Source organism: Arthrobacter sp. A2-55 (genome assembly GCF_025548615.1).
GTDB classification, from domain to species: Bacteria; Actinomycetota; Actinomycetes; order Actinomycetales; family Micrococcaceae; genus Specibacter; species Specibacter silviterrae.
The window spans coordinates 1-56,333 of the sequence record NZ_JAJLOZ010000020.1 but is presented as its reverse complement, the minus strand read 5'-3'; the positions used below and the strand labels follow the sequence as shown (position 1 = coordinate 56,333).

55 protein-coding genes and 1 tRNA gene are annotated in these 56,333 nt (G+C 65.6%); 19 read left to right on the top strand and 37 right to left on the bottom strand.

Annotated elements, in window-relative coordinates:
• The 3 genes from LPN03_RS07710 to LPN03_RS07700 form a co-directional block, all read left to right on the top strand.
• On the top strand, positions 1–494 hold a 494-nt coding region (locus LPN03_RS07710; RefSeq protein ID WP_316255732.1), incomplete at its 5' end, for a DUF1801 domain-containing protein.
• A 69-nt stretch (positions 495–563) separates the two neighbouring features.
• Entirely contained in the window at positions 564–860 is a 297-nt protein-coding gene (locus LPN03_RS07705; protein ID WP_262453797.1) for a hypothetical protein, read from the top strand.
• A gap of 518 nt (positions 861–1,378) precedes the next feature.
• A complete protein-coding gene (locus tag LPN03_RS07700; protein WP_262453796.1) occupies positions 1,379–1,960 on the top strand; it encodes a GNAT family N-acetyltransferase in 582 nt (193 codons plus the stop codon).
• Positions 1,961–2,065: 105 nt separating this feature from the next.
• On the opposite strand, the gene LPN03_RS07695 is transcribed toward LPN03_RS07700, so the two are convergent.
• The gene (locus LPN03_RS07695) at positions 2,066–2,323 is read right to left on the bottom strand and encodes a Txe/YoeB family addiction module toxin (RefSeq protein WP_262453795.1); all 258 of its coding nucleotides are present in this window, start codon (positions 2,321–2,323) and stop codon (positions 2,066–2,068) included.
• Between the two features lie 17 nt (positions 2,324–2,340).
• Between LPN03_RS07695 and LPN03_RS07690 the strand changes: the two genes are divergently transcribed.
• Complete coding sequence (locus LPN03_RS07690; RefSeq protein WP_262453794.1) at positions 2,341–2,607, top strand: hypothetical protein; 267 nt, start codon at positions 2,341–2,343, stop codon at positions 2,605–2,607.
• Between the two features lie 418 nt (positions 2,608–3,025).
• On the opposite strand, the gene LPN03_RS07685 is transcribed toward LPN03_RS07690, so the two are convergent.
• Both LPN03_RS07685 and LPN03_RS07680 read right to left on the bottom strand, forming a co-directional pair.
• On the bottom strand, positions 3,026–5,416 hold the full coding sequence (locus LPN03_RS07685) for an excinuclease ABC subunit UvrA (protein ID WP_262453793.1): 2,391 nt from the start codon (positions 5,414–5,416) through the stop codon (positions 3,026–3,028).
• Positions 5,417–5,484: 68 nt separating this feature from the next.
• Entirely contained in the window at positions 5,485–5,841 is a 357-nt protein-coding gene (locus LPN03_RS07680; RefSeq protein ID WP_262453792.1) for a VOC family protein, read from the bottom strand.
• Positions 5,842–5,953: 112 nt separating this feature from the next.
• Here LPN03_RS07680 and LPN03_RS07675 point away from each other — a divergent pair, with 112 nt between their 5' ends.
• The gene (locus LPN03_RS07675) at positions 5,954–6,568 is read left to right on the top strand and encodes a class I SAM-dependent methyltransferase (RefSeq protein ID WP_165180771.1); all 615 of its coding nucleotides are present in this window, start codon (positions 5,954–5,956) and stop codon (positions 6,566–6,568) included.
• Here the strand turns inward: LPN03_RS07675 and LPN03_RS07670 are convergent.
• The 5 genes from LPN03_RS07670 to LPN03_RS07650 form a co-directional block, all read right to left on the bottom strand.
• Positions 6,534–7,076 (bottom strand): GNAT family N-acetyltransferase, encoded by a 543-nt coding sequence (locus LPN03_RS07670; RefSeq protein ID WP_262453791.1) that lies wholly within the window; start codon positions 7,074–7,076, stop codon positions 6,534–6,536. The two genes, LPN03_RS07675 and LPN03_RS07670, sit on opposite strands and share 35 nt — an antisense overlap.
• Positions 7,077–7,092: 16 nt before the next feature.
• Positions 7,093–7,527, bottom strand: coding sequence for a GNAT family N-acetyltransferase (locus LPN03_RS07665; RefSeq protein ID WP_165180770.1), 435 nt, complete (start codon positions 7,525–7,527; stop codon positions 7,093–7,095).
• Positions 7,524–8,258, bottom strand: a complete 735-nt coding sequence (locus LPN03_RS07660; RefSeq protein ID WP_165180769.1) for an aminoglycoside phosphotransferase family protein — start codon at positions 8,256–8,258, stop codon at positions 7,524–7,526. Before LPN03_RS07660 ends, LPN03_RS07665 begins: the two co-directional genes overlap by 4 nt.
• 132 nt (positions 8,259–8,390) lie before the next feature.
• The gene (locus LPN03_RS07655; RefSeq protein ID WP_165180768.1) at positions 8,391–8,933 is read right to left on the bottom strand and encodes a GNAT family N-acetyltransferase; all 543 of its coding nucleotides are present in this window, start codon (positions 8,931–8,933) and stop codon (positions 8,391–8,393) included.
• Positions 8,934–9,048: 115 nt separating this feature from the next.
• Positions 9,049–11,859, bottom strand: coding sequence for an aconitate hydratase (locus LPN03_RS07650; protein ID WP_262453790.1), 2,811 nt, complete (start codon positions 11,857–11,859; stop codon positions 9,049–9,051).
• Between the two features lie 216 nt (positions 11,860–12,075).
• Here LPN03_RS07650 and LPN03_RS07645 point away from each other — a divergent pair, with 216 nt between their 5' ends.
• Positions 12,076–12,729, top strand: a complete 654-nt coding sequence (locus LPN03_RS07645) for a peptide deformylase (RefSeq protein WP_410468571.1) — start codon at positions 12,076–12,078, stop codon at positions 12,727–12,729.
• Positions 12,730–12,760: 31 nt separating this feature from the next.
• Positions 12,761–13,645 (top strand): putative RNA methyltransferase, encoded by an 885-nt coding sequence (locus LPN03_RS07640; protein ID WP_262453789.1) that lies wholly within the window; start codon positions 12,761–12,763, stop codon positions 13,643–13,645.
• A 74-nt stretch (positions 13,646–13,719) separates the two neighbouring features.
• On the opposite strand, the gene LPN03_RS07635 is transcribed toward LPN03_RS07640, so the two are convergent.
• Complete coding sequence (locus tag LPN03_RS07635; RefSeq protein ID WP_205677972.1) at positions 13,720–14,382, bottom strand: YczE/YyaS/YitT family protein; 663 nt, start codon at positions 14,380–14,382, stop codon at positions 13,720–13,722.
• Between the two features lie 59 nt (positions 14,383–14,441).
• Between LPN03_RS07635 and LPN03_RS07630 the strand changes: the two genes are divergently transcribed.
• From LPN03_RS07630 to LPN03_RS07615, 4 genes are all read left to right on the top strand, one after another.
• Positions 14,442–15,851 (top strand): PLP-dependent aminotransferase family protein, encoded by a 1,410-nt coding sequence (locus LPN03_RS07630; RefSeq protein ID WP_165180764.1) that lies wholly within the window; start codon positions 14,442–14,444, stop codon positions 15,849–15,851.
• A gap of 62 nt (positions 15,852–15,913) precedes the next feature.
• A complete protein-coding gene (locus LPN03_RS07625) occupies positions 15,914–16,399 on the top strand; it encodes an NfeD family protein (RefSeq protein ID WP_165180763.1) in 486 nt (161 codons plus the stop codon).
• 90 nt (positions 16,400–16,489) lie between these two features.
• On the top strand, positions 16,490–17,425 hold the full coding sequence (locus LPN03_RS07620; RefSeq protein ID WP_165180762.1) for an SPFH domain-containing protein: 936 nt from the start codon (positions 16,490–16,492) through the stop codon (positions 17,423–17,425).
• Positions 17,426–17,717: 292 nt separating this feature from the next.
• Positions 17,718–18,059 (top strand): RNA polymerase-binding protein RbpA, encoded by a 342-nt coding sequence (locus tag LPN03_RS07615; protein WP_165180761.1) that lies wholly within the window; start codon positions 17,718–17,720, stop codon positions 18,057–18,059.
• Between the two features lie 108 nt (positions 18,060–18,167).
• Here the strand turns inward: LPN03_RS07615 and LPN03_RS07610 are convergent, their stop codons facing one another.
• The 18 genes from LPN03_RS07610 to LPN03_RS07525 form a co-directional block, all read right to left on the bottom strand.
• A complete protein-coding gene (locus tag LPN03_RS07610; protein ID WP_165180760.1) occupies positions 18,168–18,896 on the bottom strand; it encodes a polyprenol monophosphomannose synthase in 729 nt (242 codons plus the stop codon).
• A gap of 503 nt (positions 18,897–19,399) precedes the next feature.
• A complete protein-coding gene (locus tag LPN03_RS07605; RefSeq protein WP_165180759.1) occupies positions 19,400–21,025 on the bottom strand; it encodes an amidohydrolase in 1,626 nt (541 codons plus the stop codon).
• 84 nt (positions 21,026–21,109) lie between these two features.
• Positions 21,110–23,986: a DEAD/DEAH box helicase gene (locus tag LPN03_RS07600; RefSeq protein ID WP_262453788.1), complete on the bottom strand. Its 2,877-nt coding sequence runs from the start codon at positions 23,984–23,986 to the stop codon at positions 21,110–21,112.
• A gap of 65 nt (positions 23,987–24,051) precedes the next feature.
• Positions 24,052–24,846 (bottom strand): twin-arginine translocase subunit TatC, encoded by a 795-nt coding sequence (tatC, locus tag LPN03_RS07595; RefSeq protein ID WP_165180757.1) that lies wholly within the window; start codon positions 24,844–24,846, stop codon positions 24,052–24,054.
• A gap of 59 nt (positions 24,847–24,905) precedes the next feature.
• Positions 24,906–25,190: a Sec-independent protein translocase subunit TatA gene (gene tatA / locus LPN03_RS07590; RefSeq protein WP_165180756.1), complete on the bottom strand. Its 285-nt coding sequence runs from the start codon at positions 25,188–25,190 to the stop codon at positions 24,906–24,908.
• Between the two features lie 23 nt (positions 25,191–25,213).
• A complete protein-coding gene (locus LPN03_RS07585; RefSeq protein ID WP_165180755.1) occupies positions 25,214–25,585 on the bottom strand; it encodes a hypothetical protein in 372 nt (123 codons plus the stop codon).
• Positions 25,586–25,594: 9 nt separating this feature from the next.
• Positions 25,595–27,715: a helix-turn-helix transcriptional regulator gene (locus tag LPN03_RS07580; protein WP_165180754.1), complete on the bottom strand. Its 2,121-nt coding sequence runs from the start codon at positions 27,713–27,715 to the stop codon at positions 25,595–25,597.
• A gap of 105 nt (positions 27,716–27,820) precedes the next feature.
• Positions 27,821–28,216 carry an FKBP-type peptidyl-prolyl cis-trans isomerase gene (locus LPN03_RS07575; protein WP_165180753.1) on the bottom strand — a complete coding sequence of 132 codons (396 nt, stop codon included), beginning with the start codon at positions 28,214–28,216 and terminating at the stop codon, positions 27,821–27,823.
• A 26-nt stretch (positions 28,217–28,242) separates the two neighbouring features.
• A complete protein-coding gene (locus LPN03_RS07570; RefSeq protein WP_165180752.1) occupies positions 28,243–29,220 on the bottom strand; it encodes an FKBP-type peptidyl-prolyl cis-trans isomerase in 978 nt (325 codons plus the stop codon).
• A gap of 113 nt (positions 29,221–29,333) precedes the next feature.
• The gene (gene pafA / locus LPN03_RS07565) at positions 29,334–30,707 is read right to left on the bottom strand and encodes a Pup--protein ligase (RefSeq protein ID WP_165180751.1); all 1,374 of its coding nucleotides are present in this window, start codon (positions 30,705–30,707) and stop codon (positions 29,334–29,336) included.
• Between the two features lie 2 nt (positions 30,708–30,709).
• Positions 30,710–31,447, bottom strand: a complete 738-nt coding sequence (prcA, locus tag LPN03_RS07560) for a proteasome subunit alpha (RefSeq protein WP_165180750.1) — start codon at positions 31,445–31,447, stop codon at positions 30,710–30,712.
• Position 31,448: 1 nt separating this feature from the next.
• A complete protein-coding gene (gene prcB, locus LPN03_RS07555; protein ID WP_165180749.1) occupies positions 31,449–32,270 on the bottom strand; it encodes a proteasome subunit beta in 822 nt (273 codons plus the stop codon).
• A 6-nt stretch (positions 32,271–32,276) separates the two neighbouring features.
• Positions 32,277–32,483, bottom strand: a complete 207-nt coding sequence (locus LPN03_RS07550; protein ID WP_165180748.1) for a ubiquitin-like protein Pup — start codon at positions 32,481–32,483, stop codon at positions 32,277–32,279.
• Between the two features lie 92 nt (positions 32,484–32,575).
• Positions 32,576–34,153, bottom strand: a complete 1,578-nt coding sequence (gene dop, locus LPN03_RS07545) for a depupylase/deamidase Dop (protein ID WP_165180793.1) — start codon at positions 34,151–34,153, stop codon at positions 32,576–32,578.
• A 14-nt stretch (positions 34,154–34,167) separates the two neighbouring features.
• Complete coding sequence (gene arc / locus LPN03_RS07540; protein ID WP_165180747.1) at positions 34,168–36,021, bottom strand: proteasome ATPase; 1,854 nt, start codon at positions 36,019–36,021, stop codon at positions 34,168–34,170.
• Positions 36,022–36,125: 104 nt separating this feature from the next.
• Positions 36,126–37,202: a tRNA (adenine-N1)-methyltransferase gene (locus LPN03_RS07535; RefSeq protein WP_165180746.1), complete on the bottom strand. Its 1,077-nt coding sequence runs from the start codon at positions 37,200–37,202 to the stop codon at positions 36,126–36,128.
• An 88-nt stretch (positions 37,203–37,290) separates the two neighbouring features.
• The gene (locus LPN03_RS07530) at positions 37,291–38,439 is read right to left on the bottom strand and encodes a site-2 protease family protein (protein ID WP_165180745.1); all 1,149 of its coding nucleotides are present in this window, start codon (positions 38,437–38,439) and stop codon (positions 37,291–37,293) included.
• Complete coding sequence (locus tag LPN03_RS07525; protein ID WP_165180744.1) at positions 38,436–39,185, bottom strand: HAD family hydrolase; 750 nt, start codon at positions 39,183–39,185, stop codon at positions 38,436–38,438. The genes LPN03_RS07530 and LPN03_RS07525 overlap by 4 nt, the downstream gene beginning before the upstream one ends.
• Before the next feature lie 105 nt (positions 39,186–39,290).
• On the opposite strand from LPN03_RS07525, the gene LPN03_RS07520 reads away from it, so the two are divergent.
• Positions 39,291–40,181, top strand: a complete 891-nt coding sequence (locus tag LPN03_RS07520) for a PAC2 family protein (protein ID WP_165180743.1) — start codon at positions 39,291–39,293, stop codon at positions 40,179–40,181.
• 23 nt (positions 40,182–40,204) lie between these two features.
• On the opposite strand, the gene mshC is transcribed toward LPN03_RS07520, so the two are convergent.
• Positions 40,205–41,500 (bottom strand): cysteine--1-D-myo-inosityl 2-amino-2-deoxy-alpha-D-glucopyranoside ligase, encoded by a 1,296-nt coding sequence (gene mshC, locus LPN03_RS07515; RefSeq protein ID WP_262453787.1) that lies wholly within the window; start codon positions 41,498–41,500, stop codon positions 40,205–40,207.
• A 193-nt stretch (positions 41,501–41,693) separates the two neighbouring features.
• Positions 41,694–42,530, bottom strand: a complete 837-nt coding sequence (locus tag LPN03_RS07510) for an undecaprenyl-diphosphate phosphatase (protein ID WP_262453785.1) — start codon at positions 42,528–42,530, stop codon at positions 41,694–41,696.
• An 85-nt stretch (positions 42,531–42,615) separates the two neighbouring features.
• Here LPN03_RS07510 and LPN03_RS07505 point away from each other — a divergent pair, with 85 nt between their 5' ends.
• On the top strand, positions 42,616–43,548 hold the full coding sequence (locus LPN03_RS07505) for an aldo/keto reductase (RefSeq protein WP_262453784.1): 933 nt from the start codon (positions 42,616–42,618) through the stop codon (positions 43,546–43,548).
• Between the two features lie 52 nt (positions 43,549–43,600).
• Here LPN03_RS07505 and LPN03_RS07500 read toward each other — a convergent pair whose 3' ends face one another.
• A complete protein-coding gene (locus LPN03_RS07500) occupies positions 43,601–43,873 on the bottom strand; it encodes a hypothetical protein (RefSeq protein ID WP_165180739.1) in 273 nt (90 codons plus the stop codon).
• Between the two features lie 111 nt (positions 43,874–43,984).
• Here LPN03_RS07500 and LPN03_RS07495 point away from each other — a divergent pair, with 111 nt between their 5' ends.
• Positions 43,985–44,224 (top strand): DUF5703 family protein, encoded by a 240-nt coding sequence (locus tag LPN03_RS07495; protein WP_165180738.1) that lies wholly within the window; start codon positions 43,985–43,987, stop codon positions 44,222–44,224.
• Here LPN03_RS07495 and LPN03_RS07490 read toward each other — a convergent pair.
• Together LPN03_RS07490 and LPN03_RS07485 are read right to left on the bottom strand one after the other, a co-directional pair.
• Positions 44,221–45,375: an acyl-CoA dehydrogenase family protein gene (locus tag LPN03_RS07490; RefSeq protein WP_262453783.1), complete on the bottom strand. Its 1,155-nt coding sequence runs from the start codon at positions 45,373–45,375 to the stop codon at positions 44,221–44,223. The two genes, LPN03_RS07495 and LPN03_RS07490, sit on opposite strands and share 4 nt — an antisense overlap.
• 9 nt (positions 45,376–45,384) lie before the next feature.
• Entirely contained in the window at positions 45,385–46,689 is a 1,305-nt protein-coding gene (locus LPN03_RS07485) for a M20/M25/M40 family metallo-hydrolase (RefSeq protein ID WP_262453782.1), read from the bottom strand.
• A 194-nt stretch (positions 46,690–46,883) separates the two neighbouring features.
• On the opposite strand from LPN03_RS07485, the gene LPN03_RS07480 reads away from it, so the two are divergent.
• Positions 46,884–46,966: transfer RNA gene (locus LPN03_RS07480), tRNA-Leu, on the top strand.
• 72 nt (positions 46,967–47,038) lie between these two features.
• Here the strand turns inward: LPN03_RS07480 and LPN03_RS07475 are convergent.
• Positions 47,039–47,524, bottom strand: coding sequence for a hypothetical protein (locus LPN03_RS07475; protein WP_165180735.1), 486 nt, complete (start codon positions 47,522–47,524; stop codon positions 47,039–47,041).
• Between the two features lie 188 nt (positions 47,525–47,712).
• Here LPN03_RS07475 and LPN03_RS07470 point away from each other — a divergent pair, with 188 nt between their 5' ends.
• Complete coding sequence (locus LPN03_RS07470; RefSeq protein WP_165180734.1) at positions 47,713–48,243, top strand: sigma-70 family RNA polymerase sigma factor; 531 nt, start codon at positions 47,713–47,715, stop codon at positions 48,241–48,243.
• Positions 48,240–48,974, top strand: coding sequence for an anti-sigma factor family protein (locus tag LPN03_RS07465; protein WP_165180733.1), 735 nt, complete (start codon positions 48,240–48,242; stop codon positions 48,972–48,974). The genes LPN03_RS07470 and LPN03_RS07465 overlap by 4 nt, the downstream gene beginning before the upstream one ends.
• A gap of 15 nt (positions 48,975–48,989) precedes the next feature.
• Here the strand turns inward: LPN03_RS07465 and LPN03_RS07460 are convergent, their stop codons facing one another.
• The 4 genes from LPN03_RS07460 to LPN03_RS07445 are packed head-to-tail and all read right to left on the bottom strand — an operon-like array spanning position 48,990 to position 53,338.
• Complete coding sequence (locus tag LPN03_RS07460) at positions 48,990–49,571, bottom strand: hypothetical protein (protein WP_262453781.1); 582 nt, start codon at positions 49,569–49,571, stop codon at positions 48,990–48,992.
• A 49-nt stretch (positions 49,572–49,620) separates the two neighbouring features.
• The gene (locus LPN03_RS07455) at positions 49,621–50,604 is read right to left on the bottom strand and encodes a MaoC family dehydratase (protein ID WP_262453780.1); all 984 of its coding nucleotides are present in this window, start codon (positions 50,602–50,604) and stop codon (positions 49,621–49,623) included.
• 2 nt (positions 50,605–50,606) lie between these two features.
• Positions 50,607–52,010, bottom strand: a complete 1,404-nt coding sequence (locus LPN03_RS07450) for a 3-oxoacyl-ACP reductase (protein ID WP_262453779.1) — start codon at positions 52,008–52,010, stop codon at positions 50,607–50,609.
• A gap of 5 nt (positions 52,011–52,015) precedes the next feature.
• Positions 52,016–53,338 carry an acetyl-CoA C-acetyltransferase gene (locus tag LPN03_RS07445; protein WP_262453778.1) on the bottom strand — a complete coding sequence of 441 codons (1,323 nt, stop codon included), beginning with the start codon at positions 53,336–53,338 and terminating at the stop codon, positions 52,016–52,018.
• Between the two features lie 64 nt (positions 53,339–53,402).
• On the opposite strand from LPN03_RS07445, the gene LPN03_RS07440 reads away from it, so the two are divergent.
• Together LPN03_RS07440 and LPN03_RS07435 are read left to right on the top strand one after the other, a co-directional pair.
• Complete coding sequence (locus LPN03_RS07440) at positions 53,403–54,113, top strand: TetR/AcrR family transcriptional regulator (protein WP_262453777.1); 711 nt, start codon at positions 53,403–53,405, stop codon at positions 54,111–54,113.
• Between the two features lie 51 nt (positions 54,114–54,164).
• Positions 54,165–56,240, top strand: a complete 2,076-nt coding sequence (locus tag LPN03_RS07435; protein WP_262453776.1) for an acyl-CoA dehydrogenase family protein — start codon at positions 54,165–54,167, stop codon at positions 56,238–56,240.
• Positions 56,241–56,333 lie beyond the last annotated feature (93 nt).

The following is a 56,333-nucleotide window of genomic DNA, read 5'->3' as shown; positions in this document are numbered from 1 at the left end:
TGACTAGTGGGGAGATGGGCAAGCGGGAAGTTCAAAACCCGGGCTTGGGCTCAGAGGAGCCCGCAGGCAGCGCGTTCACGCTGCCGGAAGCCATGACCGGCAAGGCAAGCCCCGCGAAGGCAGCGGTCGGCGACAAGCCCGTCTTCGCATACATCGCCAGTCTGCCTCAACCGCAGCGTGGCGTCGCTGAACGCCTCGACGCTCTGGCGGCCAAGACGCTGCCGAACCTCCAGCGCTCCGTGAAGTGGGGGATGTCGTACTACGGCGTCGGCGACGGGTGGTGCTTTTGCTGCGGCGGCTTTGCCGGCCACGTCAAGCTCATGTTTATCAACGGCGCGGCGCTTGAGCCGGTACCGCCGGTGACACCGATGGGGATGGGCAAGTCAACGCGGGGTGTGGAGCTCGAATCCGTGGACGACATCGATGAACGCCAGATTGCGGCGTGGATGACTCAAGTCGCGTCCGCGCCCGGAGTTGGCGGCAAGAAGCACTGAACCCGACGCTTGCCTCGGCGGCAAGCCGTCGCCCGCAAACGCAGTGCCTGTCAGCGATTGGTCCTGTGGGTGAAGGCCACGATCTTCTGTCCTGATCTGGTGGCAGACTCCGATGGGCGCGAAGTGGGCAATGGTAAGTTGGGCGATGTGAACAGCAGAGTCTGGCGCATCGCCCTCATTGCCATCGGTTTGATCGCTGTGATCATCGGTGGAGTATTTGCCGGCCAGGGAATGAACCTGATCCCGGGAAGTTTCATGACCGGTAACCGGATGTGGCTCTCCATTGGGCTGATCGTCGCGGGGGTCGGGGTCATCCTTGTGGTTCTCGGCCTGCGCCTACCCAAGTCTGGACGACCTAGCAAATAAGGGTCAGGTGGGCGGCACGTCTGGGTATGTCCCGGATCTGGTTTCGGGGCAAACACAAGCTCCGGGAGGAACTGGGCTCATCGGTGTGGCGGATCGAGAAGTCCGGGCGGTAGGAATGGTGGGGGAGTGGTGCAGTCCAAGTGGTCCTGAACGGCTGCGATGAGATGCCGGTGACATCCGGGCCAAAATCCAGCGACAGTAGGTATTCCGGTAAACTTCAGGAATCAAGTCTGATGTGGCGTTGATTTGTCGGCTCCACCAGAGGTCCTTGAGTCGGGCCACACATCTGGTGAGTCAGCCAACTTGAAACGAACCTAGCCGACGCTTCAACGACTTTGAGATTGCGTCACTTTAGATGAGGCAGAATACTGGGCCCCCGATACGCGGTTCGGGTGAGTTACTTTCAGGTTGATGGGGAAAAGCGTTATCCGATCCCTCGCAATTCGCCGGCGTGAGCGGGCTGGCTTGCATCAATGATGTCAATGGGTAAATGCGGGAACCTTGCTAAGCTGCGTTCCATGCTCAAACTCGCAGACCCGGCCGCCACGTTTCACAAGTCATGGATAGAAGCAAAAACGGAATGGCCCGACGGCCACCAGGACGGCTCGGGCATCCGCCTTGGCGACCGGTTCGAGACGACTGAGGAGTTCGAGGCCTGGATAGAACGCCTGACTATGCCTGAGGATCCCGCGATGTTGTTCAGCGGGGTGCAAGTTGATACGAGCAGGTTCTGGATAGTAGAGCACGAAACCTACCTCGGAGCGATCGAACTCAGGCACGTTCTAACGCCTTTCATGCTCGAAGCGGTCGGCCACATTGGCTATAACATTCGGCCAACAGCTCGCGGACGTGGCATCGCTTCCTGGGCCCTCAAAGCTATCCTTCCTCACGCCCGCAGCATTGGACTGACACGGGTACTGCTTACCTGTGATGAACAGAACCTGCCATCTGCCCGAACAATAGAGAATAACGGCGGCGTCCTTGAAGATGTACGCAGTACCGAAATAGGCGTCAAGCGCCGGTACTGGATCGACCTGTCGGGCTACCCGTACGATCAAGAAGGCGAAGAATCAAGCCGCAGCGGAAGCATCCGCGCGTAGGCATCTAATTACCTGTGCGTCTGTGGCGCATCAACTAACTTCAAGTTGACATAATGTAGATTATCGGCGCAATCTGCGTCCTGCTGAAAACCACCTGGTTGCCGTCTACTCATAGTCGAATCGAGCCTGCAAGATGATCAGGTCGTCGCCGTCAACCAGGCAGACAAGACGGGGTTCTTCCGCCATGCGCCGTGACCAAGCTCCGGCAAACATGTAGCGCAACGGTTCCGGCTTGCCGATGCCGGTTGCGGGATCACGCAAGGCGTCGTTGATCAAGCAGTTGATTCTCTTGAGCATCGTCCTGTCAGCGCCACGCCAATACGCATAGACATCCCAGGCATGTGGCGTGAATTCGAGCCTCATTCGGCAAGGTCATGCTCATGGAAATTCCCGGCACTTGCCTGCTGGAGGCTCATCCAGGGTTTCAGTTCTGGGTGCTGCGTTTCGACGTTGAATGGCGGCATGAATATCTTGCAGCCCAGTGTCTGTCGCGATCAGAATCGTCTACTGAAAGTTATGCAGTTATCTGTCAGAATCCACCAGCGATTCTGACATATAACCATTCGATTGCCGAGGCCGATCCGGAGTTGGGAGCTCAAACGGTGGATTTGCGTGGAAATTGCGAGTCTCAGCGGATCGTGCGATGAGTTCGGGGCCATGACCGCATCTGTCCAATTGGTCCCCGGATACAGCCGTACAGGCTTGACACGGAGCCCTGGTTCCTCCCATTGATAACGTGGCCAGATGTGGGCGTGCAGGAAGGTGTCAGTGTTGCCCAGGATCTCAATATTCACACGAAGAAAGTCTGGATCCAGATGTGAACCTGCAATTTCGACAGCCTCGGCCAAAATGTCCACACTTGCTAGAAACGCTGCCCGCTAACGCTTGGGTAAGTCCGACAGCCGCTCAACCCCGGGGATATCCGTGATAAGCACCGAATATCCAGGCGGCCACTGAACGTCGCCAATCACCGCAACCCGGACTCCATCCGGGCCATCAACGTAGGGCCCTCCCCCGCTATGGCAGAACCAACACGATCCTTCTTCCAAGCGTTCACGTTGCCGTTCATGCACCGACGTAGGCGGCCAGGTGCTCCCCCGTCAGCGTCTCCCGGCCAGCCACCAGCTGGGCCGGCGTTCCCTCGAAAACTATCCGGCCGCCGTCGTGCCCGGCGCCGGGGCCCAGGTCGATGATCCAGTCGGCATGGGCCATGACCGCCTGGTGGTGCTCAATGACAATCACCGACTTGCCGGATTCAACCAACCGGTCCAGCAGGCCCAGGAGGTTCTCGACGTCGGCCAGGTGCAGGCCGGTGGTTGGTTCGTCGAGGATGTACACGCCGCCCTTCTCCCCCAGGTGCGTTGCCAGCTTGATGCGCTGGCGTTCGCCGCCGGACAGCGTGGTCAGCGGCTGGCCCAGGCTGAGGTACCCAAGCCCGACGTCGGACAGGTGGCCCAGGATTTTGTGGGCGGCGGGTATGCGGGACTCCCCCGTGCTGAAAAACTCCTCCGCCTCGGCCACGGACATGGCAAGGACCTCGCTGATGTCCCTGCCGCCGAGCTTGTAGTCCAAAACCGCTGCCTGAAAACGCATTCCACCGCATTCCTCGCAGGGCGTCGAGACGGTGTCCATGAAGCCCAGCTCGGTGTAAATGACCCCCGCGCCGTTGCAGACGGGGCAGGCGCCCTCGGAATTGGCGCTGAAGAGTGCGGGCTTGACGCCGTTGGCCTTGGCAAACGCCTTGCGGATCGGTTCCAGCAGTCCCGTGTAGGTGGCAGGATTGCTCCGCCGCGAGCCCTTGATGCCGGCCTGGTCGATGGTGATGACGCCCTCGCGGCCGGACACGGAGCCGTGGATCAGGGAGCTCTTGCCGGAGCCGGCCACGCCCGTGACAACGGTGAGCACGCCCAGTGGGATGTCGACGCTGACGTCCTTGAGGTTGTTGGCATTCGCGCCTCGGACCTCGAGGGCCCCGGACGGCTTGCGCGGCGCTTTCTTCAGAGATGCGCGGTCGTCAAGGTGCCGGCCCGTCAGGGTGCCGCTGGAGCGCAGACCCTCCACGGTGCCCTCGAACATGACCTCGCCGCCCCGGGTGCCGGCCAGCGGGCCCAGGTCGATGACGTGGTCGGCGATGGCGATCGCCTCAGGCTTGTGCTCCACCACCAGGACAGTGTTGCCCTTGTCGCGCAGCTGCAGCAGGAGCTTGTTCATCCGGGCAATGTCGTGCGGGTGCAGGCCGATGGTGGGCTCGTCAAACACGTAGGTGATGTCCGTCAGCGAGGAGCCCAGGTGGCGGATCATCTTGGTCCTTTGCGCCTCACCGCCGGAGAGCGTGCCGGCAGGGCGGTCAAGGCTGAGGTACCCCAGCCCGATGTCCACGAACGAATCCAGCGTGTCCGCCAGCGATCCCAGCAGCGGCGCCACGGATGGCTCCTCCAGGCCTCGGACCCAGGTCGCCAGGTCGCTGATCTGCATGGCACACACGTCCGCGATGTTCTTGCCGTTGATCTTCGACGACCGTGCCGGTGCCGCCAGCCGGGTGCCCCCGCACTCGGGGCACGTCTGGAACACCACGGCGCGGTCCACGAAGGCGCGGATGTGCGGCTGCATCGCATCTCGGTCCTTGGCCAGCATCGACTTTTGGATCTTCGGGATCAGGCCCTCATAGGTCAGGTTGATGCCCTCAACCTTGATCTTGGTGGGTTCCTTGTGGAGAAGGTCGTTGAGTTCCTTCTTGGTGAACTTGCCCAGCTTCTTGTCCATGTCGAAAAAGCCGGAGCCGGCAAAAATCCGTCCGTACCAGCCGTCCATGCTGTATCCGGGAATGGTCAGGGCGCCCTCGGAAAGGGACTTCCCGGCGTCGAACAGGGCGGTCAGGTCAAAGTCGCTGACGGCGCCGCGCCCCTCGCAGCGCGGGCACATGCCGCCGGTGATGCTGAAGGTGCGACGCTCCTTGACCGTCTGCCCGCCCTTCTCCAAAGTGACCGCGCCCGCCCCGCTGACCGAGGGAACGTTGAAGGAGTAAGCCTGCGGGGAGCCGATGTGCGGCTGCCCCAGACGGCTGAAGACTATCCGGAGCATGGCGTTGGCATCCGTGGCGGTCCCCACCGTGGACCGGGAATTGGCCCCCATGCGCTCCTGGTCCACCAGTATCGCCGTCGTCAGCCCTTCCAGTACGTCCACATCGGGGCGTGCCAGGGTGGGCATGAATCCCTGTACGAAGGTGCTGTATGTTTCGTTGATCATGCGCTGGGATTCGGCGGCGATGGTGCCGAACACCAGGGAACTCTTGCCCGAGCCGGACACGCCGGTGAACACCGTCAGGCGCCGCTTGGGGATCTCGACGCTGACATCCTTGAGGTTGTTTACCCGTGCGCCCTGCACGCGGATGGTCTCGTGGCTGTCCGCGATCCGCAGCGCCGCCGGCTGCCCGCCGGTGGTCGTGTCCGTGCTCATCCTGGCTCGATTCTCTTGGCCCGTTGCTTGCTGTCTACCTTATCCGCGGTAATGGACGACGGCGGCGCTCACCTGTCCTCCACCACGCCCAGGACATTTCCGTCCAGGTCCGTGACGCCGGCCACCCAGCGGGTGCCGCCGACGTTGTGTGCCGGCTCGGTCACGGTGGCCCCTGCGGCGGTCAGCTCGGCCAGCTTGGCCTCGATGTCCGCCACCTGCCAGTAGGCGACGGGCGACTTCATGGCCTGCGGGCCGCCGTTGGGCACCAGCCCGATCTGCTGGCCCGCCGCGTCAAAGCCGACGTAGTAGGGCGAGTCCGCCTGCGGTTCCATGCCCAGCAGGGCTGAATAGACCTTCTTGGCGGCCTCGAGGTCGCTGACGGGGTGCAGCACAATCTTGATTCCTTCGGTCGGTGAAGCGGCCATGATGACTCCTTGGTTTGGGGGCCTGCGCGGCCCCGGACTTGTTGATGGCTCCAACTTTAGGCGCGCCGCTGCCGGGGAGCTTCTTGAATCCTGCTCGACCTAAACTGGGGCCGTGAACGATCTTCAGCTGTTGGATTCCTACGCCAGACGCGCCCTTGATTACATTGGCCTCTTCGGCTCCATCCGTGCCGTCCACCCTGATGACCTCGCCCTCGTTTCCCACTGGGCCCGTGAGCTCCGGGGTCCGGTGCTGGACGCGGGCTGCGGACCGGGACACTGGGCCGGCCATCTTCATGCCATGGGCGTGGAAGTGTCCGGATTGGACCTGGTGCCGGAATTCATTGAGCACGCGCAGCACACTTTCCCGGACGTCCCCTTTACTGTCGGATCGTTGGCGTCAACAGGCCGGCCGGATGCGTCCTTGGCCGGAATCCTGGCGTGGTACTCGCTGATTCACCTCTCACCTGGCGAGCTGCCGGCTGTTCTAGCGGAGTTCCGGCGGTTGCTGGCCCCCGGCGGCAGCATGCTGCTGGGCTTCTTCGATGCGGACGCCGTTGAACCGTTCGACCACAAGGTGGCCACGGCATATCGATGGCCCGTCGACTCTATGGCGGCACAATTGGCTGAAGCTGGTTTCGAGGAGGCCCGGCGGGCGACCCGGCCCGGAGACGGAAACCGGCCGCACGCCGTGATCATCGCCAAGTTGGCGGGCGCACGGCTCTCATGAGTAGTCCTACACCACCGGAGAATTGGGCGGTGTGGAAGGAGGGCGCCCGTGCCGCCTCGGCAAAGCCCCACCGCCTGTGCAGCGCGATGGACGCGAGGTTGTCTGCATTGACCACATACCAGGCGGTTTCACTGCGCTGCCAGATCCAGTCGAGCCGGGCGTCCGTGAGCGCAGCGGCCACGCCCCGCCGTCGAACCTCCGGGAGCACTGTCACGCCGCCGAGGTAGTGGCCGGCAGGAGCTTCGCCGTCCGGGTAGCCCCAATGGTGCGTCTTGGCCCAGCCGGACATTTCCCCGGCCATGGTTGCAACCACTACCAAGCGCCCGGGATCCGATATGGCGAAAGCGAGAGAATCCGCGGTGTTGGCGGGCCGTCCCGCCTGGTTGTTGATGTTCAGGATGCCTGGGATGTCCGCGTCCGACGCCGGACGGACCGTCACGCGCAGGGGCGCCACTCCCCCAGCCTCGGGGGCAAATTCGGCAAAGCACCGGCTCTCCCGTGCCGGCACGCCCTCGAAACTATTTTTAGTCGAAGCGCACAAAAGTCCTCACCGTACCCCCTCGGAAGTCGCCCGTGTCCCGATAGCCCAGCGCCTCATAGAAGGATTTCTGACCTGGCCCGTCGTCAGTCAGCAACACCTTTTGGCGAACCTGCCGATACGGTTGGAGTGCGCGGGCCACCAATTCGCGGCCAATGCCGAGCCGCTGATAATCGGGGTGAATAAGCACGTCCTGCAGGTAGCATATGGTGGCACCGTCGGAGATGACACGGGCGAGGCCCACCAGGCGGCCAGCCGCCCTGGCCAAAACGACGGTGGTCGAGCCGCGGAGTGCCGCTACCAGCGTCTGTGGCTCTTTCGTATAAGCCGACCAGCCGACCGAGCCGTACAGCTCCAGCAACTCCGCCAAGTCAGGCGTTGCCCCAGAGTCATATGCGAGAGCGGGCACGTCCTCCTTCATTTCTCATCCATCCTTAATGCAGCCAGGAACCGGGCGTCGCGAACGTACACGTCGGCGTCGTCGTCCAGTTCCGGCTTGCCGAGCTCAAGGGCCTTCTCGCGCGACAGGTCCGCCAGGTCCCACAACCTGATGACTGCCAGGCGGAGCACGTCGTCCCAGGTGGCGTCGGAGCCGTAGGCATCCAACATGACCTGGACACGCTTCCGGGCCTGGCCCATCCCGGGCGCTCCGGGCATGGGCTCCTGCGTCAATGGCACGGCGCGGGTGGCGAAATAGGCCAGGTCCCACAGACGCGGGCCGGGGGAACACATGTCAAAATCGATGGCGCCCACCACCCGACCATTGGCGAAGGCCAGGTTGTGCGGGGCAAAGTCGTTGTGGCAGATGACTTCAGCCGGCACCTTCGCCGGCGACTGCCACACCGCGTTGTCCAGGCCGAAGCCAACACTGGCGTCGTGCAGCTCACGGAGCCGGCGGGCGCCGTCGGCCAGCACGTGCTCCTCCCACACCCAGTCCGGAAGCGGATACAGCGGCACCTCTCCCCCCACGAAGGTCAGGCGCTCCCGCGTGCCTTCAATGCCGAGCGGCTGAGGGATCCAGTCCACGCCGGCCCGGACAAGGTAACGCAAATAGCGGTGCACCGTGGGCGTCCATGGCCCGGCATGCCGGGTCACGGTGTCGCCGTCGCGCTCCACGGCGTTCATGTTGCCGCCCGGCAGCAGTTCAGTCATGCTGGCCCCTGGTTCAGATTTATGGCGGATGGCGAGATGGACTATGGATCCCGATATATCGACCTCCAAAGGCCGTTTCGGCATCCTGCGCCCGGACAGGCTCGCCCGGCAGTGCTGACTGGCCCTCCCGGGCTATGAATCCGCGGCCGGGTTTTTGGCTACAAACAGTTCGCAGGTGGCGTTGTAGTACTTCTTGGACAAGCCCTTGGCCTTCATGCCGATGCGAAGGCACACATTTTGGGATGCTTCATTGGCGGGATTGGTGACAGCCACCACCCGCTCCAGCCCGTGGGCGAAGGCGTGCTCCAGCACAGCCTCGGCAGCCTCGGAAGCGAAGCCGCTCCCCCAGTAGTCGGGGTGCAGGTGCCAGCCGATTTCGACGTCGCCGGACGGCTTGAGCGGTTCGTCGCCTGAGGCCGGGATCGGCTTGAGGAGCAATGTTCCCACCGGCGCGCCGTCCTCCTTCCGGGTGACGGCCCAGATGCCGTGCACGGGGTGGTCGATGGCCTGGAATCGAGCCAGGCGTTCCTCCGCCTCGCTGCGGCTTTCCATGACCCTCGGCTCGTTGCCGATGAAGCGCTGCACCACCCAGCGGGAGTACAGGTCATAGACAAAATCAACGTCAGAGTCGTGCCATGGACGCAGTAAAAGTCGTTCCGTAGTTATGTTCTCCATCTATCCATCATGCACGGTGTGCACCCCTTCCAGCTTGTGTTCCAGCTTCCGTTTGCATAACAAAGTGTTCCGGGGCAACCATTGGCCGCGGGAATTCCACGCCGCGGCTGGCACCCTATTGGGCGTCCAAAAGCTGGCGCAGCACGTACTGCAGGATTCCCCCGTTGGTGTAGTACGCCTCCTCCGCTGGGGTGTCGATCCGCAGGGTGGTGGCAATGTCCCGCGTGCCGCCGTCGGACTCGATGCGGACCGTGACCTCGCGCGGCAGCGGGCTGGTGCCTGCCAGCCCGACCACCGAGTAGCTTTCCATGCCGGTCAGTCCCAGCGATTCGGCCGTGTCCCCGTCCTTGAACTGGAGGGGCAGGACACCCATGCCGATCAGGTTGGACCTGTGGATGCGCTCGAAGGACGCTGCGATGACGGCCTTGACACCCAGCAGCATGGTTCCCTTCGCGGCCCAGTCGCGGGAGGACCCTGAACCGTAGTCCGTCCCGGCGATGACCACCAGGGGCGTGCCCTCGGCCTGGTAGGCGTTGGAGGCGTCGAAGATGGTCTCCACCGGGCCGTCGGCGGAGCGCCTGGTGAAGCCGCCCTCGACGCCGGGCACCAGCAAGTTGCGCAGCCGGATGTTGGCGAAGGTGCCGCGGATCATCACATTGTGGTTGCCGCGCCGGGAGCCGTAGGAGTTGAAGTCGGCCTGCGCCACCCCAATTTCGAGCAGGTAGGCACCGGCAGGTGAGGACTTCTTGATGCTGCCGGCCGGGGAAATGTGGTCGGTTGTCACGGAATCCCCCAGCAGGGCCAGCACCCGGGCGCCCACAATGTCCTGTACGGGTTCCGATTCACGGGCCATGCCATCGAAGTACGGGGGCTTGCGGACATAGCTGGACTCCTCGGACCAGGCAAACATGTCCCCCTCCGGCACGTGCATGCCGCGCCAATTGTCGTCGCCGTGATAGACGTCCGCGTATCCGTCCGTGAACATTTGCGCCTCGAGGCTGGCGTTGACCACTGCCTTGATTTCCGCCGTCGTCGGCCAGATGTCCTTGAGGTAGACAGGCTGGCCGTCCGAGTCGGTGCCCAGCGGGTCCTTCAGCAGGTCCACGTGCATGCTGCCGGCCAGGGCGTAGGCAATGACCAGGGGCGGGGAGGCAAGGAAGTTCATTTTCACTTCGGGGTGGATGCGCCCTTCAAAGTTGCGGTTTCCGGAGAGGACCGCCGAGACGTTGAGGTCGTTTGCGGTGACGGCCTGGCTGATCGCGGGGATGAGTGGGCCGGAGTTGCCGATGCAGGTGGTGCAGCCGTAGCCCACCAGGTCGAAACCGAGCTTTTCCAGGTACGGGGTGAGCCCGGCGCGGTCAAAATAGTCGGTGACGACGCGGGAGCCCGGCGCCAGGGTGGTCTTGACCCAGGGCTTGCTGGAGAGCCCGCGCTCCACGGCCTTCTTGGCCAGCAGCCCGGCCCCGATCATGACTGACGGATTGGAGGTGTTGGTGCAGGAGGTGATGGCGGCAATGACCACGTCGCCATGGTCCATGGTGACGGATTGCCCGTCCAGCATCACTTGGGCTGGATTGCTGGGCCATTCAAGTTCGACGCCGTCGTCCCCGGCTGAGTCCTGGAAGGTGCGCGGCGGCTCGTCGCGGGGAATCCGGGAGCTGATGGCCACCGGGTCGCTCGCAGGGAACGACTCATCGCCGGCGTCGTCCAGGCCTCCGGCCAGCACGGCAACCTCCTGGGATTCTCCGGCCAACAGCCCGCGAACGGCCCGCTTGGCGCTGCGCAGCGGAATCCTGTCCTGGGGGCGCTTGGGGCCGGCGATGGAGGTTTCCACGGTGGCCAGGTCCAATTCCACCACCTGGCTGTAATCCGGCGTGTGGTTCGGATCGTGCCACATTCCTTGTTCCTTCGCGTACGCCTCAACGAGCTTGATCTGGTGCTCGCTGCGCCCTGTCAGCCGCAGGTAGTCCAAGGTCTCGGCATCGATGGGGAAGATGGCGCAGGTGGAGCCGTACTCCGGGCTCATGTTGCCCAGGGTGGCGCGGTTGGCGAGGGGCACGTTTGCCACGCCCGGGCCAAAGAAGTCAACGAACTTGCCCACGACACGGGTTTTGCGGAGCAGTTCCGCCACGGTGAGCACCAGGTCGGTGGCGGTGGTGCCCTCGGGCAGCTCGCCGGTCAGCTTGAAACCCACCACTTGGGGGACCAGCATGCTCATGGGCTGGCCCAGCATGGCGGCCTCCGCCTCGATGCCGCCCACGCCCCAGCCCAGCACGCCCAGGCCGTTGACCATGGGCGTGTGCGAGTCCGTGCCCACCAGGGTGTCCGGATAGGCCTGCACGACGCCGTCGTGCTCGCGGGTGAAGACCACCCGGGCCAGGTATTCGAGATTGACCTGGTGGCAGATCCCCGTATCCGGCGGCACCACCAGGAAATCGTTGAACGACTGCTGCGCCCACCGCAGCAACTGGTAGCGCTCCTGGTTGCGCTGGAACTCAAACTCGGAGTTGATGGAAAATGCGCCAGGGACGTTGAACACGTCGGCAATGACGGAGTGGTCAATGACCAGCTCGCCCGGAATCAGCGGATTGATCTTCTTCGGGTCACCGCCCAGCTCCGACATGGCGTCCCGCATGGCCACCAGGTCCACCACGCATGGGACGCCGGTGAAGTCCTGCATGAGCACCCGCGCCGGGGTGTACTGGATTTCCGCATTCGCCTCCGCAGCCGGGTCCCAGCTGCCCACAGCGCGGACCTGCTCGGCGGTGACCAGCCTTCCGTCCTCATTGCGGAGCAGGTTTTCCAACAGGACCTTCAGGCTGTAGGGCAGCCGGGCCGAACCTTCAACGGCATCCAGCCGGAAGATTTCATAAGCCTGGCCGTCAATGGTGAGTTCACTGCGTGCATCGAAACTGTTGGAAGACATGTCGGTCCCTTTTCTCAGCTGCCCTTTTAGCCCACACTAGCCAGAACAAAATGTTTGGCAAGGGCGTGGCAGGGTCCCCTAAGTACGCAATGCCCGCGGCCCCTTGGCACAATGGGTGCAAATACTCGAACCACGGAGGGCAACCCATGGACATGGACCGCATACGGGATGAATGGAAGGGCTGCCCGCACGGCAGACTGCAGCCGGGGACTTCCCGTGGGTAGCCCCGCAGCGGGCAAGGTCCTGTTTACCGACACGCACGTGAGGGAAATGGTGGCCGCGGTCCTTGAATCGGAGTCCCTGCCGCCCATCGTGCAGGCCGGTCACCCCGTCCTGCGCGCCCAGGCTGTGCCGTTCACCGGCCAGATTGGCGACGCAGACCTGGCCCGGCTCATCGAACTTATGCGCGCCACCATGCACGCCGCCCCAGGCGTAGGGCTGGCGGCGCCACAGATCGGCATCCCCCTCCAGCTGGCCGTGCTCGAGGACCTGTACGATGTCCCGGCCGAAAACGCCGCCGCCCGCAGCCGTGAACCCATGGAATTTTTCGCCATCCTCAACCCGCACTACACACCCGTCGGGGCGGAGACGGCCTCCCACTACGAAGGCTGCCTCTCGGTGCGGGGCTGGCAGGCCGTGGTGGACCGGGCGGCGACCATTGACCTGGCGTTCGACGACGAGACCGGCTCCGCGCGCACGCGCCGCTTGGGCGGGTGGCAGGCAAGAATAGCCCAGCACGAAACCGACCACCTCTCCGGCACGGTGTACCTGGACAAGGCCCACACCCGCTCCCTGGCCTCCGACGCCGAATACGCCGCGTACTGGGCACGCCCCGGAATTGCGGAGGCGCAGGCGGTGTTGAACTTTTAGCCCTCGGTTCCGCCCCGCCTAGGATGGAGGCATGGAACCCAGCGCCGTCGACGCCCTGCTCTGCCCCGTGTGTGGGCTCGAATTCATGGAACCCCTGCCCGGGGAAACTGCCCTCAAATGCATTGATGGCCACAGCTTTGACATCGCACGCCAAGGGTACGTCAACCTGCTCACCGGGCACGGCACCAAGTTCTCCCAAGACACCGCTGACATGGTGGCCGCCCGGGATGCCTTCCTTGACGCCGGCCACTACCGGCCGCTGGCGGAAGTACTTGCAGCCATCGTGGGCAGCGCGCTCGCGGCCAGTGCCGCGCGCTCCCCCGGAACGACCCCCTTGCTGCTGGACGCCGGTACCGGAACGGGATGGTACCTGCAGCAAGTCCGGGAATCGATTCCGGTACAGGGCGCGGACACTTTTGCCGCCGTCGGCCTGGACATCTCCAAGTTTGCCTTGCGCCGCGCGGCCCGGCGCAACCCGGAAGCCGCCAACTTAGTCTGGGACCTGTGGCAACCGCTGCCGGTGGAGGCGGGGCGGGCGGACGCCGTGCTGGTTGTCTTCGCCCCCCGCAACGCGTCTGAATTTGCCCGCGTTCTCCGTCCGGAGGGGCGCCTGGTGGTGGTGACACCCAGGCCGGGGCACCTTTTCGAGATTGCGCAGGAGGCCGGGATGCTGGGGATCCAAGCGGAAAAAGAGGCCAACCTGGTTGAATCACTGGCCGGATACTTTGCCCTGGAGTCCGCCACGCCCGTGACCATCCCGCTCCTGCTGGCTCCTGCGGATGTCCGCAACGTGGCCCTGATGGGACCGGCCGGGCATCATGCCGCTGCCCGAGAGCTGGCCGGCACACTGGCGGGACTGCCTGAGTCCACCCGGGCCACCGCCGAATTCATCATCTCCACCTTCCGCCCCCGTTGAGGTTGGAGATAACCACCGATCCTAGGCGTGGTTATCTCCAACCTCAACGGGTGGGGGCGTGGTTATCTCCAACCTCAACGGGTGGGGGCGTGGGTGGCGGCCTGGTCGGACGCGCCTGCCTTCAAGTTCCGGCTGTGCAGATCCACGTGCAGCCACCTCAGGGTCAGCTGTGTGAGGGGACCCACGAACAGGGCAAACGCCGCCGTGCCCGCACCGACCACGCCGCCCATGAAGAAGCCAACCACCACCACTGACAGTTCCAGGCTGGTGCGGATCATCCACACGGGCTTGCCTGACACGCGGACCAGCCCGGTCATGAGGCCGTCGCGAGGGCCGGGGCCCAGTCCGGCACCAATGTAAAGGGCTGTGGCAAACGCCAGGATGAATAGCCCGGCAATGAACAGGCCGGCCTGGAGGACCAGGTGGTCTGCCTGGGGAATGACAGCCAGCCCCATGTCGGCAAAGATGCCAATGAGGATGGCATTGGCAATGGTGCCGAAGCCCGGCATTTGCTTGAGGGGAATCCAAAACAAAAGCACGATTCCACTGATGATGATGGTGCACCAGCCAAATGAGATCCCTGTGGTGCGCGACGCCCCCTGGGCAAACACGTCCCACGGCGAGGCCCCGATGTTGCCGCGGATCATGAGCGCCATGGCCGTGCCATAGAGGGCCAGGCCCACCAGCAGCCTCAGTAGGCGGACGGGAAGAAATTGGGTCGTGAAGAAACGGTGCATGAGTCAAGTCTAGGGAAACTGGCCTTATGCAGTAGTGCCAATTCGTCTAAGGTGGCTTTATGAACACTTTCGTCACCGGACGGCGACTGGCCCGCGAACTGGGTGAATGGCGGCAGGCGGGGCCGGCCTACCGGGCCCTGGCTGACAGGATCCGCGTACTGCTCATGGACGGCCGGCTTTCCAGCGGGGCCAGGCTGCCGGCTGAACGTGAACTCAGCAACGCCCTGGCCCTCAGCCGCACCACTGTGGCTGCCGCGTACTCAAAACTGCGCGACGACGGATACCTCGCCAGTGTCCGCGGCTCCGGCAGCACCCTGATCCTGCCCGGCCGCCAACGCGGCGAGCACGCCCTCAACAGTGGGCTGCCGCTGGACTTCACGAAGGCCACGGCACCCGCCTGGCCCGGGCTGGCTGCCGCCTTCACTGCAGCCGCAGAGGAAATTCCCGCCTATCTCAGCCACGACGGCTTCGACATGGTGGGTCTCCCCGACCTGCGTGAGGCCATCGCGCAAAGCTACCGGGACCGCGGCGTTCCCACCTCCGCCGACCAGGTCCTGGTGACGATTGGCGCCCAGCATGCACTGAACCTGGTCGCCCGGACGCTGTACTCCCCCGGTGAGCGGATCATGGTGGAACAGCCCACCTACCCCCATGCCCTGGACACCTTCAATTCGCTCGGTGCCCGGATCGTTGCCTTCCCTGTCCGGCAGGACGGCGGCTGGGACCTGCCGGAGGCGCTGCTGCAAATCCGCAGGACGGCCCCCAGCATGGCGTTCCTGATGCCCGACTTCCACAATCCCACGGGCATGAGCATGCCCGCCCACGAACGTGAGTACCTGGCCGCCGCGGCCCAGCGCGAAGGGACGGTGCTGGTGGTCGATGAGACAACGGCACCGCTTGACATCGACCGCGGCCCCATGCCCGCCATGGCCAGTTTCAGCCCCCACGTGGTGACGCTCGGTTCGCTGGGCAAGCTGGCCTGGGGCGGTCTCCGCATCGGCTGGATCCGGGCCAGCCGCGAAGTCCTCGCCAGGCTCCTGCGCAACCGGCCGTCGTCGGACTTGGGAACGCCCTTGTTTGAACAACTGGTGGCCACCCAGCTTTTGCGGGACCTGCCCCTCCTGGCCGCCAGCCGCAGCAAGGCCCTGCGGCATGGCCGGGACCTGCTGGTGGGGCTGCTGGCGGAACAGCTTCCAGAGTGGGACGTGGCCGTGCCCGACGGCGGCATGTCGCTGTGGATCAACACCGGTTCGATCTCCACTTCGGCGTTGTCGCTGGCCGCCCGCAGCGAGGGGCTGGGCCTGGTGCCCGGGCCGCGCTTTGGCCTGGACGGGGCGTTTGAGAGATTCCTGCGGCTGCCCTTCAGCTACGGTGACGCCGAACTGCGCGACGGCGTTGACATCCTCGCCCGCATCAGCTCCAGTGTGGGCGCCGAGCCCTTGCGCATCCCCCTGCAGGCGGTTATCTAACGGGCTATTCACACCTTTACGTAGTAGGCTCATTTGTACGTTAAGTCACCAAGGGGGACTCGATGCTCGAATGGATTAATGACTTCGGCTGGATCATCTGGCTGACCGTGTTCCTGCTGCTCGCAGTTGCCGAAATGCTGACGCTGAACCTCTACTTCATCCTGATGTCCGTTGGTGCACTGGCGGCACTGGTGGCCTTCCTGTTCCATGCCCCGCTATGGCTGCAAATTGTCATCTTCTGCGTCGTGGCGCTGGCCACCACCGTGCTGATCAGGCCGCTCGCGCTGGCGCACCTGCGCCGCGGGCCGGCGGACCAGCTTTCCAATGTGGACCGCCTGATTGGCCACCCGGCCGTGGTGCTTGAAGCAGTCAGCACCAACTCCGGCCTGGTCAAGATCGGCGGGGATGTCTGGACGGCGCGCATACGCGGCGGGGCGGAAATCCCCGTAGGGGCAGGGGTGGAAGTGTCCGCGATTGACGGCGCCACGGCCATCATCAGCTCCCCCGGCGCGCACCGGCCGACGGGAACAGCCGCAACAACCGCCTGAGCGCCTCGCTGCCGGGCGGCTGCACGAAATTTCCTGTGCCAAAAGGCGCACGGAACAAGCTTTCCATGAAACAAGAAAAGAGGGGATTTCATGCCAGATGGAGCCGGAGCAGTAGTTTGGCTTTTTGTAGTAATAGTCCTGCTGATATTCGTTGTCATTGTCCTGGTGCGTTCGGTGCGGATCATTCCGCAGGCACGCGCCGGGGTGGTTGAACGGCTCGGCAAGTACCAGCGCACGCTCAATCCCGGGCTGACGGTCCTTATCCCGTTTGTGGACCGGCTGCTTCCGCTGCTGGACCTTCGCGAACAAGTGGTTTCCTTCCCGCCGCAGCCGGTCATCACGGAAGACAACCTGGTGGTCTCCATTGACACCGTGGTGTATTTCCAGGTCACGGACCCGCGTGCAGCCACCTATGAAATTGCCAACTACATCCAGGCTGTTGAGCAGCTGACCACCACCACCTTGCGCAACGTGGTGGGCGGACTGAACCTGGAGGAGGCGCTGACCTCCCGTGACCAGATCAATGGCCAGCTGCGCGGCGTCCTGGACGAGGCCACCGGCCGCTGGGGCATCCGTGTCAGCCGTGTTGAGCTCAAGGCCATTGATCCGCCATTGTCCATCCAGGACTCCATGGAAAAGCAGATGCGCGCAGAGCGTGACCGCCGCGCTGCGATCCTGACCGCCGAGGGCACCAAGCAGTCGGCCATTCTGACGGCCGAGGGTGAGCGGCAGTCCTCCATCCTGAAGGCGGAAGGTGACGCCAAGGCGGCCATCCTCCGCGCAGACGGCGAATCCCAGGCCATTCAAAAGGTGTTTGACGCCATCCACAAGGGGAACCCGACGCAGAAGCTGCTGGCGTACCAGTACCTGCAGACGCTGCCAAAGATCGCCTCCGGCTCGTCCAACAAGCTCTGGATCATTCCCAGCGAAGTGGGCGAGGCCCTGAAGGGCATCGGCAACGTGCTCGGTTCCACCAACGGCGACTCGGACGATTCCGCGGACGTCGCCCGCGACCAGCTGCCGTAATCACGGGCAGCCGCCCCTGAGGCGGACCCGGCCGCGCGGCCAAGCACGTATAATGGGTGCTTGGCCGCGCGGCGTTTTTGCGCAGCCTGCCAACTTTCAGGCCGCCGCGGGGCAGTTCCTGGGAACTGCTTCTGCACTGTCTTTGCCGGGGGAAGCGCCGTTGGAACAACGGCGGCTGACCGTGCGTTGAATCTAAGAGGAACGTGGGTGCGTGCCGGGGCGTTGAACGCCACGGCGCGGGCCAGGACGCCGGCTCCCCCACAGGGGCGGGCAACAACATTAGGGAGAAATCATGAGCGATCGTAGCTTGCGGGGCATGCGCCTGGGTGCGCAAAGCATGGAGACGGAGTCGGGCGTTGAGCCGGCACCTCGGCAGCGTGTGGAATACCGCTGCGCCGACGGCGAGCAGGTGTTCGTGACATTCTCTTCCGAAGCTGAAATTCCGGCAACCTGGGTGTCCAAGACCGGCAAGGAAGCCCTCCTGGTCAACGGGGAAGCACCCGACCGCTCCAATGACAAGCCTGTCCGCACCCACTGGGACATGCTGCTGGAGCGCCGCTCGCTGCCCGAGCTGGAGACCATCCTTGCCGACCGCCTCACCATCCTCCGGGAGCGTCGCGGCGAAAAGGTCTGACGCCCGGCCTTGGCCAGCAAATCGTCAGGGAATAGCTCACAAAAATGGCGGACGGTCCCTTTTCGGGACCGTCCGCCATTTTTTGTGTGCCCGGACCGCGGGCCTGGCCTACTTGCGGCCGGTCAACTTCTTCCACCGGGCGGCCAGGCCCCATTTGGTGACATTGAGCATGGCCTCCTGGACAATGTTGCCGCTCATCTTTGAGGCGCCGAATTCACGTTCCACAAACGTAATGGGTACCTCCACCACCTTCATGCCCAGCTGGCACACCCGCCACAGCATGTCCACCTGGAAGCCGTAGCCCACCGACTCCACCTCGTCGAAGTTGAGGGCTTCCAGGGTGGTGCGGCGAAATGCCCGGTAGCCGCCGGTGATGTCACGGACGGAGATTCCTAGCAGGATGCGGGAGTACAGGCTGCCGCACGTGGAAATGAGCTTGCGGTGCAGGGGCCAGTTGACCACCTTTCCGCCCGGAACCCACCGGGAGCCCAGCACCAGGTCAGCGCCCTGTTCGACGGCGTCGAGCAGCAGCGGAAGCTGTTCGGGCTGGTGCGAGCCGTCGGCATCCATTTCCACCAGGACGTCATAGCCTGCGTCCAGGCCCCACGTGAAGCCGGCCAGGTACGCCGCGCCGAGTCCTTCCTTGCCCGCGCGGTGCAGCACGTGCACCTGGGGGTCTGCTGAGGCCAACTCATCCGCCAGCGCGCCTGTCCCGTCCGGGCTGTTGTCATCGGCTATCAGCACGTCGACCTGGGGCGCGGCCGCACGGAGCCGGGCGAGGGTCTTCGGCAGTGACTCGAGCTCGTTGTAGGTGGGGATGATTGTCAGGACACGCAACAGAATGGTGCCTTTCCGTGTGGGTAGCAAAAAAAGGGGCGCCAAACCGAAAGGTGCTTGCCGGCCTGGGCTGCAGGGGACTTGAAAAGTCCGTGCGGCAGCAGTGAGGCGCCACGTCCCCAGTATAGGGGACGCTCATGGGAGCGAAGGGCGGGAGGACGGGCGTGGCAGCGCGCACGGCCAAGGCGGGGCTGCGGGAAAGGAATGGGCCCACGCGCCTTCGGGCCAAGCAGGGTCCGGCGGCGGGCCGGAGTCCTTGTTTGTTTTCTACTGGCGCGTGAACCCATTCCCAAAGCACCGGCCCGCGGTTTCCCCTGACCGGCTTGGGAGCCCCGTTCGGGGTGTCCGCTTCAATAAAAACTAATTGTCCCCAGGCCTGCTGTCAATGCGGACGTGACCTGCGCCGATGTGCATCGCCGCAGTTCAGGGGCACATTTGGCGTCTGCAAAAACTTGCTTCGGCGGGCGTGTCGGCCCCGGCGTGTCGCCCGGACAGCTGTGGAGCTAGGCGAAGTCGGTTGCGGCGAAGAGTTCCCGGCCGCGGTGGACCGTTTGCAGGCAGCGTGGGTCGTTTTCCGTGTCGAGAGCGGGCAGCAGCGGCGTGCGCGCCCGCGGGTCCGTGGACCAGGACTGCACGCGTTCGTCGGCAACCTGGACCATCAGTTCCTCAATTTCCCACACGGCGAAACTGGCAGGCGCACCGGGCCCCAACTGGCCCAGGAGGGGGTTGGTGCCACGGGCCGCACGCCACCCCGCCCTGGTGTGGCCAATGAACGCGGCACGGGCCGAGATCCGCTGTCCGGGCTGGTGGTGGTTCAGCGCAGCCCGGACGCTGTCCCACGGGCTCAGTGGTGTGACGGGGGCGTCCGAGCCGAAGCAGATGGGCACCCCGGCGGCGTAGAAGCGGGCCAGCGGGTTCATGGTGGCTGCCCGGCCGGACCCCAGGCGCCGGGCGTACAGCCCGTCCTCACCGCCCCACTGGGCGTCAAAGGCGGGCTGGACGGAAACCGTGACGGCGTGGTGGGCCAGTGCCGCCATGGCGCCGTCGTCGACCATTTCAGCGTGCTCAAAGCGGTGGCCGGCAGCCCGCACCTTCTCAATGCCCACGCGCTGGGCAGCCAGCGCCAGCCCTTGGACGGCGATCTCCATGGCGCCGTCCCCGATGATGTGGAAGCCGCCCTGGATGCCCAGTTCCGAGGTGGCGGCCAGGTGGGCGGCCACCTCCTCGACGGTGAGGTGCGCCTGTCCGCGGCCGTCGGCGGCGTCCGCATACGGCTCGCGCAGGAAGGCCGAATGTGAGCCGAGGGAGCCGTCAATGTTCAGGTCCCCCGCCAGGCCGAGCACGGGCGTTCCGAGCGACGCCAGCAGTTCCCTGGCCTCCCCGGCGTTCGAGACCGCCTGCCCCCAATAGGGCAGTACTTCGGGGAAGGCGTCCGTGGCATCAAAGGCCGTCAGGCTGGCCAGCTGGGCCAGGTCTGCCGCCGAGCCGACGTGGGGCGCCGCCATCTCCGCCAGGGCCACGTAGCCCCTGGAAGCCGCGTGGCGGAGTGCACGTTCCTGGACCCGGCGGCGGTCGGCGGGGGCAAGCTGGCGTGCTGCATCGCGGGCGGCCGCATGCGCGGCGCCGGAGACAAGGCCGGCCCCGTCCCATCCGGGGAGTCCGGCCAGGCCCAGCCGTGCGGCCAGGGCTGCCGAAACAATGCCCGAGTGGACGTCAATGCGGGCCAGGTACACCTCACGGCCGCCCGTTGCCCTGTCCAGTTCCGCGGCGCCGAGGCGGACGCCGGCGGGCCAGGACGAGTCGTCCCAGCCGTGCCCCAGCACAATGCCGGTGGTGGCGGCAGCTGCCTGTGCCACCAGCTCCAGGGCGTCCTGGGCGGAGCGTGCCCCGGAGAGGTCAATCGAGTCCAGCGCCAGGCCTGTCTCCGTGACATGGACGTGGGAGTCCACAAACCCCGGGGTGATGAGTGAACCGCCCAGGTCGATGACGTGCATGCGCGAATCCAGCAGCGAGGTTGCGGCATGTTCGGAACCTACCCACGCCACGGTGTCGCCGTCCACCAGCATGGCCGTGGCAAACGGGTCCCCTGCGCTGTAGACGGAACCGTTGCGGTACATGGTGAGTGACATGGCTGGGTGGGTCCTTTCAGGAACTTTTCGATTAATCCATTGCCCGGCAGCGGGGCGTGGGCCGATGAAGGCTGCCCTGGTGGCCTACTCCACGACGGTGGTGTAGGCCACCACTCCGCGACGCACCAGCTCGATGGCCGAAATGCACAACCGGGGGAAGTCCCCCTGCATTCCCGGCACCGTGGCCAGCTGGTCCAGCAGGTCAATGACCTGCTTGGTCCACCGGACAAAGTCGCCGGCAGCCAGGTCCGTACCCTTGAGCGAGTCCTGCAGCGTGCGCCCCTTGGCCCACTTGAACATGGGCCAGACAAGCCCCAGCTCCGGCTCCCCCGTCAAGGGCAGCCGGTGCGATTCCTCGGCATCCTCCAGCACCGACCAGAGCCGCACCACGGCATCCACGGCAGTCTCCAGGCTGATGCTGGGCATCCTGGGCCGCATGCCGCCGTCGTCCCTCTTGGCCTGGAAAACCAGTGCACTGGCAAAGGCCGCCAGCTCGGCCGCGTCCAGGTCGTCGAAGGCGCCTTCACGCAGGGCCAGGGCGATCAGGAGGTCTTTTTCGCCATAGACGCGCCGCAGCCGCTGGCCGTCCGCGCTGGGGCGCAGGTTGCCGCCGTCGTCCGTCTCGACGAAGCCGTAGGCGGCCAGTAGTTCGCTGACCCGGTCGAAGGTCTTGGCGATCGTGTTGGTGCGTGCCTGGATGGCCCGGACCACCCCGTCCGTCTCCCGGCGCAGCTTCCACCACCGTTCGGACCACCTCGCATGGTCCTCGCGGTCCGGGCAGCCATGGCACGGGTGGGCCTGCAGCGCCCGGCGCAGGGTGTCGATGGCATCCTCCTGGCCACGGGCAGTGCCGGACATCGCGAAGGCCGCCTGGCGGTCCGGGGGCTGTGTGGCAGCCTGCGCGAGCGCATCCTGCACGGCGGCCAGCAGATTGCGCTTGTCCTTGGGGAGCTTGGCATTGAAACCCTTGCCAATGCGCACATGGGCCAGCACCCCGGCCGGGCCGTGGAGTTCGTGGATGCCCAGGCGGCGGACTTCGCGGTTCTCCGAAAGAACGCCGGGGCGCGGCTCGCGGGACTGCGGATCAGCCACCAGCACGACGGCGTGGCCCGGGTTGCGCCCTGCCGGCACCATGATCACGTCCCCGGGACGAAGCCGGGCCATCGACTCGGCCACCAGGGCCTTGCGCTGCCGGGCCTGGTTTTTGGAAGCACCGGATTCCAGGTCGGAGAGCTCACGGCGGAGCCTGGCATATTCGGTGAAGTCGCCGCGGCTGCAGCTCATGGACTTCTCGTACCCGGCCAGGGATTCCTCGCGGGAGCGGACCTGCCGGGCCAGGTCGACCACGGAGCGGTCTGCCTGGAACTGCGCGAAGGACGATTCAAGGATGTCGCGGGTCCGTTGGCGGCCAAATTGCGCCATGAGGTTGATGCTCATGTTGTAGGTGGGGCGGAAGCTGGAATTGAGCGGATAGGTGCGCCGCGAGGCCAGCCCGGCCACGGCGGTCGGGTCGGTGCCCGGCTGCCACAGCACCACTGCGTGCCCTTCGACGTCGATCCCCCGCCGGCCCGCCCGGCCCGTCAGCTGTGTGTATTCGCCCGCGGTGATGCCCACATGGGCCTCTCCGTTGAACTTCTCCAGCTTCTCCAGCACCACGGTGCGGGCAGGCATGTTGATGCCCAGGGCCAGCGTTTCGGTGGCAAACACGGCGCGGATCAGTCCGTCGGCAAACAGCCCCTCCACCACTTCCTTGAAGCTGGGCAGCATGCCGGCATGGTGGGCGGCCAGGCCGCGCAGCAGCCCGTCGCGCCACGCCCAGTAGCCCAGCACTTCCTTGTCGGAATCGGGCAGCTGGGCGGTGGCGGCATCAACGCGGTCGGCAATTTCACTGCGTTCGGCCGGGGTGGTCAGCCACAGGCCGGCGGCCGCGCACTGTTGCACGGCGGCGTCGCAGGCTGCCCTTGAAAAAATGAAGGTGATGGCCGGCAGCAGGTCCCGGCTTTCCAGCGCCCTGATCACTTGGGGCCGGCTGGCCCGCTTGACCATCCCCGTGCCCGCGGAGGAGTGGTCGGAACCGTAGCGGTCCCTGCGTTCCCGGCGCCCGGCCCTGGCACCGTAGGACTGCCGGCTGCGGTGCGAGCCGCCGGATTCGCTCCGGGCCAGCTTGAGCAGTTCAGGATTGACCTTGAAGCGCGGCGGCACGGCGGTTGCGGCCGTGGCATCCGGGCTGGCCGCAATTTCCGCAGCCGCCTCGTCGAAGGATTGGTTGGTGGCAAACAGGTCCACGATGTCGCGCTGGACCATCACATGCTGCCACAGCGGAACGGGCCGGTGCTCGGAGACCACCACGGCCGTGTCTCCCCGGACGGTGCCCAGCCACGCCCCAAACTCCTCCGCGTTGGACACTGTCGCGCTCAGGGAGACCACTGAAACCTCGCTGGGCAGGTGGATGATCACTTCTTCCCAGACGGCCCCGCGGAACCTGTCCGCCAGGTAGTGGACCTCATCCATGACCACGTACGCCAGCCCGGAGAGGGTGTCCGAGTCAGCGTAGAGCATGTTGCGCAGCACCTCGGTGGTCATGACCACCACGGGCGCCTCGGAGTTGATGCTTGTGTCCCCCGTCAGCAGGCCCACATTCTCGGGCCCGTACTTGCGGGCCAGTTCCTGGTATTTCTGGTTGCTCAGGGCCTTGATGGGGGTGGTGTAGAAGGCCTTGTTGCCGCCGGCAAGGGCCAGATAGACGGCAAACTCGCCCACAATGGTCTTGCCGGCCCCGGTGGGCGCTGCCAGCAAAACACCGCGGCCTGCCACCATGGCACGGCACGCGGTGAGTTGGAAGTCGTCAAGGTCAAAGTCAAAGGTCTGCTTGAAGCTTCCCAGCAGGGTTCCCGAGTCCGCGGAGGCGTCCCGGGAAGCCGCGTAACGCTCGGCAGGTGTGGGGAGGTCAGGCATTGGCATGCTTCCAGCCTACGTCAGGACCCGCCGCCCAAAGGACGACGGCGGACCGCCGGGCCTCACGCTTCCTACAGTTCCTCGAGGTCCGTCAGCGGCGTGGCAATGTCAGCCGTGGCGTCCGTCTCATTGGCCCGCTTTGCAGCCCGGCGGTCGCGGCGTTTGTCATTGAGGATGCACAGCCCGATCGCGCCAAAGTACAGGACCAGCAAGGGGGCGGCCAGGAAGAACATGGACATGACGTCGGAGCCCGGGGCGGCCATGGCGGAGACGATGGTGACGCCGAGGATGGTGAAGCGCCACGCCTTGAGGTAGGTGGTGCCCCGGACCAGGCCAATGGCGTTGAGGGCAAACAACAGCACGGGGACCAGGAAGGCCACGCCCATGAACAGCATCAGCTGCAGGGCGAATTGCAGGAAGTCGATGGCCTTCATGATGTTGGTGCCCCCGGGCGGGGTGAAGGACGTCAGCGCGCGGACAATGTTGGGCCAGATGATCCAGCCCACAAAGATGCCGGCCAGAAACAGCGGAACCGAAGCCGCCATGTAGGACAGCGTGTAACGGCGTTCCTTTTTGGTCAGCCCGGGGGTGATGAAGGCCCACAGCTGGTAAATCCACACGGGAGAGGCGATGATCAGGCCCAAAATCAGCGAGATCTGGATCTTCAGGTCAAAGGAGGTGGTGACGCCCTCAAAGTTCAGCGACGCCACAATGTGGCGCTCAGTGCTGATGTCCCGCAACGGCTGGGTGATGGCCTCCATCATCGGATCGTAAAGGATCCACCCGATGACCACGCCCGGCAGCATCGCCAGGGCACTCTTGAAAAGCCGGTTGCGGGCTTCGATCAAGTGCGCCTTGAGCGGCATCCGCCCTTCCGGATTGGCTTTCCGGCCCTTGTGCCCGTTCACCGGTGCTGTGGCGGTATCTATGACTGAGCGCCGGTACCGGTTCCGGTACCGTCGCCCGTGTTGCTGTCAGGCTGCGCCGGGTTGTTGACGATCTTGCCTTCCATCGGCGCATCCGTGCCCGGCGCGGCGGAGGGCTTCTCGTCCTTGCCGTCGTTCTTCATTTCCTTGACCTCGGACTTGATGATCCGCATGGACTGGCCAAGGCTGCGTGCCATGCCCGGCAGCTTGGGTGCTGCGAACAGCAACAAAACTACGATGATGATGATGGTGATCGCCCAAGGGCTCTCAAAAAGTCTTCCCACGGTTTAACGCCTTTCCTTTTGGTTCATCCTACGTCTTCCAAAGCTTTGATGTCGCGCAAGGATTGGAGCTGTCCGCGTTCTTTCCTGCGGGCGACGCGCCGTTGGAGCCGGGCAAGTTGCCGTTCTTCCTTGGCGGCTAGGTAATCATCCTTCATTTGTTCAGGCGTTGCAAAAACCGCCGCGCCCGGAACGGTGGTTCGCGGCTCTGTGACGTGCACTGCCTTCAGCTTCCGGCTGCGATCGTCCCAGTGCGCGTTGAGGGCGTCGCCCATGGCAGTGGCCGCATGCATGGTTTTGGTGGCATCACGCCACACCTTGAACCCCAGCGCGGCGACAAAAAGGAGCGACAGCGCCGTCAGCGCAATCCACAGGACTATCCAAAACCACCAAGGCATGGGCCGATTCTATCCGTCCAGTCCGGGTGTTGCCGGTGAGCTTTCGCCCACAGCGTGATGCGCACTGCCTTCCCCGGCATAGCTGGCGGCAGCTGCCGCAAGCCATGCCCTGGCGCTTTCGCGCAATTCCGGCGGGTGCACCACCCTGGCATGCCCTGCCAGGCGGGCCAGCAGCGGCGGAATGGTCGCGGGCTCCCCCACCAGCATGCGAACGGCCATCTCCCCGCCGGCTGCCCCGACGAGGCGGTGCAGGGTGGCGTTGTAGGCCGGGGCAAGCCGCCCGGCAGTGGAACTCTCGGCAAGCAGCAGTACTTCATGGTCGTGGTCGCCCGGTGTGTAGGGGGCACCGTCGCTTCCCCCATCCACAGCGGTGTCCGGGGCGGGATTGAGCTGCGGGCCGGCAGGGGTGAGATTGCTGAGCAAATCCACCCTGAAGCTGCGCAGGGCGCCGGCAGTCCGGCACCAGGCGCGCACGTACCAGGTGGAGTCGATGGAGTAGATGCGCCGCGGTTCGATGGTGCGCTGCGTGAGCTCGTCGCGGCTGCGCACCAGGTAGCCGGCATGGCACGCCTGCCCGTCCCGGATGAGTCCCTGAAGCACGGAAATCGTCTCCGCCTGGGTGCCGGTAAGCAGCTGAAGTGCGACGGCGTCGGCCAGCCAGGCATCCGGCCCCGCCACCCTCTTGACTTGGGTGATGGCCTCTTGCAGGGCATCGGCCTTGTCGGTGCCCGGCACTGCCTTGAGCGCGTCCAGCCCCACCAGCAGGGCGCATGCCTCTTCCTGGGTCAGGCGCAGCGGGCTGGCGAGCGTTTCGGCGTCACGGATGAATACCTGCCCGTGTTCCGTCGTGACATCCATCAGGTCACCATGAAGATAGCCGGGCAGGCCGCTGACCATGAGGGTGCCCAGGTCAGCCTCCAGCTCCCGTCCGGAAATGCCGAATTCGGAGCAGAGTTCCTCCTCGGGAATGCCTGGGTTGGCCACCATGAACGGCACCATGGACAGCAGCCTGACCAGCCTGTCGCGTGTCGTGTTCCGCTTGGCGGGGGTGCGCGGCAGTGCCGGGCCAAGGGGCGGAAGGGCGCCGGAGGTCCCCGCGGCAATTGTGCCGGCCGGCAGCGGCGTTGGCTCTTCGGCGGCTGCCAGGGCGGCCTGCAGGCTTCCGGCCACGGCCTGGCGGAGTGTGCCCGGCTCAATGACAGCGGCTCCCGCTCCAAGCGAGGCGAGGTCAGCTGCCATGAGTTCGGGCTCGCGGTAGGCGACGGTCAATATGTCCCTACCGGGGACGGCGCCGTCGGTTTCGACTGTGGCACCCTCCCTGGTCCGCAGCTCGTGGACGGTCCCTGCGGGCACGCTGATGCGTGCGGTGTGCACCGTGCCTGAGCCGAGGGCGTCCAGCACGGAGGCGATGGAGAAGCCCTCCGGACGTTCAAAGGAGCCGGCGGGCCCCGGAACCACGGACGAGGTGATTCGGGAAAGACGGAAATTGCGCTGAGCACCCCGGGCCGTGTCGAAACCGGAGAGGTACCACTCGCCGTACTTGCTGCCCAATCCCCACGGCTGGACAGCACGTGAAGTGGTTGTCGCCGCACCGGCCGGGCGGTAGTCAAAGGTGACCTCCGAGCTTTCACGCAGGGCTGTCCAGAGTGGTTCGAATGCCGGCTCAAGGGTGCGCACCCTGGACTGGACGGTGGCTTCGTCGTCGTACCAGCCCAGGCCCGCCCGGGTGGCGACCTTGCGCAGGGCGGACTGCGCGGCGGCGCTAAACGCCGCTTCGGACCACAAGTTGGCGGCGACGGCCAGCATTGTCATGGCATCTTCGCTCAGCCTGACCTCGGGAACTCGGTAGTCCGCCGGCTTGATCCGGTACAGGACCTGTTCCTGGTCCTCCTCGTCAAAACTGGTGGTGGTGGTGATGGGAATGCCCACCTCGCGCAGGGTGTCCTTGTCGCGTTCAAACATGCGCTCGAAGGCCGGCCCGGCCGTTGCCTCCAGCGCAGCCGTGGCGGCGGTGCGTGCATAGCCGTTGACATTCTCCCGGATGAAGTGCCGGCTGCGCCCGCGGCTGGTGCCCAGCAGGGCAATGACCAGGTTGAGCATGCGTTCCGTCGCTGAGATTTTGCTTGACACAGCACCAGCCTACTGGGCGCAGTGTCGGCAGGACGCAAAAGGCCGGCCCCCAAGCGGAACTTGGGGGCCGGCGCGGTGCCCGGCAGCAAAGCTGCTGGGTGGAAGCTAGCGGACAGCCACCAGGTCCACAACGAAGATCAGGGCCTCATTCGGGCCAATGGCCCCGCCGGCCCCGCGGGAGCCGTACGCCAGCTCGGAGGGGATTTCGAGGCGGCGGCGCCCGCCCACCTTCATGCCAATCAGGCCCTGGTCCCAGCCCTGGATGACCTGGCCAACGCCTGCGCGGAAGTCCAGCGGCGTGCCGCGGCCCCACGAGGAGTCGAATTCCTCGCCGGTGGAGAAGGCCACGCCGACGTAGTGGGTGGAGACGGTGCTGCCGGGAACCACTTCGGTGCCGGTGCCCTCAATGAGGTCCTCAATCACCAGTTCAGTGGGGACGGCGTGGTCCGGGAAGTCTATTTCAGGCTTGGTGCGGTCGTAGTCGCGGGTACCAAAGGACATGGTGCTCCTTGCGTAGTTGGGGGTGATTACTTCTTCGCGTCAATCTTAACAACAAACACCAGGGCTCCGGCGGGCTGGCCCTGGGAGGGGTTGTCGCCGTAGGCCAGGGTGGAGGGGATGCTCAGCATGACGGTGGAGCCCACCTTCTGGCCTGCCAGGCCCATGGTCCAGCCGGGGATGACCTGCGCCAGGCTGAACGTGACGGGGGCGCCCTTGTCAAAGCTGGAGTCAAACTTCTTGCTGTCGGACCAGGCCCAGCCGGTGTAGCTGGCGGAGATGGAGTCGGTGGCCTTGATGACCTCGCCCGTGCCCTCGGTCAGGACCTGGACGGCCAGGTTTTCCGGGGCGGACTTCTTCGGAATGGTGATGCTCGGGATGCCCTTGGCGTCAAACTTTGCCGTGGGCAGGCCGCCGGCCTTGGCCAGGGCGGCGACATCCGCGGCGCTCATGAGCTTGGCGGGGTCCTTCGTGGCAGTGACCTGGAAGACGCTCAGCGAGGCCGGCTGTGCAGCCTGGGCGGGTGCGGACGCCGTGGCAGGGACGGCCGGCGTGGCGGGGGTTGCATAGGCAATGAAGGCACCGACCTTGACGCTGGCAAAGGTGGTGTAAACCAGCGGGTACTGCGCCTTGAAGGTCGGGGACAGTGTGAGGCTGCTGCCGGCAGCCTTGCTGAAGTTCTCCCCGAGGGTCTTGCCGGTCTTGGTGTCAAGGGCGATCTCGTGGAACTCCATGACCTGGCCGTCGGCGACCTTGGCACCCGTGCCGTCCTGGACCACCTTCATGGATTCGGCGCTGACGGCCAGCGGCATGGTGAAGGTGACCTTCGGTGCCTTGAGCTTGCCTTGGTCCACCACCTTGACGGAGGCCAGGGCTGCCGCGTTCGACGCCGGCACGGCAACGGGGCTGCCGGTTGCTGACGCCGAGGACGGCGAGGAGGAGTTTCCGGATGAACACGCTGTCACGAGCAGGAGCAAGGGCAGGAGGAGTGCAAGAATTCGACGCACAGAGACACTTTCGATGGCAGGACGGGTGAAGTTTTTGCGTTGCTGCCCGCTCGTTGCTGCAATTGCGGGCGCGTCCAGCTTAGCCGCCAAGTCTGGATGTTGCCTGTCCGCTGCTAGGCGTCAGGGCGCAGTGAGTCGATCAGGGCGTCCACGCGTTCGTCGCTGTTCTTGAACGGGTCCTTGCACAGGATGGTCTGGTGCGAACGGTCATTGAGTTTCAGGTGCACCCAGTCGACCGTGTAGTCGCGGCCGGATTCCCGGGCCGCGGACACAAAGCGCCCGCGCAGGCTGGCCCGCGTGGTGGCGGGCGGCGTCTCCCTGGCGTCCTCGATGGCTGCGTCGGTGGTGACCCGGGCGGCAGCGCCGCGGCGTTCCAGGACGTTGAACAGGCCGCGTTCGGGGGAAATGTCGTGGTAGCGCAAATCCAGCTGGGCCACGCTGGCCGAGCCAAGGTCCACGTCGTGCCGGGTTGCATAGGCCTGAAGCAGCTTGCGCTTGATGGCCCAGTCGATTTCGGTGTCGATGCCCGAATAGTTTTGCGTCTCGATGGCGTCCAGGGTCCTCTCCCACAGGTCAAGGATGCGCGGCACCAGGGCGTTGTGGGCGCCGTGGGAGCGGACAAAGGCGCCCACCCTTCCCAGATAGTGGCGCTGGATGTCGATGGCCGTCATGGTGCGCCCGTCAGCCATCTTCACAGCGTGCTTGCCCGTCAGGTCGTGGGAGATTTCCCGGATGCTGCGGATGGGGTTTTCCATGCGCATGTCCGTCATGATGGTCCCGGCCTCCACCATGCGCAGGATCAGGTCCACCGTGCCAACCTTGAGCATGGTGGTGGTCTCGGACATGGTGGAGTCCCCGACGATCACGTGCAAGCGCCGGTACAGTTCGGCGTCGGCGTGCGGTTCATCGCGGGTGTTGATGATGGGCCGGGAGCGGGTGGTTGCCGAAGAGACACCTTCCCAAATGTGGTCGGCCCGCTGGGAAAAGGCGAAATGGCCGCCCTGCTGGGGGCCCAGCACCTTGCCCGCACCGGCAATGAGCTGGCGGGTCACCAGGAAGGGAATGAGGATGTCGGCCAGCCGGTTGAACTCGCCCCGCCGGGTGATGAGGTAATTTTCGTGGCTGCCGTAGGAATTGCCGGCGGAGTCGACATTGTTCTTGAAGAGGAAGATTTTCCCGGAGTGGCCCTCAAGGGCAAGCCGGGACTGCGCCTCCGTGACCAGGTCATGGAGAATCAGCTCCCCGGCACGGTCATGCGCAATGAGCTGTTCCACACTGTCACATTCGGCTGTGGCATATTCGGGGTGGGAGCCTACATCCAGGTACAGGCGGGAGCCGTTGGGCAGGAACACATTGGAGGACCGGCCCCAGCTCACCACCTTGCGGAACAGGTAGCGGGCCACTTCCTCGGGCGTCAGGGGCCGCTGCCCCGGAGCCGAATAGGCAATGCCGAATTCCGTTTCTATGCCGAAGATGCGCCTGTCCATGGCTAGTCCCCTCCCCCGGATGCGAGCATCTGCTGCACGGCGTCCGGACCCAGCCGGCGGAAGGCGCGGTGGGTGCCCCTGACCTCGACAACATTGCGTTCCAGGACAGCCATTTCGAGATTGGCGGCCCCCAGGGATTCGGCCCCGTTGCTGCTGTCCGAGCCGTCCTGGTGCGGGGCCTGGAGTGCGTCAACGGCCCACTTGAGGACCTGGGCGAGGGTTGCCCCCGGCTCCCAGGTGTCGGCGAGCTTTTGCTGGACGATCTCCGCCTTCCCGCCCATTGCCAGGTAGCCGGACTCGTCGGCGATGGAACCGTCAAAGGTGAGCCGGAAGATGTGGTCCTCGGCCTGGGTGGCGCCCACTTCCGCCACTGCCAGCTCCACTTCAAACGGTTTTTGTTCGGCAGTGAACACGGTGCCCAGGCTTTGGGCGTACACGCTGGCCAGGCCGCGTGCGCTCACGTCCGACCTGTCGTAGGAGTAGCCGCGCACATCGGCATAGCGCACGCCGGCCTGGCGGAGGCTCTCAAATTCGTTGTACTTGCCCACCGCGGCAAAGCCGATCCGGTCGTAGATCTCCCCGATTTTGTGCAGCGTCGGTGAAGGGTTTTCGGCCACCAGGGCAACGCCGCCCCCATAGCCGAGCACCACCACCGAACGCCCGCGCGCGATGCCCTTGCGGGCAAAATCGGCGCGGTCCTTCATGACCTGTTCGGGGGACACATAAAATTGCTGGGACATCTCAGGCCTCCCTTCCTTCAACCATGCGCCGGTCAACAATCTGTTGCACCGCGGCAGCCAGCGCCTCCTCGGAAACCCGGGTGGCGCCGTCGTCCGTCACCACATAGACCACCGGCCAGAGCTTGCGGACCAGGTCCGGCCCGCCCGTGGCGGAATCGTCATCGGCGGCATCCACCAGGGACTCCACCGCAACGGCCACGGCGGTGGCGGCGTCCATGTCCGGGCGCCACAACTTTTTCAAGGCGCCGCGGGCAAACACGGAACCGGATCCCACACTGTGGTGTTCCAGCTCGATGTACCTGCCGCCGGTGACGTCGTAGGAAAACAGCCTGCCTTCCCTGCTGGCTGTTTCCACCCCGGCGAAAAGCGGCACCACGGAGAGGCCCTGGAGGGCCATGGGCAGGTTGGCCCGGATCATGGCGCCGAGGCGGTTGGCCTTGCCCTCCAGGCTGAGGAGCGTGCCCTCAATCTTTTCGTAGTGCTCCAGTTCCACCTGGAAGAGCCTGACAATGTCGATGGCAATTCCGGCCGTTCCCGCGATGCCCAGCACCGAGTACCTGTCGGCCGGGAACACTTTCTCAATGTGGCGGTTGGCGATCATGGTGCCCATGGTGGCGCGCCGGTCCCCCGCCATCACCACGCCGCCGGCGAAGGTTAGCGCCACGATGGTGGTGCCGTGGGGCACGGGGGGCAGCTGGCCGGCTGGCAGGGGGCGGCCAAAGGGCAGCAGGCCCGGGTTGTTTTGCGTGACAAAATCAAGGAACGACGACGACGAGCCTGCGGTTTCCAGCGACGGGATGACGTTCCTTTGGTGGGCATCCATGGTGGGCTACTGGCCGCCTTTTTGGACGAATCCGCGGACAAATTCCTCGGCGTTTGATTCAAGCACGCCGTCAATTTCATCCAGCAGGTCATCCACGCCCGAGGTGGCAGCCTGGGCGGCTCCGGAGTCCGGGGCCGGTGTGGGCAGCGGGGCCTCGTCGACTTGTTCCTCCTCAGTCCGGGAGGAAACGTTCTTTTGTTCCTGCGAAGCCATGATGTGTCCTTTCAGGATGGATCCTTCACTTCCATCCTGCCACGGCTGCGCACTGTTTGGCCCATGCTCCCCAAGTGTGTCCGGGGGACGGTTCAGGGAGCGCCGGCGAGCAGCCTGCCCAGGAACGTTTCGGCGTCCGGGCTGGTCTCAAACAGCTCCCCCGTAAGTTCACGCGTGCCGCGCAGCGGCTCCTTGGTGGGCACACGCTGCAGCCGGCGCTGGTGGGGCAGCTCGAAGATGACGGAGTCCCAGCTGGCGCCCACTACGCTTTCGCCGTATCGCTGGATGCACTGCCCGCGGAAATAGGCGCGTGTGTCCACGGGCGGCTGTTCCGCGGCGTGGGCAATGGACTGGTCAGTGACCAGCCGTTCCATGCGGCCCAGTTGCAGCAGCTTGTAGTACAGTCCCTTTTCCGGGCGGATGTCGGCCCACTGCAGGTCGATCAGGGCCAGGCGTGGATCATTCCAGGCCATGTTGTCGCGGGCCCGGTACTGCTGCAGCAGGCTCAGTTTGGCCACCCAGTCCAGCTGGTTCGCCAGCGTCATGGGATCGGCGGCCAGGGCCGTGAGGACGTCCTCCCACCTGGCCAGGACGGCGGCCGTGTGCCCGTCCCCCGTGTCCGGATGTGAGGAGCCGTTTGCTGCACAGTGTTCCTTGGCGGCCTCAAGGTAGAGCCGCTGGACCTCAAGGGCCGTGACCCTCTGCCCGTCACGGAGCAGGTGCTTGGCCCGGAGCTGCCAGTCATGGCTGACGTCCTTGAGCGTTGCCACGGGGTCGGCAAATGCGAGCACGGGGGCGGTGCCCTGCTCAATCATGTCCAGCACTATGGCCGTGGTGCCGAACTTGAGGTAGTTGGACACCTGGCTGAGGTTCGCATCGCCAATGATGACGTGCAGCCGCCGGTACTTGTCCACCACGGAGTGCGGCTCATCCCGGGTGTTGATAATGGGGCGGCGGATGGTGGTTTCCAGGCCGACTTCCGCCTCAAAGAAGTCCGCACGCTGGCTGAGCTGGAAGCCGTGGCCGGAGCCGTCCTGGCCCAGCCCCACCCTGCCCGCACCGCACATGAGCTGGCGGGTCACGAAGAACGGCGTGAGCCCCGTGACGATGCTGTTGAACGGGACGTGCCTGGGCACCAGGTAGTTTTCGTGGCTGCCGTAGGAAACTGACTTGTTGTCCGTGTTGTTCTTGTACAGGTTGATGGGCGGCAGTCCCTGCGTCGCGGCAATGCGGCGGATGGCGGCCAGCGCCACCACGTCCCCGGCAGCGTCCCAGCGGACGGCGTCGAGCGGGTTGGTCACTTCCGGGGAGGAATATTCGGGATGGGCGTGGTCCACATAGAGGCGCGCGCCGTTCCCCAGCACCATGTTCATCATCAGTGGCCCGCTGTGGTCCAGGGCAACACCGCCTTCCAGGGCAATCTGGGCGGCCGTCAGCTCTGGTTCGGAATCAGTGAGCTGGGAGGGGTCCGCCTCCTGCCTGGGCAGGACCCAGCCGCGGGCGTCGGCCAGGGGGTCCTCATCCGTGTAGTCCCACCGCGTTTCCCCGCCGGCCGCTGCCCGGTGCCCCGTCTCCTTGGAGTAGGCATGGACCACCTGGGTGGACAGCCAGGTGGCGTTGAAGGAACTGTTGCCGGGAGTGTGGATCCCATACTCGGTCTCCGCCCCCATGACGCGGACAGCGCTCACAGGTACTGTCCCGTGTTCCTGACCGTCTCCAGGGTCCGACCCGGCAGCTGGCCTTCCTTGCTTTGGACAATGGTGCGGATGTAGGTGATCCTTTCGCCCTTCTTGCCCGAAATCCTTGCCCAGTCGTCCGGGTTGGTGGTGTTCGGCATGTCCTCGTGTTCGCGGAATTCATCCACCACGGCCCGGAGCATGTGCTCAATGCGGATGCCCTTCTCACCGCTGAGCAGCAGGTCCTTGATGGCATACTTCTTGGCCCGGTCCACCACGTTTTGAATGACGGCGCCGGAGTTGAAGTCCTTGAAGTAGAGCATTTCGGTGTCGCCGTTGGCGTAGGTGACCTCCAGGAATTCATTGGACTTGTCCGTGGCGTACATGGCCTCCACGGTGCGCTGGATCATGGCCGCCACCGTTTCCGCCAGGCTGCCGTTGTTGGCCTGCACGTCAAAGTGGTGGAAGGGCAGCTCGGTGGTGACGTACTTGGCGAAGATGTCTGCAGCGGCCTCGGCGTCGGGCCGGTTGATCTTGACCTTCACATCCAGCCGGCCGGGGCGCAGGATGGCCGGGTCAATCATGTCCTCCCGGTTGGAGGCGCCAATGACAATGACGTTGTCCAGCCGCTCCACGCCGTCGATCTCGCTGAGCAGCTGGGGCACGATGGTGGTTTCGACATCGGAGGACACGCCCGTGCCGCGGGTGCGGAACAGCGAGTCCATTTCGTCGAAGAAGACCACCACGGCGCTGCCGTCGGAGGCCTTTTCGCGGGCGCGGCTGAAGATCAGCCGGATCTGGCGCTCGGTCTCCCCGACGTATTTGTCGAGCAGTTCCGGGCCCTTGATGTTCAGGAAGTAGCTCTTTTGGTCCTTGACGCCGGAGCGCTCCCGGGCCCGCTTGGCCAGCGAGTTGGCCACCGCCTTGGCAATAAGTGTCTTGCCGCAGCCCGGAGGGCCGTACAGCAGGATCCCCTTGGGCGCCTTGAGCCCGTGCTCGCGGTAGAGGTCCGGGTGCAGGAAGGGAAGTTCGACGGCGTCGCGGATCTGTTCGATCTGAGACGCCAGCCCGCCGATGTCCGAATAGGAAATGTCCGGCACTTCCTCCAGGATCAGGTTCTCCACTTCGGAGCGCGGAACCTTCTCCAGGGCATAGCCAGTTTTCCCGTCAATGGTCAGGGCATCGCCCACGCGCAGCTTTCCGGCCATCAGGGCGCCGGAGAGCCTCACCACGCGTTCCTCGTCGGCGCGGCCCACCACCAGGACACGGTCGCTGCCCATAAGCTCCTTGACGGTGACGAGTTCGCCAACCCGCTCATATCCCAGGCCGGCAATGATGATGAAGGCTTCGTTGAGCAGCACTTCCTGCCCCACCCCGAGTTCCCCGATCCGCAGCAGCGGGCTCAGGCCCACGCGCATCTTCCGCCCCGACGCGTAGACGTCAACGCTTTCCTCCGTCACGGCGGCGCCACCCGCTGCGCCAGACCTGGCGGCAGGCGTTGAGGGCTTGCGGGGGTTGAGCGCCAGGACGGTGCCGAATCCGTACGGCGGCTGGCCGTCATTCTCGAGCGCGGCGCGGAGTTTGAGGATTTCCGTCTTGGCCGTTTCCAGCATGGTGGTCAGCCGGGAGTTGTTTTGGGTGGCCGAGGACAGCTGCCGGTCCAGGTTGCGGGCCTTGTCCCGGAGCACGTTGAGCTGGCGCTCCAGCACGGCAAGCTGGCCGGGCCCGGCCGCGTAGGGCGCCGAGTACTGCGGCGCCGCCGGCGGCACCGGCTCAGCACCGGTGGGGTGTGCCGCAGTGCCGCGGCCTTCGGAGGGGCCTGAGGCCCCGGCATCCGGCAGGTTGTTGATCGCATCGCCCATGATGTTGTGTCCTTCCGCAAGGAACGGGTGGTGCATCGAGGGACGGGTGCACCACCGCCCTGTGCAGTTGGCCGTTTCGTGGCCAGCTGCTCCTACTATCGACCTTAGTGCCCCGGGGCGCCACCGCCGGTTTCGGCGTCGGTGATCTTGCTCTTGGTGCCCCTGGTTTGTACTGTGGACGCAGCATCGCGGGCTGCCCGGCGCAGCTTGCGGTCCGAAACAGCGCGCTCCCCCACGGCCTCGGGTGTCCAGGCGCTGAGGTCTTCCTCGGTGAATTCAGCCTTGGCCTTCTTTTTCAGGTTAAGCCCTGTTACGCCGTCGGCCAGGCGCCGGGTGACCATCAGGAAGCCGGTGTGGGCCACCATCCGGTGGTCCGGGCGGACGGCCAGCCCCTCCAGGTGCCAGCCCCGCACCATGGACTCCCAGGCATCCGGTTCAGTGAAGCGGCCGTCGGCGCGAATGGCTTCCGCCGTGCGGGAGAGCTGGGTGACGGTGGCAACATAGTTGATCCACACTCCCCCGGGGGCCAACACGGTGGCCACGGCGTCCAGGCATTCCCAAGGGGCAAGCATGTCCAGGACCACGCGGTCCACGCTGCCCGGAGCTTCCTGGGCCACCACTTCATCCTGGAAGGAACCCAGCGAAATCCGCCATGCCGGGTGCGGTCCGCCAAAGATGGTCTCCACATTGCCGCGCGCGATGTCGGCGAATTCCTCCCGGCGTTCAAAGGAGTGCAGGTAGCCCGAGTCGCCCACCGCGCGCAGCAGGGAGATGGAAAGCGCGCCGGAGCCGACTCCGGCCTCGACCACGCGCGCACCGGGGTAAATGTCCGCCATGGTGATGATCTGGCCGGCGTCCTTCGGATAAACCACTGCGGCCCCGCGCGGCATGGACAGCACAAAGTCCGACAAAAGCGGTCGCAGCGCCTGGTAGAGCTGGCCCACGTTGTTTTCCACCATGGAACCCTCGGCCTGGCCGATGAGGGAGTCGTGGTTGAGGAATCCCTTGTGTGTGTGGTACGCCGTGCCGGGAGTGAGCGTGATGGTGTTCATGCGGCCGCGCTCGTCCGTCAGCTGGACCCTTTCGCCGGCGCGGAACGGGCCGCGGCGGGCGGCGGCACCATGCGGCAGGGTGGTTCCGGCGTCTTCCTGGAGGGTGCTGGTGGGTTCGGTCTGGCTCATGCGTGGTGTCCTAACGGGCGAAGAGGTGCGTGAAAAGTGATGGAGGTGCTGTCAGGTTTGTGGACCGGCCTGGACGGGGACTGCACGGTCATTTGCCGGTGATGGCCGCGACTACCCTGGCCTGGCTGAGCAGGCCCGTGACCCTGCCCTGGTCATTGACCACGGCGTAGTCCTTGTCCGGCAATTGGGAAAGGTATTGGACCAGTTCGGCCCCGGACGCCGTTTCGGGAACATGGGCCCCGGAGGTCAGGGAACGTGCCACGGCAGGAGCCAGCGTGTGGCCGGCAAGGTTGGGCGGCACGTTCGCCAGGGCGTGTTCATCCACGACGGCGGCGGGCCGGCCGTCGGCGGAGCACAGGACGATGGGCACGCCCGGATACTGTCCCCGCAACGACCACAACTGGGCCACGCTGCAGTCGATCGAGGCGCTCACGGCCGGGGCGGCAAGCCGGCTGGCCGTGATGGCAGGCAGCCTGAGGCGGATGGCGGCGCCCTTGATGGAGGCTGAAGCTCCCATCCACAGGAAGCCCGCCAGCAGCACAACAATGAACGTGTTGGTGAGATCGGGCTGGGACCCCTGAAGGTACGGCAGACCCAGGGCACCCACCACCAGGAGGACCACGATGACCCGGCCGGCCCAGCCCGCCGCCACAGTGCCTTTTTCCTGGTTGCCGGTGGCCTTCCAGACAATGGACTCCACCAGGCGCCCGCCGTCCAGGGGTAGCCCGGGAAGTACGTTGAACGCGCCAATGAGCACGTTGGCCCACAGGAAGATGTTTGTCAGGAGCAAGGCAATGGCGCCGGCCCGTGAGGTGGGCATCTGCAGGGACAGCATGAGCGGATAGGCGGCCGCAGCGAGCACAAAGTTGCCCACGGGACCGGCAAAGGCAACCACCAGCGCGCGTCCGGGCGTGGCCGTGCTGAAATCAAATTCCGTGTGCCCGCCCCAGAGGTTGAGCACAATTTTGTGCGTGGGCCAACCATACATCTTGGCGGCCAGCGCATGCGCCAGTTCATGGACCAGCACGGAGAACAGCAACAGGACGGCGTACGCGAAGGCCACCAGGTAGGCTCCCGCACCCAGGCCCGGATAGCCGTTCTGGAGTTGCGGGCCAAAGACCAGCACGGTGAACCCGGCAATCAGGTACCAGGAATTGGCGAGAATGATGGGTGTCCCGCGGACGGAACCAAGCACCAGGCCTTCGCGGCGGGGCCGCGTTCCGGGGGCGGCGCTCACAGGGCGGCCCCGTTCATGGTGCTGCGGGCAGCGAGCGCCCGGGCAACGTCGTCGTACGTCTTGCCGTCCAGCGTGTCCCAGGTGGTGCGGCGTGCGTCCTCGGGCAGGGGGACTACGTGCGGGATGGCGATTGTGGCCAGGTTGGCGGCCAGTGCGGAGGTGACGCCGGGGATGGAGTCCTCAAAGGCCACGCAGTTGGCGCCGGTCAGGGACGGGTCCGCCTGGCGGAGGCGTTCGACGGCGGCGAGGTACGGTTCCGGGTGCGGCTTGCCGTTGGCCACCTGGTCACCCGTGACGAGAAATTCCAGGTACGGCCCGGGCAGCGCCCGCGCCACCTCGCCGGCAAGATTGAGCTCGCTCATGGTGACCAGCACGCAACGCACACCCCGCGAGTGGAGTTCGGCCAGCAGTTCCAAGGCGCCGGGACGCCAGGGCAGCTGGTGGCGAATCTTGTCGATGACGGCGTTGGACAGCGTGTCCACGATGGCGCGGACGGGGAGGTCCACCCCTTCGCGCTGGAGGATTTTCGCCGTCGTTTCCAAGGCGTTGCCCACCAGCTTGCTGGACTGTTCAAGGTTCCAGGACCCCCCGTGGGCGGTCACCAATTCGATTTCCGCCGCAATCCAATACGGTTCGGTGTCAACAAGGGTGCCGTCCATGTCCCACAGGGCGGCTTTGAGTTCGGGCAGCGTGCTGGCGGCTGCAAGGGGGCTTGATTGCAGGGCGGAAGCAGACGGTGAATGCATGCCCCCAGTCTACGGGGGAAGCCTGTACGTAACTTTTGCGCCACGGTCCGGGTGAATTTTCCGCGGTGCTGTGGCGCACCTCGCGGCCCGACGTAGGCTTGAGCCGTGAGCAGTGACAACGATGGGAAAGCAAGCGAGAGCCGGCACCTGCTGGAGCCGGCGGCCGGGGACGAGCGTGTCACGGTGCTGCTGGCGGCCTTCGAGGGCTGGAACGACGCCGGGGAGGCGGCCAGCGATGCGCTGAAGTACCTGCACCGGCTCTGGGGCGCCAAGCGGGTGGCCGTCATCGAGCCTGACGATTACTACGACTTCCAGTTCACCCGCCCCGAAGTGCGCCAAACTCCCACAGGCGCCCGCAAGATCAAGTGGCCTGTGACGAAGATCGCCAAGGCCACCATTCCCGGCACCGCCGTTGATGTCATCTTTGTCCACGGCGTGGAGCCCTCCTACCGCTGGCGGGCGTACACGGCCGAACTGTTGGCCCGTGCAGCCGCACTTGATGTCAACTACGTCCTGCTGGTGGGCGCCTTGCTGGCGGACGTGCCCCACTCCCGGCCCATCCCCGTCACAGCCACCTGCGACGATGCCGAGCTGCGCGAGCGCTTGGAGCTGGAAGCCTCGGAGTATGAAGGCCCCATCGGCATTGTGGGAGTGCTGAACGAGCTGGCATTGCTGGCCGGGCTGCCCACGGTGTCGCTCTGGGCGGCCGTGCCCCACTACGTGGCCCAGGCGCCATCCCCCAAGGCGGAGTTGGCCCTGCTGAACCGCATTGAGGATTTCCTGCAGGTTTCCCTGCCCACGGGAGAACTGGCCGACGACGCCCTCGCGTGGGAGCGCGGTGTCAACGAGCTGGCGGCGGGTGACCCGGAAATTGCCGCCTACGTCCGCCAGCTGGAAGAGGCGAAGGACACCGAGGACCTGCCCGAAGCCACCGGCGAGTCAATCGCCAAGGAATTTGAGCGGTACCTGCGCCGGCGCGGCCGCGAACAGCCCTAGGCAGCTGCGCGGCCGTAGTGGGGCTACAGCTCCACGCCGAGGAGGGCCTCAACTGCATCAGAAACCAGCGCCTCGTCACGCCCCGACGGTTCCGGCGCCCCCGGAGCTGCTGAGAGGGCCTGCTGTGCCCAATGGTCGACGGCGGCCAGCGCCCTGGGTGCGTCAAGGTCGGCTGCCAGCGCGGCCCGTACCTCGGCCAGCAGCGCGGTGGCGCTGCCTTCGGGTGCCTGGCCCACGGCCTTGCGCCACAGCGAGAGCTGGTGCTGGGCGTTGCTGAGCAGCGAATCCGTCCAGCTCCAGTCGGAGCGGTAGTGGTTGGCGAGGATGGCCAGGCGGATGGCCGCCGGTTCCACGCCGTCGGCCCTGAGCTTGGAGACCAGGACCAGGTTGCCGAGCGACTTGCTCATCTTTTCCCCGTCCAGGCCCACCATGCCCGTGTGTGCGTAGTGCTGGGCCATTTGGACGTGGCTGAGCGCGAAGGCGTGTCCGGCACCCATTTCATGGTGGGGGAAGATCAGGTCTGAGCCGCCGCCCTGTACGGTGAAGGGCTCCGGCAGGAAGCGCTGGGCGATGACGGTGCATTCAATGTGCCATCCGGGGCGGCCTTGGCCCAGGGCTGCCCCGTCCCAGTGCGGCTCGCCGTCGCGGGCCACGCGCCACAGCAGGGCGTCGAGCGGGTTGCGCTTGCCGGGGCGGTCCGGGTCTCCGCCGCGCTCTGCAAAGACGGGAAGCATCTCTTCCGCCGTGAGTCCGGAGACCTGGCCCAGCCACCACGGGCCGTCGATGCTGTCGCCGTGGGGTGCCGCCGAGGCAGCGTCGACGGAGAAGTAGATGTCGCCGTCGGGCTCGCCGCCGGTGCCGGGAACGCTGTAGGCCAGGCCCGCATCCACCAATGACTGGATCTGCGGCACAATCCACCCGATGGCCTCGACGGCGCCAATGTAGTGGTCGGGCGCAATGACATTGAGCGCTTCCATGTCTGCCTGGAACAAAGCTGTTTGCTGCGCCGCCAGTTCACGCCAGTCGACGCCGTCGCGAATGGCGCGCTCCAGCAGGGGATCGTCCACGTCCGTTACGTTCTGGACGTAGGCCACCGTGCGCCCGGCGTCGCGCCAGGCCCGGTTCAGCAGGTCAAAGGCCACATAGGTGGCCGCGTGGCCCATGTGGGTGGCGTCGTAGGGGGTGATGCCGCATACATAGAGGCTGGCCGACTCTGCGTCAGGCAGCGCTGTGACACGGTTCTGGGTGGTTTCATGCAGGAACATTGCCGGCATGGTGCCGGGGAGTTCAGGAACAGGGCGGGACTTCCAAGTTTTCACGGGACTAAGCCTAACGCCCGAGGGGCCCCGAACGAGCGCAGCGAGTTTGGGGAGGGCGTTAGGCGCTAACGCCCGAGGGGCCCCAAGTGGGGGCCCACGGCGGCGAGGGCCCCGCGGCGAGCTTGCGAGCGGTGGGAGCCGCTGGGGAGCAGCGAGTTTGGGGAGGGCGTTAGGCGCTAGCGTCCTCCTTGCCTTATGCCGTGATGATCCCGAAGCCGAGCAGCATGTAGAGGGCCAGTCCCAGGGCGATGCGGTACCAGACGAACGGGCGGAAGCTTTTGGTGGAGATGAACTTCAGGAACCAGCCGATGATGAGATATCCCACAACAAATGCGATGACGGTGGCCAGGGCTGTCTGCCCGAGTCCAAACGGCCCCTGGGCACCTTCGTGCTTGCCGAAAATCTTGTAGAGCTCATAGAAGCCGCTGCCAAACACGGCCGGGATGGCCAGCAGGAATGAATAGCGGGCGGCGGCTTCACGGGTGTATCCCATGAGCAGGCCGGCCGTGATGGTGCCGCCGGAGCGGGAGACGCCTGGAATGAGGGCCAGGGCCTGGGCCAGGCCATACAGGATGCCGTGCTTGTATGTCAGGTCCTTCAGTTCCCGCTGCTGGGGGGCAACGGCGTCAGCCACCGCCAGGATCAGGCCAAACACAATGAGCGTTGTGGCCACAATCCACAGGTTTCGCAGCGAGGTTTCGATGTAGTGCTGGAACACCACTCCGAGGAGTGCTATGGGCACGCTGCCAATGATGACCAGCCAGCCCATGCGGGCGTCCGGGTCATTGCGGGGCACCTTGCCCCGGAGGGATTGGTACCAGGCCCCGATGATCCGGACAATGTCACGCCAGAAAAAGACGACGACGGCGGCTTCCGTGCCCAGCTGGCTCACGGCGGTGAAAGCAGCGCCGGGGTCCTCGCCGGACGGCAGGAACTTGCCCACCACAAATAGGTGGGCGCTGGAGGAGATGGGGAGGAATTCTGTCAAGCCTTGGATGAGGCCCAGGAAGGCCGCTTCGAACCAGTTCACGGGGCTTAGCCTATGGCATGATCGCTGCGGCCAACGTCGGCCACGCCGAAAAATGAACCTCCCGAGGCCCCGTAAGCTTGCAGTTATGGAACAACGATTCGTGGGCACCAGCGGACTGCGGGTTTCCGCACTGGCCCTGGGAACCATGACCTGGGGCAGGGAAACCGACGAAGAGGCCGCCAAGGAGCAGCTGTGCGCCTTTATGGAGGCCGGTGGCACCACGGTTGATACCGCGGTGAGCTACGTTGAGGGGCGCAGCGAGGCGATCCTGGGCGAACTCCTTGGGGACGTGGTGCCGCGCAGTGACGTGGTGCTGGTTTCCAAGGCCGGGGTCAGCCACCGTAACGGCAAGCGCATGGTGGACACGTCCCGCCGCGCAATGCTCGCCAGTCTGGACGCCACCCTGGCCAGGCTTGGCACCGACCACCTGGACCTGTGGCTCGCCCACATCTGGGATGAGAATGTTCCCTTGGAGGAAACCTTGAGCGCACTGGACCTGGCTGTCTCCACGGGCCGGGCCAGGTACGCGGGCGTGTCCAACTACAGCGGCTGGCAATTAGCCCGGGCCGCGACCCTTTCCGACACGGCGCTGGTGGCAAACCAGGTGGAATACTCACTGTTGTCCCGGGGCATTGAGCGCGAAGTGCTTCCTGCGGCGGAACATGTGGGAAGCGGCGTGATGTGCTGGGCGCCGCTGGGCCGCGGCGTGCTCACGGGGAAGTACCGAGGGCAGATTCCTGCAGATTCCCGCGGCGCCAGCGAAGCCATGGGCAGCTATGTGGAGCCGTACCTCAAGGGACGCCCCAGCCGCATTACGGAGGCGTTGGTGACTGCCGCCAAGGGGTTGGGCCGCGCCCCTTTGGATGTGGCATTGAGTTGGGTGCTGGACCAGCAGGGCGTGGCAGGGGCCGTGGTGGGACCGCGCACGCCTGCGCAGCTTGAGAGCATCCTGGAGTCGTCACTGGAGCCGCTGCCGGAACAGATTTCAGCCGTCCTGGATGAGGTCTCGCACCCGTAAAGCTGTCTACTGGGGCGTAGGCGGCCTGCCAGGACCCCGCAGCCGTCAGCTCTCAGCCGTCAATGGGGTCGAGGTCGTCATCGACGTCCTCGTCCGAATCGTCGTCATCGCCAAATTCCTCATCCTCGCCATAAATGACCAAAGGGGTCACTTCCTCAAAGGCGTCGAAAAGGGCTTCTTCGTACACTTCAAAGGCGTCGATGATGCCCAGGAAGGTTGCTTCCACGATGGGATCTTCGTCACCCCGGCGCGCGGAGGCTGCCACGAGGTGTTCCTCCAGGGCGGTGGTCAGGGCATTCAATGCTGCGCGGGGATCAATGCTCATGCGTTTGACGCTACCAGTGTGTCCCCCAACTTGAAAGACCTTTTCGACCGTTCCGGGGGTAGCTTTAATGGTGGGAACAGCTTCAGCCCAAACAGGGCGGAATGGAGGGCCATGAAGGAAGTTCTCAGGCCCGCGCGCACCGGCGCGGGAGCACCACACCGGCAGTACGAGTACCTGATCCTGTCCGTCCGCCCGGACGAGCCTGTGCCGGTGGCCTACCAGCGTCTGCGTGAACACGCCGAGTACGGCAAGTGGGAACTGGAACGGACCCGGCTCTACATCGGGGGCAGCCGGCAATACTGGCTGCGCCGCAGGGTGTTCCGCGTGGAGCGCACGCTGGACGTCTTTTAGTCCTCCACCTGTCCCAGCCAGGCGTTCGCCACGGTTCCGTGCGCGGACTCGTCGTCCGAGGGATGGAAAATCCCGGCCAGCACATCGCGGTACAGGCGCCCCAGTTCATTCCCGGCAAAGTAGCTGCCGCCTCCGGAGACGCGGATCATGAGGTCCACCACTGTCCTCGCGGTTTCCGTGGCGCGAATCTTGAGCCCGACCATTTGCGGGAACCACTGCGCGCCGTGGTTGGCCAGGGAGTCAATGTCCCTGGCCACGGCGTCGAGCTGCGGGTAGAGCCCGTCCATCGCGATGGCGGCATCGGCAATCCGCCAGCGAATGTCCGGGTCCTGGGAGTAGGCCTTTCCCGTCTTCTTGGACCTCCGCAGCTGCACGGTGTCCACGCCGATCTGCAGGGCCCGTTCACCAATGCCCGTGTAAACGGCCGCCAGGAGCGTTTCAAAGCAGGCAAAAATGGCAAAGATCAGCGGGTCGGCATTGGGTCCCACGGGAAGCTTGCGGAAAACCCGCTCTGCCGGGGCCACAACGCCGTCGAGCACGGTGGTGTTGGACTGGCTGGCGCGCATGCCCAGCGTGTTCCAGTCGTCCTTGATGGTGTAGCCCGGTGTTTCCCTGGTGATGAAGGCGTGGACTAGTTCCGGCGCCTCCCCCGTCGTGTCCTTGCCGAAGATGCCCAGCCTGGTCCAGGCCGGCGACAGCGAGGTGAAGATCTTGGTGCCCGTGAAGGAATATGCGCCGCCGGGCAGCGGGCGGGCCTCGGTGTTCGAGTCGAAGAGCACCGAGTCGTTGCCTGCCTCGGAGTTGCCAAAGGCAAACACTTCCCCTGCCACTGCCTCTGCCAGAACATACTGCAGGGAATCATCGCCGCGTTCATGCAAAAGATGCGCGACGCCAGTCCACACCAGGTGCATGTTGACCGCCAGGGCCGTGGCGGGCGCTGCCGTCGCCAGCCGGCGTTGCGCCCGGGCCGCCTGTTCCAGCCCAAACCCGAGGCCGCCGTCGGCCTCGGAGGCAAACATGCCCAGGTAGCCCCGGGCCTTCAGCTCGGCCAGGTCCTCGTGGAAAAACTCGTTGCGCTCGTCATAGCCCTTCGCGCGGTCGCGGAAGCGCTCCAGCAATTCCGCGGGCAGGAGTTCATTGAGGTCCGTCATGGCCGTTCCTTAGTAGTTGGTGAGGAGCCTGTCCAGCACGCGCGCGCCAAATTTCAGCGACTCGGTGGGCACGCGCTCGTCCACGCCGTGGAACATGCCGGTGAAGTCGAGCTCCGGTGGCAGCTGCAGCGGGGCAAAGCCGTAGCCGGTGATGCCCAGGCGGGAGAGGGACTTGTTGTCGGTGCCGCCGGAGAGCGTGTACGGCAGGACCGTGGCGCCCGGATCCTCAGCATTCAGGGCGTCCACCATGGCATCCACCAGGTTGCCGGCAAACGCCGTTTCGAGGGCCACGTCGTCATGTTCTACAGTCACAGCAACTCCGGTGCCGGCGAGCTCGCGGACCAGTTCCAGGACTTCCTCGTGGCGGCCGGGGAGCGTGCGCACGTCGATGAGCGCCTCCGCTGTGCCCGGAATCACGTTGGCCTTGTAGCCGCCGGAGAGCAGCGTGGGGTTCGCCGTGTTTTGCAATGTGGCGCCCACAAACCGGGCTACGGTGCCCAGCTGGTCCAGCAAAGCCTGCGGGTTCCCTTCATCAAATTCGACGCCGGTCAGTTCCGAGACGCCTTCCAGGAACTGGCGGGTGGTGGCCGTGTACTCGATGGGCCACTGGTGGCCGCCGATCCGGGTGACCGCCTGGGCGAGGCGGGTCACGGCGTTGTCTGTGTTGATTTGGGAGCCATGCCCGGCCCGTCCGTGGGCCGTGAGGCGGAGCCAGGCCAGGCCCTTTTCCGCGGTTTGGAGCAGGTAGGCCCGCTTGCCGCCGATGTCGGCGGAGAAGCCGCCAACCTCCGAAATTGCCTCGGTGGCGCCGTCGAAGAGGTCCCTGCGGTTGTCCACCGACCAGCGGGCGCCGTAGGTGCCGCCCGCCTCTTCGTCGGCGAAGAACGCGAAGATGATGTCACGCCGGGGCTTGCGGCCGTCCCGGGCCATCGACCGCATGACTGAAAGGATCATGGCATCCATGTCCTTCATGTCCACGGCTCCGCGGCCCCAGATCAGGCCGTCCTTCTCCTCGGCCCCGAACGGATCGACGCTCCACTCGTGGGCCAGTGCGGGGACCACGTCAAGGTGCCCATGCACCACGAGGGAAGGCAGCGACGGGTCGCTGCCTTCCAGGCGCGTCACCACGTTGGCCCGGCCAGGTGCCGATTCGTAGAGGTCTGCGGACAGCCCCACCTCGGAGATGAGGGCGGCCACGTGTTCGGCGGCGGCCCGCTCCCCCGGCCCCTCATTTGTGCCAAAGTTGGTGGTATCAAAGCGGATGAGATCCTGGCAGATGCCGACGACTTCGTCTTCGGCCCGGAGGGTGTTCACGGATTGGCTCCTTATGGATTTTGGCGTCCATCCCAGCCTACCGCCGCAGCGCGAAGCGAGCAGTGGCGGCACCCCCCCGCCGGCCGTGAATTACCCGATTGTTGTTTCCCGTAAAAGCTGTGCTATCGTATTTCTCGCTGCTTCGGGAGCCAACGATTCCTCCGAAAGGAAGAAGAGTGCTCCCGCAATCACCTGCGCGGGTGGCGGAATGGCAGACGCGCTAGCTTGAGGTGCTAGTCCTGGAAACGGGGTGGGGGTTCAAGTCCCCCTCCGCGCACAAACAAGGCCCGGAAGATCACAACTGATCTTCCGGGCCTTTTTGCTGCCTGGAACTGCCCGGCGCTGCGCCTCAGCCGAGCACCCCTCCCCAGACAGCGCGGGAGCCGGCTTCCCCGATGATGGCCACGTCCGCGAGCACGCCGGCGCAGGCGAAGAGCACAGCTGCCGCCAGCACGAAGGTTGCGGCCCAGCCCAAGCGCCGGCCGATCTTCCGGGCCAGAAGTTGCGGCACCGACAGGCGGTGCCAGAGCCATGCCGCGACTGATGCCCCGCAGAGAGCCCAGGCCCACGGCAGCAGTGTCCGGCCGTCGTTGGCGTGGGCCACGATGGCGGGAGTGTTCGCCACCCGCACCAGCAGCCACTCCCCTGCGCGCTGGGTAAGAATGACCAGGGCAGGCGTGAGCAGGCCCAACACCGGCGTGGCCAGCCCCAGCCGGCGCCGGGCCCATGGCCACGTCATTGTTGCTGCGGTGCACAGGGCAGCCAGCGGAAGCATCACCACCACGGCGTGGACCAGGAGGATGTGCAGTGGAAGGCCGTCGAATTCATAGTTCATGGGATCGCCCCGGGCAGTGATTGGGTTTGGGTCGCATGGGTCCCTCCGCATGGAACCCACAAACAAATGACGCACTGCGGCCGCACAAGGTTCACCGGACGGAATTAAAATGAACCAGGAAGGGTGCTGTTTCGTCTAAGGGGTGGAGTGGAGCTGCGGCCCGGTTTCCGGGCCTGAAAGGTGTTGACATGGACCAGCAAGCGCGCACCGGGACCCCGGCACGCGAGGAGGCGATGCGTGCGCTCCACCATGACTTCGCCCCGCAGCTGACGCGCTTCGTCCAGCGGCTGACCAGGGAAGGGACGGTGGCCCAGGACGTGGTTGCGGAAACGCTGTTGCGGGCCTGGGAGCACCCGGAGGTGCTGCAGCGCAGCGAACCGGCCCTCCGTGCCTGGTTGTTCACCGTGGCCCGCCGCCTGGTGATTGATGATTGGCGCAGTGCGCGGCACCGCCGGGAGATTGGCACGGACCAGCTGCCGGAACAGCCCGGGCCGGATCAGACCGACAGGATTTTGGATGCCTGGCTGGTGGAGGATGCCCTGCTCACCCTGACCCCCGAACACCGGCAGGTGATCCGCCTTGCCTACTTTGACGGACAGGACACCCGCACCATCGCTGACGCCCTCGGCCTGCCGGACGGCACTGTCAAGTCACGGCTTCACTATGGCCTGCGTGCCCTGCGGCTCGCGTTGGAAGAGAGAGGGGTGAGCAGCCGGTGAACACCACGCCTTCGGAGCTTGACCCGTACGCCTCCTGGGATGCCGCCTATGTGCTCGGTTCCCTGCCGGCGTCGGAGCGGCACGACTACGAACAGCATGTGGCGGCGTGCCGGCGCTGCCGCGACCGCTTGGCTGAACTGTGCGGCCTCCCCGGCTTGCTGGCCCTGGTGGGACCGGACACCCTGGACCCCGACGGCCGCCCGGCCCTGCCGAACCCTGCACCCTACGCCGTTTTCGCCCGCAAGGCACGACGCCGGCGGGCCGGCCAGGCGGTGGCGGCAGCTGCCGCCGTGCTTGCCTTGGTGGGCGGCACGGCCGCCGTGACCGCCAGCCTCCAGCCCGCTGAAGCGCCGCCAGCTGCACAGGCGACCACCACACCGGACAGGGCCGCAGTGCAGCTGGCCTTCAGCAGCACCGGGCAGCAGCTCCTGGCGGCCCGCGGCCAGGTGACGCCCGAACCCTGGGGCACCCTGTTGGAGTGGACCTGCAGCTACAGTGCCGCGGGTGCCGAAGCCGATGGCACTGCCTACGGCAACACGGCTGCTCCCGGGGTCTATGAACTTGTCGTTGTGACGACGGCTGGCGAGCAGGTCTCCGTGGCGACATGGAAGGCAGGTCCGGGCAGCGTTGTCTCGCCCGTGGCAACCACCACCATCCCGGTTGGCTCGATCAGGGAGGTGTTGATTCGGGACCAGGCATCACCGGCACCATTGCTGCGTGCCGGTCTTTAGCAGCCGTTCCCGGCTTTAGTAGCCTTGCCCGGTATAGGGGCTGGGACTTGGGGACTGTGAGGAGGACACCTTGCGCCCGTCGGGCCCAACAACCCACCAGGCGGCGCCGAATCCCTGGTTCCCCTGCCCGGAGGTGTCGCCGGGCTTGGCGTCAGCCGCATAGGTGTACAGCGGCAGCCCGTTGAGGGTGAGCTGCCGGGTGCCGTTGGGCAGCGTGATGGTGCCTACCGTGCCGGTGACGCCGGTGGCCTGCGGCGTCCCCGCCGTGGCCTTGACGGGGGGCCAGAATGTCAGGCAGGGTCCGGTGCACGCACTGGTGCCGGAATTGGCGGCATCCTTGTCGAATACGTACACCGTCATGCCCTGCCCGTTGACCACCACCGTTCCCAGGGACGTCTGCCCCCTCCTTAGCGCGGCGGCCGCCCGGCCCGGACTGGGGGAACTGGGACTGGGCTGGCTTCTCATGCCCTGCACCGGGTTGGCCGGGCTCGAATGGCTGTCGCCGGCGGCCGGGCCGGCAGCGTTGCCTGAACACCCTGCCAGCATCAGCATTCCTGCGGCGGCAGCGGCTGCCAGTTTTCCGCATTGCCAATTCATGATGACCACTCCCTTGCGCTGTGTGGCAGCAGGGAGCTGCCACACCCGTTCAACGCAGCGGCGCGGCCCCGGGTTCAGCTCCGGTCACGGGAATTGGCTGCCCAACCGTGGTTCGTGGAACAGCGGCACCCGCCACCACACTCCCCCGGAAATGCACCCTGGCGCTGTGTGCGTTCCAGGCGGTGAACTCCGAACCCTGCCAACCGCCGTCGTCGGCGAAAGTGTCGGCGATGTGAAGCGACACCTGGGCCGGAAGGAAGATGGGTGATTCAAAGGAGATGTTCCAGCTGAAGTGGTCAGGTTTGGGCGAGCCGATGTCAGCCAGCACCCGCGCCGCAGCGTACATGCCGTGGGCGATGGAGCGGCGCAGGCCCAGCGCCCTGGCGGAAAGGACGCTGAGGTGGATGGGATTGAAATCGCCGGACACCGCCGCATAGGCACGGCCGGTGTCCACGCCGAGCTGCCACCGGGCCGTGGGCTGCGGTGGGGCGAAAATGGCCCTGTCCCCCGTGGCGGGACCGTTGCCCGGCTTGTCCAAATCCGGCAGGTAGATGCCCTTGGCCAAGTAGGTGGAGACCCCGCGCCACAGCAGCTTCACGCCGTCGTCGCTGCGAACCTCCGCCACCAGCTGGACCTGGGTGCCGCTGCGGTGCCCCTTGAGCTCGCGAGCCCAGGCGCGGATGGACAGGACATCGGTAAACCGGACGGGGGCCAGGTGCTCCACAGCGTTGTCGAGGTGGACCATGCCCAGCAGCGGCAGCGGGAAGTCGTCCTGCACCATGACGCTCATGGCCACGGGAAAGGCCAGCGCATGGATGTAGCCGGACGGCAGGACATCCCGGGCCGGTTTGCCCATGAGGTGCTGGAATGCGGTGAGCTTGGCCAGGTCGGCCTGCACGCCGCGGACTTCCACGGCGCGGGCCGGCAGGGCCGCCACAGGCGTGGTGCGCAAAAGCCGCTGCTTTGCCGCCGTGGCCGCCGCATTGAGATACAGCTTGGAAAGCAGAGGCATCTCCGTGAGTTGCTGGTCCATGGCTACTGGCCCACCAGGTTTTGCCCGCACACCCGCAGGATGTTGGCCGTGACGCCAGCGGCGGCCGCCTGGGCAAAGTAGGCCACTGCCTCGGCCACGTCCTCAGGCTTTCCGCCCTGCTGCAGGCTGTTGAGCCTCCGGGCAACTTCCCTGGTGGCAAACGGAATCTTGGCCGTCATGTCCGTCTCAATGAATCCGGGCGCCACGGCGTTCACCGTGCCGCCCCGCCCGGACAGCAGCGGCGCCGTGGCCCGGACCATGCCGATGACGCCCGCCTTGGACGCCGCATAGTTGGTCTGGCCGCGATTGCCGGCAATGCCGCTGGTGGAGGCCACGCTGATGATGCGCGGATGGGAAACAAAGTGGCTGCTGGCCAAAAAGGCCTGGTTCATGCGCAGTTGGGAGGCAATGTTGACTGCCACCACCGAGTCCCACCGGCCGCTGTCCATGTTTGCCAGCAGCTTGTCCCGGGTGATGCCGGCGTTGTGCACCACAATGTCAAGCCGGCCGTGCCGCTGGGCTGCGTGGTCCAGGATGCGCCCACCCGCCTCGGTGGCCGTGACATCCAATTGCAGGGCGGTGCCGCGGACTTCGTTGGCCACCTGGGCCAAGTGGTCCCCGGCAGCGGGCACATCCACGGCAATCACCTTTGCCCCGTCCCGGGCCAGGGTGCGGGCAATGGCTGCCCCAATCCCGCGTGCGGCCCCGGTCACGACGGCGACCCTGCCGTTAAGCGGCTGTCCCCAGTCCGCTTCGGCGGCTTCCGGGGATTCGGCGGTGCCTTGACCAACTGGTTCGCCGGTTGCGGAGGCCGTGAGGAATTGCCCGTCCACAAAGGCTGAGCGGGCGGAGAGGAAAAAGCGCAGGGCGGACATGGCGCTGGGCGAGTCGGCGGCGATGCCATTGGCCAGCAGGACCCCGTTGGCTGTGGACCCGCCGCGCAGTTCCTTGGCGAGGGAGCGCATGATCCCGTCGATGCCCTGGCGTGCGGCGGCAACTTCCGGCGAGTCCTCGGCCAGCGCGGGGCGGGAAATGCTGACCACCCGGGCATTGCGGGCCAGGTCCCGCAGCGAGGATCCTGCCTCGCGCAACGGAGCCGAAAGCTGGTCCGGATGTGCCAGCTCGTCCAGCACCAGCACCACCGCGCCGAGCCTCTCTTTGGGCGTTGCGTGGCGCCGCACGTCCTGGTCCCATCCGAGCAGCACGGCAGCAACGGCGTCGGCTCCCTCGGAGTGTCCGAGCACCAGAACCGGGCCTTGAACCAGTGGCGCCCCCGGTTCATAGCGCCGCAGGACGGCCGGCTGGGGCAGGCCCAGGCGTTTGGCCAGGTCCTTGCCCAAGCCGCGGCTGACGAATTCCGTGTACCTGTCGGATTGCACCTTCATGGCGCGTGTGCCCTCTCCCATAATGGTTACCTAGCCTCCAGCAGCGCCACCACGCCCTGGCCGCCTGCGGCGCAGACTGAAATTAGTCCGCGCGCCGGGCGCCCGTCGACGTGGCCTCGTTCGTGGAGCATCTTGGCCAGTGTGGCCACCAGCCGTCCGCCCGTGGCGGCAAAGGGGTGGCCTGCAGCTAAGGAGGAACCGTTGACATTGAGCTTGTCGCGGTCCACGGAGCCGAACGCGCCGTCGAGGCCCAGCCGAGTCTTGCCGAAGTCCTCGTCCTCCCAGGCAGCCAGGGTGCTCAGGACGGTGCCGGCAAAGGCCTCGTGGATTTCAAAGTAGTCGATGTCGGCCAGCGTCAGGCCGTTGCGGGCCAGCAGGCGCGGCACGGCAAACGCCGGCGCCATGAGCAGTCCATCCTTGCCGTGGACAAAGTCGACGGCGCCCGCCTCGCCGTCCACCACATTGGCCAGCATGGGCAGTTCGTGGGCAGCTGCCCAGTCTTCCGAGGCCAGGAGCACGGTGGATGCTCCGTCCGTCAGCGGGGTGGAGTTGCCCGCCGTCATCGTGGCGGCCTCGCCCAGGTTGCGCCCAAAGACAGGCTTGAGGGTGGAGAGCTTCTCCATGGTGGAATCGGCGCGCAGGTTGGAATCCCGGCTCAGGCCGCGGTAGGGCGTGATCAGGTCATCAAAGAAGTGGCGGTCATAGGCGGCGGCAAGGTTCTTGTGGCTGGCCAGGGCCAGTTCGTCCTGGGCGAGGCGGCTGATTTTCCACTGCGCCGTGGTCAGGGCCTGGTGTTCGCCCATGGACAGGCCGGTGCGGGGTTCCCCGGTTGACGGGGCGTCCGGGGAGAGGTCCTTGGGGCGGATGCGGGCGAGGATCCGCACCTTGTCCACGGTGGTCTTGGCCCGGTTGAGGTCCAGGAGGATGGCGCGCAAGCCCTCGCTGACGGCGATGGGTGCATCGGAGGCTGAATCAACGCCTCCTGCAATGGCTGAGTCCAGCTGGCCCAGCTTGATCTTGTTGGAGAGCCCGATAACGGCCTCCATGCCGGTGGCGCAGGCCTGTTGAAGGTCGTATGCCGGGGTGGTCGCCGAAAGGGCCGAACCCAGCACTGCTTCGCGGGTGAGGTTGAAGTCGCGGGAGTGCTTGAGCACGGCGCCGGCAGCCACTTCCCCAATGGTTTCGTCCTGCAGGCCGAAGCGGGCCACGAGTCCGTCGAGGGCGGCCGTGAGCATGTCCTGGTTTGACGAGTGCGCGTAGGCGCCCCCTGCCCGTGCGAACGGTATGCGGTTGCCGCCGACAACGACCGCCTTGCGGACGCCGGATGCGGGTGTGGTTGCTGCATTCATGGAGCGTTCTCCTAGGGATGGCCTGCGGTTACTGATACCCAGCGTACCTGATACGCTGGGTATCGTGAACACGGTACAGAACGGACAGGCCACCCTTTCCCCTGCCCCTCACCTTGCCGCGCCCGGCCCCACGGTGGACGGGCGTTCAGTGAGGTGGGAAGCGCACCGCGAGGAACGCCGTCGTGAGCTCATCAGGGCCACCCGGCGGGCCATCCACCACCTTGGTTCCGATGCCTCCATGGAAGACATTGCCGTCAACGCCGGAACCTCAAAGTCGGTGTTTTACCGCTACTTTGGCGACAAGGCCGGGCTTCAGCTGGCGGTGGGCAAGGTGGTGATCGGACAGATGCGCGAAACCATCGTGGCGGCGGGAAAGACTGCCCGCACGCCGCGGGAAGGGCTTGTCAACATGGTTGAGGCCTACTTGCAGATGGCTGAGACGTCACCCAATGTTTACGCTTTTGTCACGGCCCCCGTTCCGGCGCCAACAGGTGGCGGCACCTTGGAGGCGGGGGAACTCAGCGGTTTCTTCGACGCCGTCACGGCCATGATTTCCGAACCCCTCCGCGACATCCTCGGGGACTCCAATTCGCCGCTGCTGGGTTACTGGCCCACGGCGGCCATTGGCCTGGTCCGGACGGCGGGCGAGCTGTGGCTCAACACTCCGCCCTCCCCAGCCAGGCCCGGACACGCCGCCATGGCTGAACAGATGGCCGCCTGGCTCTTTGACGGAGTGTGGCGCCAGGTTGCCCCTGCGGCTTCGCCGGTACCGTAGCCCCCATCTTCAATTCCTCCCCGTCCAACAATTTCAAGCAGAAGGATTTTCATGACTGACGTACTGACACCCTCGGCCAAGGCAGCCCACGACGACGGCGCCGCGGTTGACGTCGAAGTGCTCGGCAGGGTGCTCCTGGGAAGGTGGGCCGAGGTCCGCCTCCAGGCACGCTCACTGGCCGGCATGCCCGAACTGCACAAGGTGGAGGGCCTGGGCCATGTCGAACACCGCAAGCGCGTGTTTGGGCAGATGGGCATCCTGGTGGAACAAAACGGCGTCCACCGCGCATTTCCCGAGCGGCTGGGCGGCGAGAACGACCACGGCGGCAATGTGGCAGGTTTCGAGGAACTGGTCATCGCCGACCCATCACTGCAGATCAAGGGCGGCGTCCAGTGGGGCCTGTTTGGTTCCGCAGTGCTGCACCTTGGCACGGCCGCCCACCAGGACAAGTGGCTGCCCGGCATCATGTCACTGGAGACTCCGGGTTGCTTTGCCATGACGGAGATTGGCCACGGCTCCGACGTTGCCTCGATTGCGACCACTGCCACTTATGACCCGGCCACGGAAGAGTTCACCATCAACACGCCATTCCGCGCGGCGTGGAAGGAATTCATCGGCAATGCGGCCGTTGACGGGCTGGCCGCCGTCGTTTTTGCCCAGCTGGTCACCCGCGGCGTGAACCACGGCGTGCACGCCTTCTACGTTGAGCTGCGCGATCCTGCCACGAAGGAATTCCTGCCGGGAGTGGGCGGCATTGACGACAACATCAAGGGCGGCCTGAACGGCATCGACAACGGGCGGCTGCATTTCAGCAACGTGCGCATCCCGCGCACCAACTTGCTGAACCGCTACGGCGATGTTGCCGTTGACGGCACATATTCCTCGCCCATAGCCAGCCCCGGACGGCGTTTCTTCACCATGCTGGGCACCCTGGTCCAGGGCCGGGTGTCGCTGGATGGCGCCGCAGTGGCTGCGGCCAAGGTCGGGCTCACCATTGCCGTCAAGTACGCCACGGAGCGCCGGCAGTTCAATGCGGCGTCGGACACGGAGGAAGTGGTGTTGCTGGACTACCAGCGGCACCAGCGGCGGCTGCTCCCCCGCCTGGCCACCACGTACGCCGCGGCCTTCGCCCACGAGCAGCTGCTGGTCAAGTTCGACGACGTGTTCTCCGGCGCGCATGACACGGATGAGGACCGCCAGGACCTGGAAACGTTGGCGGCAGCGCTGAAGTCACTGTCCACCTGGCATGCCCTCGACACGCTGCAGGAATGCCGCGAGGCCTGCGGCGGGGCCGGATTCATGGTGGAAAACCGCTTCACGTCGCTGCGTGCCGACCTTGACGTGTACGCCACGTTTGAGGGCGACAACACGGTGCTCCTGCAATTGGTGGCCAAGAGGCTGCTGGCCGACTACTCCAAGGAGTTCCGCAATCTCGACTTCGGCGTCCTGGCGCGCTTCGTCGTGGGGCAGGCCGCAGACCTGACGCTGAACAAGACGGGGCTGCGGCAGGTGGCCCAGTTCGTTGCCGACTCCGGGTCAGCCCAAAAGTCGGCGAAGGCATTGAAGGACGAAGGCACCCAGCACGACATGCTGGCGGACCGGGTGCAGACCATGGTTGCCGCCGTGGCCGCTTCCCTGAAGGAGGCTGCCAAACTGCCGAAGGAGCGGGGCGCGGAAATCTTCAACGAACACCAGAATGAATTGATCGAGGCAGCGCGCGCCCACGCCGAGCTGCTGCAGTGGGAGGCGTTCACGGAGGCCTTGCACACCATTGACGACGCCGGCACCCGGAAGGTGCTCACGCGGCTGCGTGATCTCTTTGGCCTGACACTCATGGAAAAGCACTTGGACTGGTACCTGATGAACGGGCGGATTTCCATGCAGCGGGCCCGGGCACTTTCACCCTATGTCAACCGCGTGCTGGCCAAGCTGCGCCCCCACGCCCTGGAGCTGGTGGACGCCTTTGGTTACGGCCCCGAACACCTGCGCGCCACCATTGCCAGCGGCATTGAGCGCGAACGCCAGGACGAGGCCCGCGATTACTTCCGCACCCTGCGGGCCAGCAAGGACGCACCCGTGGACGAAAAGGTGTTGATCCACAAGGCGAAGGCTGCCGCCCGCCGCTAAGTCGCGTCAAAGCCTTCGTTGAGGTTGGAGATAACCACCTCCCCGATCGTTGAGGTTGGAGATCACCACGTGCCCGGTCGTTGAGGTTGGAGT

Coding starts and splice junctions, on each gene's coding strand:
- LPN03_RS07700 (WP_262453796.1), top strand. CDS start 1,379: ATGCTCAAACTCGCAGACCCGGCCGCCACGTTTCACAAGTCATGGATA.
- LPN03_RS07695 (WP_262453795.1), bottom strand. CDS start 2,323: ATGAGGCTCGAATTCACGCCACATGCCTGGGATGTCTATGCGTATTGG.
- LPN03_RS07690 (WP_262453794.1), top strand. CDS start 2,341: ATGGAAATTCCCGGCACTTGCCTGCTGGAGGCTCATCCAGGGTTTCAG.
- LPN03_RS07685 (WP_262453793.1), bottom strand. CDS start 5,416: ATGAGCACGGACACGACCACCGGCGGGCAGCCGGCGGCGCTGCGGATC.
- LPN03_RS07680 (WP_262453792.1), bottom strand. CDS start 5,841: ATGGCCGCTTCACCGACCGAAGGAATCAAGATTGTGCTGCACCCCGTC.
- LPN03_RS07665 (WP_165180770.1), bottom strand. CDS start 7,527: ATGAAGGAGGACGTGCCCGCTCTCGCATATGACTCTGGGGCAACGCCT.
- LPN03_RS07660 (WP_165180769.1), bottom strand. CDS start 8,258: ATGACTGAACTGCTGCCGGGCGGCAACATGAACGCCGTGGAGCGCGAC.
- LPN03_RS07655 (WP_165180768.1), bottom strand. CDS start 8,933: ATGGAGAACATAACTACGGAACGACTTTTACTGCGTCCATGGCACGAC.
- LPN03_RS07650 (WP_262453790.1), bottom strand. CDS start 11,859: ATGTCTTCCAACAGTTTCGATGCACGCAGTGAACTCACCATTGACGGC.
- LPN03_RS07640 (WP_262453789.1), top strand. CDS start 12,761: ATGGAACCCAGCGCCGTCGACGCCCTGCTCTGCCCCGTGTGTGGGCTC.
- LPN03_RS07635 (WP_205677972.1), bottom strand. CDS start 14,382: ATGCACCGTTTCTTCACGACCCAATTTCTTCCCGTCCGCCTACTGAGG.
- LPN03_RS07630 (WP_165180764.1), top strand. CDS start 14,442: ATGAACACTTTCGTCACCGGACGGCGACTGGCCCGCGAACTGGGTGAA.
- LPN03_RS07625 (WP_165180763.1), top strand. CDS start 15,914: ATGCTCGAATGGATTAATGACTTCGGCTGGATCATCTGGCTGACCGTG.
- LPN03_RS07620 (WP_165180762.1), top strand. CDS start 16,490: ATGCCAGATGGAGCCGGAGCAGTAGTTTGGCTTTTTGTAGTAATAGTC.
- LPN03_RS07615 (WP_165180761.1), top strand. CDS start 17,718: ATGAGCGATCGTAGCTTGCGGGGCATGCGCCTGGGTGCGCAAAGCATG.
- LPN03_RS07605 (WP_165180759.1), bottom strand. CDS start 21,025: ATGTCACTCACCATGTACCGCAACGGTTCCGTCTACAGCGCAGGGGAC.
- LPN03_RS07600 (WP_262453788.1), bottom strand. CDS start 23,986: ATGCCAATGCCTGACCTCCCCACACCTGCCGAGCGTTACGCGGCTTCC.
- tatC (WP_165180757.1), bottom strand. CDS start 24,846: ATGCCGCTCAAGGCGCACTTGATCGAAGCCCGCAACCGGCTTTTCAAG.
- LPN03_RS07585 (WP_165180755.1), bottom strand. CDS start 25,585: ATGCCTTGGTGGTTTTGGATAGTCCTGTGGATTGCGCTGACGGCGCTG.
- LPN03_RS07575 (WP_165180753.1), bottom strand. CDS start 28,216: ATGTCCTTTGGTACCCGCGACTACGACCGCACCAAGCCTGAAATAGAC.
- pafA (WP_165180751.1), bottom strand. CDS start 30,707: ATGGACAGGCGCATCTTCGGCATAGAAACGGAATTCGGCATTGCCTAT.
- prcA (WP_165180750.1), bottom strand. CDS start 31,447: ATGTCCCAGCAATTTTATGTGTCCCCCGAACAGGTCATGAAGGACCGC.
- prcB (WP_165180749.1), bottom strand. CDS start 32,270: ATGGATGCCCACCAAAGGAACGTCATCCCGTCGCTGGAAACCGCAGGC.
- LPN03_RS07550 (WP_165180748.1), bottom strand. CDS start 32,483: ATGGCTTCGCAGGAACAAAAGAACGTTTCCTCCCGGACTGAGGAGGAA.
- dop (WP_165180793.1), bottom strand. CDS start 34,153: ATGGGGGCGGAGACCGAGTATGGGATCCACACTCCCGGCAACAGTTCC.
- arc (WP_165180747.1), bottom strand. CDS start 36,021: ATGGGCGATGCGATCAACAACCTGCCGGATGCCGGGGCCTCAGGCCCC.
- LPN03_RS07535 (WP_165180746.1), bottom strand. CDS start 37,202: ATGAGCCAGACCGAACCCACCAGCACCCTCCAGGAAGACGCCGGAACC.
- LPN03_RS07525 (WP_165180744.1), bottom strand. CDS start 39,185: ATGCATTCACCGTCTGCTTCCGCCCTGCAATCAAGCCCCCTTGCAGCC.
- LPN03_RS07505 (WP_262453784.1), top strand. CDS start 42,616: ATGGAACAACGATTCGTGGGCACCAGCGGACTGCGGGTTTCCGCACTG.
- LPN03_RS07500 (WP_165180739.1), bottom strand. CDS start 43,873: ATGAGCATTGATCCCCGCGCAGCATTGAATGCCCTGACCACCGCCCTG.
- LPN03_RS07495 (WP_165180738.1), top strand. CDS start 43,985: ATGAAGGAAGTTCTCAGGCCCGCGCGCACCGGCGCGGGAGCACCACAC.
- LPN03_RS07490 (WP_262453783.1), bottom strand. CDS start 45,375: ATGACGGACCTCAATGAACTCCTGCCCGCGGAATTGCTGGAGCGCTTC.
- LPN03_RS07475 (WP_165180735.1), bottom strand. CDS start 47,524: ATGAACTATGAATTCGACGGCCTTCCACTGCACATCCTCCTGGTCCAC.
- LPN03_RS07470 (WP_165180734.1), top strand. CDS start 47,713: ATGGACCAGCAAGCGCGCACCGGGACCCCGGCACGCGAGGAGGCGATG.
- LPN03_RS07460 (WP_262453781.1), bottom strand. CDS start 49,571: ATGAATTGGCAATGCGGAAAACTGGCAGCCGCTGCCGCCGCAGGAATG.
- LPN03_RS07455 (WP_262453780.1), bottom strand. CDS start 50,604: ATGGACCAGCAACTCACGGAGATGCCTCTGCTTTCCAAGCTGTATCTC.
- LPN03_RS07450 (WP_262453779.1), bottom strand. CDS start 52,010: ATGGGAGAGGGCACACGCGCCATGAAGGTGCAATCCGACAGGTACACG.
- LPN03_RS07445 (WP_262453778.1), bottom strand. CDS start 53,338: ATGAATGCAGCAACCACACCCGCATCCGGCGTCCGCAAGGCGGTCGTT.
- LPN03_RS07435 (WP_262453776.1), top strand. CDS start 54,165: ATGACTGACGTACTGACACCCTCGGCCAAGGCAGCCCACGACGACGGC.